This window comes from Chromohalobacter sp. HP20-39, from assembly GCF_033052815.1.
Taxonomy (GTDB): domain Bacteria; phylum Pseudomonadota; class Gammaproteobacteria; order Pseudomonadales; family Halomonadaceae; genus Chromohalobacter.
Window position 1 is genome coordinate 400,131 of record NZ_JAWHTP010000004.1, and the last position, 48,329, is coordinate 448,459.

The following is a 48,329-nucleotide window of genomic DNA, read 5'->3' on the forward strand; positions in this document are numbered from 1 at the left end:
TTCGGCTCCAGTGCCGAAGACCTGGCCCTGACCTGCTATGCGCATCCGAGCACTTCGGAAGCCGTGCACGAAGCGGCGTTGGCAGTGGATGGTCACGCCATTCACATGGCCAACCGCAAGAAGCGCAAATAAGCGCTTCGAGGAGCGTTTCAGCGTAGAGACGCGTCGCTTACCGCCGAGGCGGAAGCGAACAGGGGTGGCGATGGCCTGAGGCCGTAAAAGGTCGAGGCTATCGCCACCATTCGAGTCACATGCAACCAATGGCATGACACGATGAACCTTCACGAGTATCAGAGCAAACAGCTGTTTGCCGATTATGGTCTACCGGTGTCCAAGGGTTTCGCCGTGGATACCCCCGAAGAAGCTGCCGATGCGTGCAAGAAGATCGGCGGTGACAAGTGGGTCGTCAAGGCCCAGGTTCACGCCGGTGGCCGTGGCAAGGCGGGCGGCGTCAAGCTGGTCGAAAGTGCCGCGGATGCCAAGGCGTTCGCCGAAAAATGGCTGGGCGAGAACCTGGTGACCTTCCAGACTGATGAAAAGGGTCAACCGGTCACCAAGATTCTGGTCGAAAACTGCACCGATATCGCCAACGAGCTTTATCTGGGCGCCGTCGTCGATCGCGGCACGCGGCGTATCGTTTTCATGGCCTCCACTGAAGGCGGCGTTGAAATCGAGAAGGTCGCCGAAGAGACGCCCGAGAAGATCCTCAAGGCTGAAGTCGATCCGCTGGTCGGCGCTCAGCCGTATCAGGCGCGTGAACTGGCGTTTGCCTTGGGCCTGGAAGGCGCACAGATCAAGCAGTTCACCAAGATCTTCCTGGGCCTGGCCAAGCTGTTCGAGGAAAAAGACCTCGCGTTGCTCGAGATCAACCCGCTGGTGATCAACGACAGTGGCGACCTGCACTGCCTGGATGCCAAGATCGGCCTCGATGGCAATGCGTTGTATCGTCATCCCGATCTGCAAGCCATGCGTGACCCGTCTCAGGAAGACGAGCGTGAGGCGCACGCCCAGGCGTGGGAACTCAACTACGTCGCTCTGGAAGGCAACATCGGCTGCATGGTCAATGGCGCCGGCCTGGCCATGGGCACCATGGACATCATCAAGCTCAACGGCGGGCAGCCGGCCAACTTCCTGGATGTTGGCGGCGGGGCCACCGAAGAGCGCGTCGGTGAAGCCTTCAAGATCATCCTCTCCGACGATTCCGTGAAGGCCGTTCTGGTCAACATCTTCGGCGGTATCGTGCGTTGCGACATGATCGCCGAGGGCATCATCGGTGCCGTCGAGCAGGTCGGTGTCAACGTACCGGTCGTGGTGCGTCTCGAGGGCAACAACGCCGAGCTGGGTGCCGAGAAATTGGCCTCCAGTGGACTGAATATCATCGCTGCTACCAGCTTGACCGACGCGGCCCAGCAGGTCGTCAAAGCAGCGGAGGGCAAGTAATGAGTATCCTGATCGACAAAAGCACCAAGGTCATCTGCCAAGGCTTCACCGGTGGCCAGGGGACCTTCCACTCCGAGCAGGCGATTGCCTACGGTACCCAGATGGTGGGTGGCGTGACGCCGGGCAAAGGTGGCCAGACGCACCTCGGCCTGCCGGTGTTCAACACCGTCAAGGAAGCCGTCGACACGACCGGTGCCGAAGCCTCCGTGATCTACGTGCCCGCGCCGTTCTGCAAGGACTCCATCCTTGAGGCCGCCAATGCCGGCATCAAGCTGATCGTGTGCATCACCGAGGGGATTCCGACCCTCGATATGCTCGACGTCAAGGTCAAGTGCGACGAGTTGGGCGTGCGCCTGATCGGTCCGAACTGCCCGGGCGTGATCACGCCGGGCGAGACCAAGATCGGCATCATGCCGGGGCATATCCACAAGCCCGGCAAGGTCGGCATCGTGTCGCGCTCCGGCACCTTGACCTATGAAGCCGTCAAGCAGACCACCGATCATGGCTTTGGCCAGTCCACTTGCGTGGGCATCGGCGGCGACCCGATCCCGGGCTCCACCTTCATCGATATTCTCGAGAAGTTCGAGCAGGATCCGCAGACCGAAGCCATCGTGATGATCGGCGAAATCGGCGGTACCGCCGAGGAAGAAGCCGCGGCGTACATCAAGGAGCACGTCTCCAAGCCGGTGGTCTCCTACATCGCGGGCGTGACGGCGCCTCCCGGCAAGCGCATGGGCCATGCCGGTGCCATCATCGCGGGTGGCAAGGGCACGGCGGACGAGAAGTTCGCGGCGCTTGAATCTGCGGGCGTCAAGACCGTGCGTTCGCTCGCCGAGATCGGCGATGCGCTGAAGGAAGCGACTGGCTGGTAAGTCGCTTCCAGTCCCGGCGGCGCATACGCGGCCGGGCGGCGAGCATGACGAAGGGCATCCCCACGGGGATGCCCTTCGTCGTTTCAGGTGCTGTACGAAAACGGCCGTAGTCGTTCGTAAAAAGGCAGTCGTTCGTAAAAGGAGAGTGATTACCGACGCGATAACAGTCTGGCGAAGGTTCGCCCGGCCATTGCCAGGAAGACCGGTGCGCCAGCGATGAGGTAGAAGTAGTAGGTCACGAAGCGCCAGATGAGCACGGCTGCAGCGGCGCTTTGCGTGCCGATCAACGGCGTCAGTAGTGCAGTGGAGGTCAACTCGGCGCCGCCTGCACCGCCTGGGAGAAAGCTTAGCTGTCCGGCCGCCATGGAGACCATTTGCACCAGAAAGGTCCAGGCCCAGTCGATATGCGCGCCGAGTCCTTTCACGGCCAGGTAAAGTACGCTATAGCGCAGCATCCAGTGTGCACAACACAAGGCGAAGACCGCCAGCAGCGTTAGGCGAGGGAGGCGTAGCGTCTCAATCAAAGCATTGCGGAAATGCAGTAGCCGCCGGGCTAAACCAAAACGAGCCTTACGACGAACATTGAGACGCTCGAGCCAACCGCCGGTTACCTGCAGCACACGCGTATAATGGCGTATGATCAGCCACAGCAGTAAGAAAGCGCACACCAGCAATAAGGACGGCAGGCCCACCATCCATCCGAGCTTGAGGTCAATGGCCTCGATGACGACATAGAGTGCGACGCCGATCAGTGCGGACAGGAAGAACAGCAAGTCAGTGAGCTGATCGACGGCAAAGATGGCGGTGGTTTGCGCGGGACGAACGCCGCGCCGGGCCAGCAAGGCAAGTAGCGTGAGCAAGCCGCCAGTGCCGCCGGGGGTGGCGCAGATGGCAAACTCAGTAGACATCACGATGCCCACCGCGCGCGTCTGGCCGAGGCGCCCGGCCCGCCCAGCCAGCAGCAAGCGAAGCCGCAAGGCATTGATGTTCCAGCAGATGACGATCAGCAGCAGCATGAACGCCAGTTGCTGCAAGGGAAACGCGGCGAGCTCGCCGAAAAGCGCGCGCCCTCCGAATAACAGCGGAATGCTGATGGCCGCCGCTAACCCGATAACCAGCAATATCACCAGGCGCTTCATGCGGCGTGCTGCTCCCTCCGGCGTTGCCCCGCCACCCAATCGCACTTGGTGATGGGGCGCCGTCCTTCGTGGATCAGGCGCTCCAGGACAGCGAGCCAGTATGCCTGAACGCTGGCATGGCGCATGTCCACAGGATGCAGTCCCAGGCGCAGTAGCGGCGCCTGGCGGCTCCGCCAGCGCTGCGTTTCGCTGACCAGGCGTGACAGACCACGACGCCAAGCGCTACGGGCACTCCACACCAGGCCCGGTGCCTCGAGGCGCGTGAAGTCGGGCAGCGTATATAGATGTTGCGGGTCGCTGGTGTAGTAGAAGTCGCGCTGGGCCAGTGCTCGACGCGTCCCTTGGCTCATGAGCCAAGCCGGCGCCACGAAGCCGGTGAGTGGCCAGCCCTGGGATCGAAAGAGTTCTATGCCCTTGTCCAGCCGCCGTCCCGCCTCGTGTTCGTCGAGGGCATAGAACTCGCCTTCCCACGTGTATAAGCGCCGCATGAACCAGTCGCGAGGCGTGCGCGGCGAGGGCGAATCGTCGCAGTGGTAATAGCCGTGCAACGCCAGTTCATCGCCCATCGCGAGGCGGTGTTGCAAGTGCTCGAGGAAGGCGCCATCGCGGCGACAATCGCTGCGATGGTGAAAATCAGGCACTACCAGCCAGGTAATCGGGATTGGGCCGTATCGACGTGCCAGGGCGTCGACCTTGGCCACGAAATCGACATAGTCGGGCCAGGTTTCCGGCGCGACATCGTGGAGGACGAGGGCAAGGTGGCGATCATCCATGCTGAAGACTCTCGGTATTGACGCGTTGTCCGGTCAATTCACGATAATGATGCATCAGGCTGGAGACCACGATATCCCAATCGTGATGGCGTTCGACATGTAAGCGGGCACGGCGCCCTTGTTCCTCGGGCGCATTGGCGCAGAGTTCATGCACGGCACGCGCCATGTCCTCTACCGAGTGGGGCTCACAGAGTAGCCCGCAGCCGAGGGGAACGTTCTCGGCCAGGGCACCGGCACGCGCCGCGACGACCGGAATGCCACTCGCCATGGCTTCCAGGGCGACCAGGCCGAAGGTTTCCTGGGTACCGGCATGCAGTAGCATGTCGCTGCTGGCCAGCCATTCGGCGACCTCGGCGGTGGCCGTATAGTGACCGATGACGCTGACGTTGTCGGGAACGCGTTGCGGCATCTGTGGCCCGATCAACAGCAGGTGGTAACCCTTGCCGAGACGCCTAGCGGTCTCCAGCAGGACCGGCAGGTTCTTCTCGCGCGAGCCGCGTCCCACGAAGATCAGCAGGCGGGTATCATCGTCGAGACCCAAGCGCTGGCGGTAGGTATCTTGGCGGCGCTGGGGCGAGAAAGCCTTCAAGTCGACACCTAGCGGCTGCAGGGCGACATTGTCGAGGCCGAGGCCACGCAGTTTATCGGCGATGACGCGGCTCGGCGCGAGGATGCGATCGCAACGCCCATAGAGGTTTTCGACATAGCGCTCGAGAGCCATGCGTGTCCAATTTCCGAGACGATTGCCGATCAGGCGAGGCAGGTCGGAATGATAAAACCCTACCACGGGCACATCCAAGGTCCGACCGGCGTCGAGCGCGGCCCAAGCGGTGACGTAAGGGTCGCCGGCCTCGATGAGATCCGGTGCCAGTTGGGTAAGCTCGCGTCGCCAGCCCTCGCGTTTTAGAGGAAAACGATAACCTTGGCCGAAGGGGAGCGGTGGTGCGGGGATTTCATGAATGGACTCACTGATCGCATGGCGCGCGCCGGGGACCAAGAGGCTGGACCTCACTCCAGGCAGTTGTGCCAAACGGTTGCGCTTGGCTTCGAGATAGGTCCGCACCCCGCCGCTGGCAGGGGCGTAGAACATCGTGATATCGGCGATATGCAAGGCGTGACTCCTTGAAACCTTCCCGGTTGGTTACGGAGTGACCGCTCGGGCCCTGACGGGCTTGTCGTAGGAATGTCACCGCGCTGTCATGAGATTACGCTGGCACATGCCATGCCTTGCGTCCACTGCTTGTGACGCAAGGCATGGCCGGCTTCAGACGGCGGGGCGTGCGACCAGCGAGCGTGTCGTCTCGACGGCCTCGGCCAGTGCGACCTGAACGCTATCGCCGAGCTTGTAACGCGGTTCGCCTTCGACCTGGATGCGGCCTTCCTTGTCGTCGATGGCGACCTTGTCGCGATCGCTGTGCATGAACGGTGCCGGGACGAACGCCGTGGCGCCATTGGCCGTCAAGCGCACCCGCATACCGCCACGGTTGATGGCGATGATCTCGGCATCGAAGACCTCGCCGTTTTCGGCGGAGGGGCCGAGGTAGCGTACGTAGAGCCAGTCCTTGACGTCACGTTCCGCCATGCGGTTGAGACGCCGCCGCTCGGTGAGCTGCTCGGTCAATGCCTGGCTGGCCTCGGCGGGTGCGTCTTCGCCCTTGAGTACGCGCTTGATCAAGCGGTGATTGACCATGTCGCCGTACTTGCGGATGGGCGATGTCCAGGTAGCGTATGCCGGCAACCCCAGCCCGAAGTGCGGACCGGGTTGGGCGGACATATTGGTGTAGCCCTGGAAACGCCGCAGGCGTGCATCGAGCCAGGCGTCCTCACGAGCTTCCAGGGCGCGGCGCAGCTCGCGATAGCGCGAGAGTTCGAGCAACTGTTCGCGTTCCACGCTGATGTCCTGAGTGGCCAGGAACTCGATCGCCTGATCGGCCTTCTCGGGCTCGAACGCCTGATGCACGTTGAAGATGCCATGGCCCACGTGCGAAGCCAGCAGGTCGGCGCAACAAGCGTTGGCCGCGATCATCGACTCTTCGATCATGCGCTGAGCGGTGCGGCGTTCCTCGATACGCACCGCCAGCACGTTGCCCGAGTCATCGACGTCGAAGGCATAGTCGGGGCGGTCCTTGAACACCAGTGTGTGTTCCTCGCGCCATGCGTTGCGGGCCTCGGTCATCGCGGCCAAGGCCTTGAGCTGCGTGGCCATGGTGTCGTCGGCAGGGGCCCAATCGCCTTGGCCTTCCAGCCAGTCGGAGATCTGGTCGTACACCAGGCGCGCATGCGAACGGACATTGGCGGCGAAGAAGCGATAATCGCCGAGGGTGCCATCGCGCTGGATATCCAATGTGCAAACCAGGGTCGGGCGCGCCTCGCCTTCCTTCAGCGAGCACAGCTCGTTGGCCAGCGTTTCCGGCAGCATGGTGACGTTCTGGCCCGGCAGATACACGGTAAAGGCGCGTGTCTGCGCTTCCAGGTCGACCGGATCACCTTCGCGCACGTACGCCGTGGGATCGGCAATCGCCACGCTGAGACGCCAGCCATCTTCGCGTGTCTCGATGTGCAGAGCGTCGTCCATGTCGCGGGTCTTTTCACCGTCGATGGTGAAAAAGGGCGTCGCGGTCCAGTCCTCGCGCTCGAGACCTTCATCGTGCAGCGGCCACTGCTCGCCGAATTGCGGCGAGGCCTGTTCCAGCGCGTGACGCGCCAGGGTCACGCGCCACGGCACAGCGGGGTTGTCGGCCTTGACCACGAGCTCGTCGACCTGGGCGAAGAACCCACGGTCGTCGGGCTTGAGCGGGTGGCGCACCAAGCGTGCCACCACCCAGTCGCCGTCGCCGAGCGTGCTTTCGTCGAGCGTGTTCTTGAGGCGTGCGCGCAACTGGTTGTTGATCAACGGATGGTCGGGTACCACGCTAAGACGTCCATCGCGTTTGACCAGTCGTGCCACGAAGCGGTCGAGCCCGGCTTCGAGGAGCGTATCGGGCTCGGCGGAGGTCTTGTCCCCCTCCTGCTTGATCAGCGCATCGACGCGGTCGCCATGCAGTACCTGCTTCATGGCGGGGGGCGGAACGAAATAGGAGGTGCCGTCTTCGGCTTCGAGAAAGCCGAAGCCGCGGTCGGTGGCCTTGATCACCCCTTGGACGCGCGGGGTGGTTTCACGAATCTGTTGCTTGAGCTGGGCAAGCGCGGAGTTGTTCTGCAGCATCGAGACACATTCGGTTGGGGGGAGTAGGCCGATACTATACGGGTTCGCGTATCCCCCGCCAACCAACGCCTGGCGGGGAGAGGCGAGGGATAAACGCGACGCCTTGCCGAGTGCTGGATCAGCGCAGCGCCTCAGCAATCGCCGTATCGCCATCGAGCAGGGAAAACTCGCGCTGGCGCAGCTCACGGTTGCTCACAATCTCGAGCAATGCGTGCGCGACATTGGCGCGTGAAATGCGGTTGTCGGCGGCATTGGCGACATCGGTGGTGACGCGTTGCGTCGCGGCCTCGTCGGTCAGCCGGCCCGGCTTGAGGATCACGTAAGGCACGCGGGACGCACGCAGATGCGCATCGGCGGCATGCTTGGCGGCCATGTAGGGGCGCAGTTTGGCCGGTGCTTCGAGGACCCGGTCGGCACGCATGGCGCTGAGCATGATGAAGCGGCCGATACCCAGCGACGCGGCCAGGTCGACCGCACTCAGCGCACCATTGAGATCGATCATCAGCGTCTTGTCGGGACCGGTATGCGGGCCCGACCCCGCCGCGAAGACCACCTGATCACAGCCATAGAAGGCATGACGAAAATTGTCTTCCAGATCGGCGAGTACCGTTTCGATGCCTCGCGCCTGGAACCATGCCTGCTGCGAGGTATCGCGGATCATTGCCCGAACCGGTACGCCGGCTTCATGCGCGAGTTCGCAGAACTGGCGGCCGATCTGGCCGTTGGCACCGATTACCAGCGTCTTCATGAGGCTCTCCTGAGAGTTATCTTTGCCGTGTGATTGCTTTGCACAGGCTGTTGCCGATGACCATTGCATGCGGTTCTCGGCGGCAGTAATCAAGCCCGAGCGACGTTTTCGTTTACCGGCCTTGCCCTCCATTCCTTTTTCTCCCTTCTCCCTTCTTTTTCTTTCCCCCTTCACGTTCTCCTTCGGCATAGATACCACGGCAAGACCAATTGGTATTTGACTGGTATTAAAGAGGATCTATATTGGTTATCAAGAACCCGACAGGAGAGAGCGCCGTCATGGACCCACGCTTTGCCCGGATTACTCTCGATCCCGATCTGGCGACGCCGCTGTATCATCAGTTGGCGCGGCAGCTCGGCGATGCCATCGAGGCGGGGGCCTGGCAGGCCGGCGAGGCCTTGCCTTCCGAGCGTGCCCTGGCCGAGACGCTGGAGGTTTCGCGCATCACCGCGCGCAAGGCGCTGGAGCGACTCGCCGAGCAGAGCCTGATTCGGCGCACCCACGGCTCGGGTACGTTCATCGCGCCCCGCTTCAATCAGCCTTTGACACGTCTGACGAGTTTCTCCGAGTTGTTGACGCAGCGTGGCTTCACACCCCGCTCGCGCTGGCTGTCGCGCCAGTTGGCTATGCCGAGTACCGAAGAGGCCTTGCGCCTCGGGTTGCATGGCGGCACCCGGGTGGCGCGTCTCAAGCGCCTGCGACTGGCCGACGACGTGGTGATGGCCGTCGAGGAAAGCTGCCTGCCCGAAGCGGTGCTGCCCGCGCCGGAGGATGTCGGGCAGTCGCTCTACGCGACGCTGGATGCACGCGGCAAGACGGTGGAGCGCGCCTTGCAGCATCTGACCGCCGTCAACGCCGACGCCGAACTCGCCGCGTTGGCCGAAGTGCCCGAGGGCCAGGCGCTGCTCAAGGTCACCCGTCTCGGCTACCTCGCCGACGGCAGCCCGGCGGAGCTGACCATCACTTACTGCCGCACTGACTACTACGACTTCATGGTCGAGCTTCATCGGGCTCGATAAAAAGGAAAAGGCAAGCCAATGCATTACGGCAATATCCTGACACCCGGAGGCTGGCACCTGGGCGAGATCGACTGGCGCGAGGGGCGTATCGCGCGCATTGATGGTGCGCCGGTCGATCCCGCGACAAACGATGCGCCCTATATACTGCCCGGCTTCATCGACCTGCATGTGCATGGCGGCGGGGGCGCCGACACCATGGAAGGGAGCGAGGCGGTAACGACGCTGGCGCGTACCCATGCGCGTTTCGGCACCACCAGCCTGCTGGCGACGACGATGACCGCCACCGACGCCGAGGTGCGCCAAGTACTTGGCGAAATCGGTGCCTTGATGGACCAGTCACCCGGCGAGGGTGCACGCATTCTCGGCGTGCACCTCGAAGGGCCCTATATCAACCCAGGCAAACTCGGCGCCCAGCCACCCCACGCTCGGCCTGGCGAGATCGCCGAGATCGACGCGCTGTGCGAGCTGGCGCCGATCCGCCTGGTGACCCTGGCGCCGGAACTCTCCGGCCACTATGCGCTGATTCGGCATTTGAGCGAGCGCGGTGTGCGCGTGCAACTGGGTCATACTCTGGGCACCTACGAACAGGGCGTGGCAGCGATGGAACACGGCGCCTGCGGTTTTACCCACCTCTACAACGCCATGACCGGCTTGCATCACCGTCATCCCGGCATGGCCGGCGCGGCGCTGGCACATGCCGACTTCGCCGAGCTGATTCCCGACCTGTTGCACGTTCACCCCGGGGCGATTCGCGTCGCACTGCGGAGCATTCCGCGCCTCTACGCGGTCACCGATTCCACCGCCGCCGCCGGCATGCCCGATGGCGAATATCGCCTCGGTGAGCAGGCGGTGACCAAGTGCCTGGGCGGGGTGCGCCTGGCCGACGGTACGCTCGCCGGCAGCACCCTGACCATGGATCAGGCGCTGCGCAACCTGGTCGCTATCGGTCTGTCGCTGGCCGAGGCCAGCGAACGCGTATCGCGCCATCCCGCCGATTTTCTCGGCCTGCCTGACCGCGGCCGATTGGCCGATGGTTGTTACGCCGACGTCGTGGTGCTCGACCGCGATCTGGCCGTCGACTGTGTTTATGTCGAGGGCCGGCGCGTGGCTGGCGAGGATCCCGAAAATGCCCCAACGCTCTGCTCAGGAGACGACGCATGAGTTCGATGATGCTCAGCGAAGCGCGCGATGCCCCCGAGCGCATCGCCGATCAACTGACCCGCAATGCAGAACCGCTGGCCGAGCTCGGCGAGTGGTTGCGCCAATGCGATCCGCACGGCGTGGTCACCGTGGCGCGAGGGAGCTCCGACCATGCCGCCAGCTATTTCGCCTATCTGTGCATGCAGAGCCGTGGCATACCGGTGGCCTCGCTGCCGCCGTCGCTGACCACCCTGACGCGGGCGCCGTGGAAGCTCGATGGTCAACTGGCGCTGGCGATCTCACAGTCCGGCCAGAGCCCCGACCTGATCGAGACCCAGAAGGCGCTGGCCGCCGGCGGGGCGCAGACGCTGGCGTTGGTCAATACACCGCAGTCGCCGTTGGGCGAGGTCAGCGACCGTGAGATTGCGCTGCAGGCCGGTGAGGAGCGCAGCGTCGCCGCGACCAAGAGCTACCTGGCCACGCTATCGGCCTGCGCGCAGCTGCTCGGTCACTGGAACCGGGACAGTGAATTGCTCGCTGCGCTCGAGGCGCTACCCGCACGGCTGCGCGTGGCGGCCGAGCAGGATTGGTCACCGGCTATCGAGGCACTACGCGACGCCGACAAGTTGATGGTGGTGGGGCGTGGCGCCGGGTTGGCCGTCGCCCAGGAAGCGGCGCTCAAGTTCAAGGAAACCTGCGCCCTCCAGGCAGAGCCGTTCAGCGGCGCCGAGGTCAAGCACGGTCCGATGGCGTTGATCGGCCCCGGCTATCCGGTGCTGGTGTTCGCTCCGCCGGGGCCCGAACAGGCCGGCCTGCTCGAACTTGCTGAATGGCTTGAAAGTGTTGGCGCGCGGGTGCTGCTGGCCGCCGATGAAGGTGTCGCCCAGCGTGAGCTGACGCTCATCGATGCCGGCCATGCGGCGTTGCAACCGCTGTCGGTGATCCAGAGCTTCTACGTCATGGCCGCCGAACTGGCGGTGGCACGGGGTAGCGACCCCGACCAGCCGCGCCACCTCAAGAAGGTAACCCGTACGCGCTGAGCGCTTTTCGATTCCTTTTCCAATAGCAGCTTTCCTGACAACAACAACGCCGGAGGCAACATGGCTTCATCCTTAGACATCCTGGCACCGGTGGACGGCGTCCTCGTCGCCCTCGACGCGGTGCCCGACCCGGTCTTCGCCGAGGGTACCCTCGGCGAGGGCCTGGCCATCGACCCGCTCGGTGGCACGCTGCATGCGCCTTGCGACGGTGAAATCGTACACTGCGCACGTACCGCCCACGCGGTGACGCTGCGCAGTGCGGGCGGCGTCGAACTGCTCGTTCATCTGGGGCTGGATACCGTCAATCTCGATGGCGCGGGGCTCGAACTGCTGGTCGAGGTCGGCCAGCGAGTCGCGGCCGGCGAGCCGTTGCTGCGCTTCGACGCCGACCAGGTCGCCCGGCAGGCGATGAGCCTGATCACGCCATTGATTATCGCCGAACCGGCCGGTTGGCGTCTGACGTCTCGCGACGCACAGCGCAGCGGTGACAGCGTGCGCCAGGGCGAGGCGATCATGCGTCTCGAGGCGCCGCTAGAAACGACCGGCGTGGATACACCCGCGGCATCGGGCCCTCAGTCCTCCCGCGAGGTGGCCCTGGGTCTGGCGGCCGGACTGCACGCACGACCCGCGGCCCGGCTACGCGCCATCGCCCATGAGCAGAATGTCGAGCTCGAACTCGTCCACGGCGAGACGCACGTCGAGGCACGCAGCCTGAGCCGGTTGATGAACATGGGGCTGGTGGAAGGCGATCGCGTGACGCTGATCGCACGCGGCGAACGTGCCACGGCGGCGCTGGATGCTGCCGAGCGTTTGCTGAGCGAAGCCGAGGTCGATGATCCGGCTTCCAGCGCCGCCGAGCTGCCTACCGCCGAGGCTGGGGCAGGGCAGTTGGCCGGGCTCGTCGCCAGCCAAGGGCTGGCGGTCGGGCCGCTGCATCATTATGTGGCGGCGTTGCCTACGGTACCGCAAGCCGGTGACGATCCAGCCTGGGAACGTGTGGCGCTTGGCGAAGCGTTGGAGAGCGTCGGGCATTCACTCAAGACGTCGCTGGTGCAAGCCAAGCGCAGCGCACGAAGCAGCGAGGCCGAGATCCTCGAGGCGCACTTGGCCTGGCTCGACGACCCGGCATTGCGCGAGGCCGCCGAGGGTTACATCGACAGCGGACGCAGCGCCGGGCAGGCCTGGAAGGAGGCCCTCGATGACGAAGCGGCGCGTCTGCAGGCGACCGGCAATAAACTGCTGGCGGCGCGGGTTGCCGATCTGCGCGATCTACAGCGCCAAGTAATGGCGTGCTTGGGGTCGGCGTCGAGCGCCCCAAAGGTGCCGGCTGACGCCATCGTCATCGCCGACGATCTGACGCCCTCGGAACTCACGGCCTTGGCCGCCCAGCGCCCAGTGGGCATCTGTCTGGTGGCGGGGGGTACCACGTCGCACGTGGCGATTCTCGCCCGGGCTCGGGGCGTGCCGTGCCTAGTGGCGATGGGGGCGGCGCTGACATCGGTCGAAGGGGAGATGGCGATTCTCGATGCCGAGCGCGGCCTGCTCGAACCGCAGCCGGATAGCGCCAGCCTGGAGGCCATGCGCACGCGCATCGCCGAACGCGAGCGGGCCCACGGCACCGCGCGCGAGGCGGCCAGACAGCCGGCGAAGACCCGCGACGGACGCACTATCGAGGTCTGCGCCAACGTCGCCGGCGGCGCCGAGGCACTTATCGCCGCCCAGGAGGGCGCCGACGGTATTGGCCTGCTGCGCAGCGAATTCCTGTTTCTCGATCGTGCCAGCGCGCCGGGCGTCGACGAGCAGCGCGATGAATATCAGGCCGCACTCGATGCACTGGGCGGCAAGCCAGTGATCGTACGTACGCTGGATATCGGCGCTGACAAGCAACTCGACTACTTGCCGCTGCCCAGCGTGGCCAATCCGGCGCTGGGGGTGCGCGGCATCCGCTTGTGGGCAAGTCATACCGAACTACTGGACAGCCAACTGCGAGCGCTGCTCGCGCTCGAACCGCTCGATGCGTTGCGCATCATGCTGCCGATGGTCAGTGGCGTCGGAGAGCTGCGGGCGTTGCGCCAACGGCTCGAAACGCTGGCCGGGGAACTGGGCGTGAGCCGACTGCCGCAGCTCGGCGTGATGATCGAAGTGCCGTCGGCTGCACTGTGCGCCGCCAGCCTCGCCGCCGAGGCCGATTTCCTGTCGATCGGCACCAACGACCTGACGCAGTACACCCTGGCCATGGACCGTGAAGATCCCGGACTCGCGGCACAACTCGACGTGCTGCATCCAGCGGTATTGCGGCTGATCAAGACCACCGTCGAAGGCGCCGCCGGGCGTTGCCCGGTGGGTGTATGCGGCGCCGCTGCCGGTGATCCGCTGGCCTTGGCCGTGCTGGTGGCACTGGGCGTCGATGAGCTCTCGGTGGAGCCAAGCCGCGTGCCGGCGGTCAAGGCCGCGCTGCGTGAGCTAGATGCCGCGGCACTCGCCGAACAGCTGCCGACCTGGTTGGAACTGGACGACGGCGCCGCCGTGCGCGAGCGGGTCAAAACCTGGCTGGAAGCACCGGTCGCTGCCTGACGTTCGGGATAACAACATCCGGGACAACAACAAGAGTGGGAGAAACGATCATGCAACTCGATATCATGGGTGGCCTGCAAAAGCTGGGGCGCTCGCTCATGCTGCCCATCGCGGTGCTGCCGGTCGCCGGTCTGCTGCTGCGGCTTGGACAGCCGGACCTGCTCGACATCGCCTTCATCGCCAATGCCGGGGACGCGATCTTCGCCAACCTGGCATTGATCTTTGCCATCGGTCTGGCGGTGGGCTTCGCCAACGACAGTAACGGTGCCGCCGGGCTGGCGGGTGTCGTCGGTTATCTGGTGCTCGATGCGGTCCTGCATACGCTCAACGAAGACATCAACATGGGCGTGCTGTCGGGCATCATCATCGGGACCGTGGCGGGCCTGCTCTATAACCGCTTCAAGGACATCAAGCTCCCCGACTACCTGGCATTCTTCGGCGGGCGGCGTTTCATTCCCATCGTCACTGGACTCGCTGCGGTCATCCTGGGGATGGTCTTCGGGGTTATCTGGCCGACGGTGCAGACCGGTATCGATACCCTCGGGCAATGGTTGATCGACGCCGGCAACCTGGGACTCTTCGTCTATGGCGTGCTCAATCGCTTGCTGATCGTCACCGGGCTACATCACGTGCTCAATAGTTTCGTGTGGTTCGTGTTCGGCAGCTTCGACGGCGCGACCGGTGACCTCAACCGCTTCTTCGCCGGCGATCCCAGTGCGGGCAGTTTCATGGCGGGCTTCTTTCCGGTGATGATGTTCGGCTTGCCGGCAGCGGCGCTGGCGATGTATCACGCCGCACCCAAGGGACGGCGTGCCCAGGTCGGCGGGTTGTTGTTGTCGCTGGCGTTGACCGCGTTTCTGACCGGCGTGACCGAGCCGATCGAGTTCACCTTCATGTTTCTGGCACCATTTCTGTACGTGCTGCATGCGTTGCTCACCGGGCTGTCGATGGTGATCATGAACCTGCTCGACGTGAAGCTCGGTTTCACCTTCTCGGCGGGTGCCTTCGACTATGCACTTTCCTACGGGCTCTCGACGAATGGCTGGATGATGATCCCGGTGGGACTTTGCTATTTCGCACTGTATTACACGGTGTTCCGCTGGGCGATTGCGCGCTTTGATCTGCCGACACCGGGGCGTGAGCCGGAAACCGCAGGCGCCACCAGCGCCCCGGTCGATCTCGGGGAGCGCGGCCCGGCCTTCGTGCATGCCTTGGGTGGGGCGGCCAATATGACCAGCGTGGGCGCTTGTACCACCCGACTGCGGCTGGTGCTCGTCGACGACAAGGCGATCGATGAACCGGCACTCAAGCAACTCGGCGCACGTGGCGTGCTGCATCTGCGCGGCGGCGGCTTGCAAGTGATCCTGGGACCGATAGCCGACGGCGTCGCCGACGAGATCCGCGCCGCCATGAGTGCCGAAGGCGCCGCGCCCAGTGAGGCGCCAGCAGTCAGCGAGGGCACTGGCTCGGATGCAACCAGCGTGGTGCGACTGAGTGCCGAACAGCTCGATCACTGGCTGGCCGCGCTGGGCGGACGTGGCAACGTCCAGGAAGCCACCGCCGTGGCGATGACACGCCTGCGACTACGCCTCGCCGATGCCGCGAATCTCGACGAAGCCGCACTCAAGACACTCGGCGCGCAAGGCATTCAACGCATCGACGGTGGACTAGTTCACGTGTTGCTCGGCGAGCGCGCCCCTGGCGTCGCCGCCAGCCTCGGGGATCGCTGAACGTACTGTCGCGTGAAAGCTGAACAGCTTGGCCGGATAGTAATGTCCGGCCTTTTTGCGGCGGGTAAAAGCCTGTGCCAACGCGTATTTCTGCATCAAGTCCGTGTCTCTTGAAAGCAGGCTGCCAGATGGTCGATCAGGGCGCGAACTCGCGCAGGCTGATGGTGGCGGTCGGTGTAAACGATCTGCAGGTCGAGTCGTGTCGTTTGGTGATCGGCTAATACTTGTATCAGACGGCCGTCGTCCAGCGGCTCGTCGAGCGCGAACATGGGCGCGTACACGATACCCAGGCCTTCGGTCGCCGCGCGAACCAGCAGGGTGATGTCATCCGAGCGCATAGCGGTTGGGCCGTCGATAGCGTACGCGCGATTGTCACTATTGCTCACCATCCAGTCGCCGGGCGATCGGGCGGCCGTAAATACCAGTCGCGGTAGCCGGCGGATTAGCGAGACATTTTGACGTTCATGAGCGCCGAGCAAGCCGGGCGCGCAGCCAAGGCCCATGCGAACACTGCCGAGTGGCCGGGTATACAAAGCCGAATCGGAGAGTGTTCCGATGCGCACGGCAAGGTCCAGCCGGCCATCGATCAGATCGGCGTAACGCTCATCCGTGTGCAGGTTCAACGTAATCTGTGGATGGGCCCTGCAGAACGCAGTCAGCATCGGCGCCAGCTTTTGGGTGCCGAAGGCGCGGGGTACGCCGAGTCGGATCTCCCCGGCAAGCTGGCTGCGGCCCTCGCGTGCTTCGGCGTCCGCTTCGGCCAGCGCCTCCATGATCCGTTTTGATGCCGCCAGATATTGCTGGCCGGCATCGGTTAGCGACAACGCCCGGGTGCTGCGGTGCAAGAGTCGCGTTGCCAGTGCCGATTCGAGTGCGCTCAGGTATTTGCCGGCCATGGCCGGCGACAACTCCAGTGCTCTGCCGGCCGCAGCAATACTGCCGTGCTCGACCGCCGCAACAATATCTCGATTTGTCGAAAACGATCCATGCCGTTCATTCCATCGCTTAATGATCGACGCCAACTCATATTCATCTCATTCTATCATCTGGCGATCGCATTCATGATGCTGGCTCCGCTTACCTATTCGGAGTACAAGCCATGACGATCGAAACAGACAACACCGTTCTTCACGTTGCGGAGCATGGCGCTGGGCAGCGCACGCTCGTGTTTCTTCACTACTGGGGCGGTTCTGGCCGCACATGGATGGAAGTAGCGACGGCACTTGGAAAGCGGAACCTTTGCCTCATGCCGGATCTGCCAGGCTGGGGTCAATCCGGCCCGTCGCGCAGTGGATATCGGATTGCGGATCTGGCCGAGGCGGTTGGCGGGATGATCGAAGCACGTGAGCTCCGTGATGTCGTACTGGTCGGTCATTCCATGGGTGGCAAGATTGCCCAGTATCTCGCGGGCCAGCGGCCGGCCTGGCTGAAGGAACTGGTGCTGGTGGCATCGTCCCCGGCCCTGCCAATGGATGTTCCGGAGCCTCAGCGTCTTGCCATGCAATCGGCCTATGACAGCCGCGCGAGTGTCGAAGAGACACTCGATAATATGCTCACGGAGACGCCGCTCGCCGGGATGGTGCGCGAACGCGCCATTGCCGACAGTTTGGCCGGCGATCCGGCGGCCAAGACCGCCTGGCCTGCCATTGGCATGCTCGAAGATATCAGCCAAACGACACGACGGATCGATGTGCCGACGCTGCTGTTGATCGGTGAGTGCGACCGAGTGGATCCTCCAGCCGTGCTCGCCGACCGGCTCGTGCCCTTTCTACCGACCCCGGAAACACATGAACTGGCGGGCATCGGCCACTTGCTGCCGCTGGAAGCGCCAGTGGAAGTCGCAGGGCATATACAGCGGTGGCTAAACGAACATCGAGGATAATACGCATACTGTTCGTGCCTGGCCCCACCATTGGGGCCTTTTCACAGCTGCTTGCCACAGACGAGTACAAGGCATGTTTCCAGGGCATCGATGGCGTCGCCACCCGGCAAGAAATGCCCTTAAGTGTATGGTTAGCATCTTGTCGCGGAACGATCGCTCATGCCCTCGCTGACTTCAACGACCAGGTCGCGAAACCACCGATGAGCTGGATCGTCCCGCATGCGTGGATGCCAAAGCGCATAAAGCTCAAATGAACCCATCTCCATCGGTGGCGTGAACAGGTCCAACATGGATTCAAAGCGCCGGAGAAAGCGACCGGGCAACGTACACAGGTGATCGCTGTCCGCCATGATAATCGGCGCTAGGGCATAGCTCTGGACCGATAGACTAACCTGCCGTTTCCGACCCAGCGCCTCCAATGCACGATCCACCGGCCCCGCGTAGCCCCCGCCCTCGCTCGACACCACTACATGCTCAGCGGCGCAAAACTCGTCCAGCGTGACCGGCTGACTTCCCCGCGGATGACCCCGGCGCTGTGCCGTGACGAACTGATCGGAAAACAGCGTCCGGCCAATCAGGCCCTCGTCTGCCGTACGGGGTAGTCCGATGACCATATCCACGTCCCCGCGATCAAGCGCCGGGGTGATCGTTTCGGGATCCGGCAACACGAACGTAATCCGGGCATGGGGCGCCGCCCGCTTCAAGGCCGTAACAAGGTCGGGGCCAATCATGACGGCAGGGTTATCGTAAGCTGCCAGCACGAACGTCCGGTCGCTCTCTGACGGATCGAAATGGGGAGAATGCCCGATGAACTCGCGCAGATGTCCCAAGAGCGGGGGCAACGTCTCGCCAAGTGCTTCGGCACGAGGCGTCGGCGTGACACCCCGACCCGCCACCGGTACGAAAAGCTGATCGCCGAACAATGCCCGCAGACGGGTCAATCGCCCTGAAAGGGCCGGCTGACTGATTCCTAGACGGTCTGCGGCGCGGCTGACGTTGCGCTCCTGGATCAGGGCTTCGAAGGCCATCAACAGACCAATATCGATATCATTCAAACGGTCGGGCATGAAAGCACGTCTTCTGTGGAGCCTCGCTCACTTCGAGCGTGGGCATGAGTATTCGTGAGGGTTATGCAAGGTATAACCGGCATCGTTTTCTCGCCAGACTTAATCGCCCCTATGATCTGCCTCTGACACCTACCTTAAACAGGAAGACAGACCCATGATGATACGTTCACTCATACTTTCCACCCTACTGCTGGGCCTTTCAGCCGCAGGCCCCGTCTCTGCAGCCACTACCGCCACTCTGAATCACTCCCCGGGGATCGCCCAACAGGATGAAGGCGCCGATACTTATGCCTTCACTATTGGCAGCGTCCGGGTAACGGCTCTCTCCGACGGCACCGTACCGCAGAACCTTCACAAGATTCTGCACGGTATCACCAACAAGGAGATCGACGAACGCTTGGCGCAGGCGTACCTGACCAATCCCGTCGAGGTCTCCATCAATGCATTTTTGCTAGAGCTAGGGGACAAGCTTGTCCTCGTTGATACCGGCGTAGGTCAACTCTTCGGTTCAAAACTCGGTGGTCAGCTGATCGAGAGCTTGCAGACGGCCGGCGTAAAACCCGAACAGATCACGGATGTCTTACTGACCCACGTCCATTCCGACCATATGGGCGGACTAACCCGTGATGACCAGCGCGTTTTTCCCAACGCGACGGTCCATGTTGGTAAACCGGATGTCGACTTTTTCCTGGATCCTCAAAATGCAGAACAGATCAACTATGACCAGCATTACTTTGACCAGGCTGAAACGATCCTCGAACCCTATGTCAAAGCCGGGAAGATCGACACCTTCGATAAAACTACCGAAGTACTGCCAGGCCTGACCGCCTCCCTTCATCCGGGGCATACGCCGGGAAGTGCATTCTTCACATTGGAAAGCGAGGGGCAGACCCTTACCTTCATTGGCGATATCGTGCATGTGGCGGCTGTCCAACTCCCCGATCCGTCCGTGACGATTGCCTATGACGTCGATCAGAAGAAGGCGAGGAAAGTCCGCACAGCAGCCTTCGCCGACTTTGCCAAGCATCGGGACCTAGTGGCCGTGCCGCATATGCCGTTCCCGGGTGTCGGTCATATTCGCAAGGTCGGAGAGGGATATGAGTGGGTACCTATCAATTATGGAAACCGAAAAGTGACGGCAACGAAGTAATCTGAAAATTAGACGCTCAGGCTTCCACCTAGCATCGTGGTTACGGTAGGCAGGGTTGAGGCGGGATTTGCATGAAATTTCCCGTCTCGCCCTGTCTATTTCTATTTTATAGAGAGAATTTCACTACACGCCAACACTCCGGTGCTAGTGGAGATTTTGCTCGACTTATTTCCCTGAGTCCTTAGCCACGCCTCTCATCGCGGCCATACAATGGGGCCACGATGAGAGGTGCGGCCCCATCACAGGGTCTCTTCCAGGAGCAGGGCCAGTCGCTTGTGATGCAGGTCATCGGCGGTTGCATCGTAGGAGGGGGCATCCTTGGCCGTGAAGCCGTGAGCGGCGCCTTTGTAGAGTTCGGTGGTGAAGTGCACGCCGGCGGCGGCTAACGCTTCGTCCATGCGGGCGATCTGCTCGGGGGGTAGTAGCTCATCCTTGTCGGCGTGACCGAAATAGACGCGTCCTTGGATGTTGCCGACCCCATGAATGGGGCTGTCCGGGTCGTCTTTCTCTGCGAGCCGGGCTGAGTGGAATCCGGCTGCAGCCGCGACACGACCTGCGTGTTCGGCCGCCATGCGCAGCGCGAAGGCCCCGCTCATGCAATAGCCGACCACGCCTATCTTGCCGTCCGCGAATTCGGCCTCGTTGTCGATGCAGTCCAGTAGGGCGACGAAGTCGCGGGATTGTGCCTCGGGCGTGAGGTGGTCGGCATATTCGAGTAGCGTTGGCCGCACATTCGGATCGCGAAAGGACTTCCCCTCCGGCACGACGGGCCCGCTCGCATCGCGGTAGTAAACGTTGGGCATCAACACGGCATAGCCGCTATCGGCGATTCGCTGGGCTTTCTCGTGATAGCAGGGGCGCAGGCCGCCGATATCGGTGAATAGCACCACGGCCGGCAGAGGGCCGTTAGCGTGACTGGGCGTGAAAATATGCGCGTCGATGGTGCCGTCGGCGGCGGGGACTTCGATAGCACGAGACATGAGTGAGCTCCGGGTTGTCGATGGCGAATGTCACTAGCGACGAATCTAACCGGAGACAGGCCCGGTTGACGAGGCCGTGACTTTCCTGCGGCGATGATCATCCGTTTTCGCTATCAGCTTTTACTGACACCGCAGAGATCTAGAGAATACTCTAGCAATAACGGGTACGATTTCGGTGAGTTGACCACCTCGGTTTTTCTGTCTCTGGTCCGTTTGTATGGCCCTCTTGCCGACGTCTGGCAGATTTTGTGTCAGTGGGTCGATATCGAACCGCAACCGCGAGGAACCATCTCATGATTCGACGCTTCATGGTGGCGACGCTCGTTGCCTTTACCCTGCTATTGGCGGGGTGCAGTAGCATGACCCTCGAGCAGTTTCGGGGGACCAAGCCGGCATTCGCGCTGACGGACTATTTCGAGGGGAAAACCTGGGGGTATGGGGTATTTCAGAGCCGGGGCGGGGAAATCAAGCGGCAGTTCCGCGTCGAGATCGATGGTTACTGGGAGGGCGAGGAATTCATCCTCGATGAAGATTTTGTCTACGATGACGGCGAGACCGACCAGCGCACCTGGCGAATCACACCCACCGACGAGGGCCGTTATATAGGCCGCGCCGAGGATATCATCGGCACGGCCAAGGGCCGGGAAGTGGGGCAGGCGTTGAACTGGCGTTACGAGCTCCGGCTGCCCTACGACGACTCGACCATCGATGTCACCTTCGATGACTGGATGGTCCGCCAGAGCGAGAACGTGGTAATCAACCGGGCGACCGTGACGAAATTCGGTATCCGGGTCGGAGAGGTGACGCTGTTCTTCACCAAGACTAATCCAGACGGAGAGTCGTCATGACGATACGCGCTGTTTTAAGCGGCCTCGTCCAGGGGCTGGTACTGGCGGCGATGATCGGCTGGGGGGGTGGCTCGGCGCTTGCGGCGTCGTTTTCGACGCAGACCACCCTGGGCGATAGCGAGCTCGTCCTGCAGGGATCGGGCACTGCCCGTTATATGTTCTGGGATGTGTATGACGCCGCTCTTTACGCACCGGCCAGCGCCAGTCGCGAGGCCATCCTCAACGCCGAGGTGCCGATGAGCCTGATGCTCGAGTATCGGCGCGATGTGGGCGTTGAGGATATTCGCAAGGCGACCTGGGCCGCTCTGGACGACCAGTACGAGCAGAAGACCCGGGAGGCGCTCCGTCCCAAGATCGAGGCGATCCAGAATGCCATGGTCGATGTGACCGAGGGTGATCGCTACCGGCTTGACTGGAATCCGCGCGTGCCCCGACTGAGTTTGAGCCTGAATGGTGATACGCGCTTCGTGTCGGACGACGGCGAACTGGCGCGTGCCTACTTCGGTATCTGGCTGGCCGAACCGCCGCTGTCGGACGAGCTGCGCGCCGCGCTGCTCTCACAAACGGGCTGACGCGCCGGATGCCTCGAGCCTACCGGACGCGCAGAGCATCGTGATGTTGGGCTTCAGTTCGTGGCCTGAAATCTGCCAGACTAGTCTTCTATAGACACTGAATGCACAAAGAGTGAGCGCAATGAGCGAGACCAACCAACCCTGGAACCGGCCCATGCCGGAGCAGCAGTTCAAGCTGATGCGCGAGATCCTCGACGCACCCAGCCCGGTCGGGCTGGAGGGCGCAATGACCTATGGCGTGCTCAAGCCGCAGTTCGAGTCGTTCGCGCCCAGCGACTGGCATCTGCACCAGTATCAGGGCCATGCCGGCGTGGTGCTGGATACCCATCCCGGTCGCGACGACATGTTCAAGGTGATGCTGATCGGCCACGCCGACAAGATCCGCATGCAGGTGCGCTCGATCGGCGACGACGGCAAGATCTGGATCAACAGCGATTCCTTCCTGCCCACCGTGCTGATCGGCCACGAGGTCAAGCTGTTCAGCGAAGACCCGGAAAATCCCGGCAGCTACCGGGTGATCCAGGGCGGCACGGTGGAAGCGCTGGGCGCCATTCATTTCGCCGACCCGGCGGTGCGCGCCGGCGACCGGGGCATCAAGAAGGAGCAAATCTACCTGGATCTGCAGATCCATGGCGAGAACAAGAAGCAGCAGGTCTTGAACCTCGGCGTGCGCCCCGGCGACTCGATCATCATGGATCGCCCCATCCGCCCCGGCTTCAGCCCCGATACCTTCTACGGCGCCTACCTGGACAACGGCCTGGGCTGCTTCGTCACCAGCGAAGTCGCGCGGCTGATCGCCGAGACGGGCGGCACTCGGCAGGTGCGCGTGCTGTTCGCCATCGCCAGCTACGAGGAGATCGGCCGCTTTGGTAGCCGGGTACTGGCCGGGGAACTCGAGCCGGACGTGCTGATTGGCGTCGACGTCAACCACGATTACGTAGCGGCGCCCGGCATCGGCGACCGACGCATGCAGCCGTTGGAAATGGGCAAGGGCTTTACCATGGCGGTGGGCGCGATCGCCAGCGAGCAGCTCAATCGGATCATCGAGAGCACCGCCAAGCAGCACGACATTCCCATGCAGCGCGACATGGTCGGCGCCGACACCGGCACCGACGGTATGGCCGGGGTACTCGCCGCGGTGGATTGCGCCGCCACCTCGATCGGCTTTCCGATCCGCAACATGCACACCATCTCCGAGACCGGCAATACCCAGGACGTGCTCGCGGCGATTCATGCGCTGACCTACACCATCCAGGCGCTGGATGCCCTCGACGATCCGCACCAGGAGTTCCGTAATAACCATCCGCGTCTCGACCGAGCCACGCCGCTGGAACACCAGGGCTCGGCGAAGCCCGATGAAGGTGACGAGAATAGCTCGCTCTAGGCATTTAACTGTTCAGCATCTATCCGCCATGCGCCGCACGACGAACATGCTGAACAGTTGGGCGACTCAAGGAAAAAGCACGTAAGGATCGACCACACTGGCGTTGGAGTCGTCGATATCGCGCGTTCTGCTATGGGTCTGTCCTGTTGTGAGATGCACCTTGACCCACAGTGCGTGGCGCTAACGCCAGTCCCCAACTCCAGGCCGATATGCGGTAACCTTGGGAGGTCGCGAACCAACCGGGAAGCCGCATGCAGCCTCATCTGATTGTTACGGATCTGGATAACACCCTGCTCAATGCCGAGCACGATCTCGATGAGTTGACCATCGAGACCTTTCAGGCACTGGCCGCCGAGGGCCACCGTTTTGCGTTGGCGTCGGGGCGTCACTTTCACGATATCACCGCATTTCGCCGCCGGCTGGGCGTGCCCGCCTATATCCTGAGCACCAACGGCGCGCATCTCTACGCGCCCGACGATCGCTTGATCGCTGAGCAGTGGGTGCCGGCTGAATTGGTGCGGGCGTTGATAGAGCTGCCGCGCGATGCCGATATCCGGCTCAATCTTTATACCGGCGACGAGTGGTTGATCGATGCGTCGGCCCCTGAGTTGAAGGCCTTGCACGTGCATACCGGATTTCATTACCGGGTTGCTGATCTGGAGGCCCACGATGGCAACGGGGTGGGCAAGGTGCTGTGCATCGGCGATCCCGCCGCGCTGGCGTCGTTGGAACAGAGCATCAACGAAGCATTCGGCACGCGACTGCACATAACCTATTCGATGGCCCATTCACTGGAGGTCATGGCGGAAGGCGTCAACAAGGGCGCCACGCTGGAGCGTCTGTTGACGCATCTCGCGCTACCCGCGACGCATTGCCTGGCGTTCGGCGACAATCTCAATGACGCCGAGATGCTGGCGCTGGCCGGGCATGGCTTCATCATGGAAAACGCCCATCCCGACTTGCCGGGACGCGTGCCCGATGCCATACGGATCGGGCACCATCATCCGTCCGGTGTTGCACAGCGGTTGCGGGAGTTCTTCGAGCTGAAGGTCACCGCCACGTAAGCCGATTTTCATTCATGTACCCATGACAAGGAGTGTCATCGTGGGAGAACCGACGCACCACTACATGAGCGAATATGCGCGCAAAGTCTGGGTCGCGGCCGGCATCATCGCTGCCACCATGGCGATAATGGCCGCGCTCTGGTTTGGTTTCAGAGTTCTACTGATGGTCTTCGTCGGGCTGTTGCTGGCCTTGGCCTTTTCGCTGCCGGCGGGCTGGCTGTGCCGTCACAGTTTTCTCTCTCGACGTTGGGCATTGCTGGTCGTGTTGCTCGTCCTCACCGGCTTGTTGGCCGCCTTTAGTGTGAACTTCGCCTTTAGCATCAGCCAGCAATTCGAACAGCTCGCCAAGACGTTGCCCAGCTCGCTGGACGACTTGAAACAAACGATAAGTCAGTGGCCGCTGGGATCGCAGTTTATCGAACGGATAAGCGAGAATTCGGCGTCTGAGGGCGTGCTGGGCAACTGGTCCGCACGGGTTTCCACCGTTTTCTCGACCACGTTGGGCGCATTGCTCAACGTTGTGGTGGTGGTGTTCATCGGGTTGTTCATTGCGTTCGATCCGGCGATTTATAAAGCCGGCGTATTGCGGCTCATTACGCCTTCTCGGCGTGAGGGCGCCGCCGATCTACTGGATGTCATCAAGCGTAAGCTTGCCTGGTGGCTGTTGGGGCGACTCACGTCCATGTCCGTCGTGGGATTGCTGGTTGGCATTGGCCTCTGGATGTTGGGCATTCCCATGGCATTGTCACTCGGCCTGCTGGCGGCACTGTTGTCGCTCATTCCCTACTTGGGACCGCTGTTTTCGGCGATTCCCGCCTTGCTGGTGGCGTTTTCGATCGATTCTACAGCGATGTTGCATGTTGGCGTGCTTTTCGCTGGTGTCCAGGCGCTGGAAGGTTACCTGGTCACGCCGCTCATCCAGCGCGAAGCGGTTAGCATTCCACCCGGGCTTTTGTTGGTGATGCAAGTGTGGCTGGGGTTAGTTGCTGGTCTAATAGGCGTGTTGGTCGCCGAACCGCTGGTCGTGCTAGGTATGGTTCTCACCCATCGCCTGTATGTCAAAGGCTGGCTGGAGCAGAGGGGACATGCGCTTGAGCGAACACCCAAGCCAGCCACCGACAAATAGAGGTGGCTGGCATTGATTCGCAGTAGTGGGCGGACAGCAGGCGGGTTAATGCACGCTGATCACGTGGCAGGGAGCGGTGTGCGAAACCTTGTGCGAGACGCTGCCGACGACGAGCCCCGCGATGTCGCTCAAGCCACGGCTGCCCATCACGATGGCGTCGGCGTCTAACTTCTTGGCCTGTTCGATGATCACTCGGGCTGGATCGCCCTGATGCAGCGAGCCTTCGGCATTGGTGATGCCGCGTTCGTTGGCGGCTTGAGTGGCGGCATCGAGCAGTTGCCGGCCGGCGCGCTCGAGTTTCTCGGCGCTGGCCTCCATTGGCACCGCGCCCACGCCCCAGACGAGGAGCGTGTCGTGGGCCAGCGATTCGGGAATATGCAGGATATGTAGGCGCGCACCGTCGGCGCTGGCCAGCTTGCAGGCGATATCGAGCGCCGTGCTGGCGGCTTCCGATCCGTCGACGGGAACCACGATGGTTGAGTACATGGCAACCTCCGTATGTGCTGGCATTATGAGAGTCGGCACTCGCGATGCGTTTGTACGCGATCGCGTATGCACTCAATCTAGCCTAGTTGTTGCGCATGTGCCGAATCGTGACCTGGATCAAGATGACGTGGATTATTGATTATCGTTTTGTGTTTCCAGGCGGCGCAGGCGTTGCCAGAGTTCGCGGCGCAGATCGGCGAGGCGTGGAGCTTCGCCTTCGTCGAAGGGGATCGGGCGCGTCATGCGTAGCGTGCGCAGGCCGAGCCGCGCGGTGAGCAGGCCTGCGCCGAGCCCCTGGCCGGCGCGGCTAGAGAGCTTGCCGGCCACGTTCATCGAGAGCAGGTCCATCCCGGCATCCGTGGCGATCTCGCTGGCGCCGGCGAAGGCCATGTTGTAGAGCACCGCGCGGAACAGGCGCAGGCGGCTGGCGTAGCCAAGCTCCAGGCCGTAGAGCGAGGCGAGACGATCGATCAGTCCGATGTTGCGCCATGCCATCAAGGCCATGTCGAAAAAAGTCACCGGGCTGACGGCGACCATGACGGCGGTTTCACCGGACATGCGCGCGATCAGGCGGCGTGCCTGGCGATCGCGCGGGGCCAGGAGATGATGCGCCAGCAGGGTGCGTGTTTCCGGAGCGTCGTGGTGCGGCTGGTGAGCGGCTTGAAAGGCACGCCAGTGAGGGTCGTCGTCGCCGAGTTGCATCTGGCGTCGTAAGCGTTCGGCGAGCGCCTGCATGTCCTGGGGCGTGGTCTCTTCCGAGGCATCGAGTTGGTCACGCAACTGGGTGTGCCGCTTCAAACGCCTCAGGCGCCATAGTTCGCGTAATAGCGCCACGGCACCCAAGCCCAGCGCCAAGAGGCCTAGCGCGCTCCAGGCACCTGCCAGCCAGTCGCCGCCCAGAGTGGCGGTATATAGATGGTGCGCCACTTCCACGCCGCCTAGTGCTAGACAGCCGCCGAGCAGCGTCACCAGCCCCCAGCGGCGCTTGCGGGGTTTGCCCAAGCTGGCCTCGAGTGGTATGTCCTGGGCGGCAAGCGGCTGAGAAACGCTGTCCGGATGAAAGCGCTCCCCCGGTTCGGGGGCGGCCGTAAAGCGGGGGGCGGGGTCGACGCGAAAACGTTGTCCAGGGCGCGGCTCGCTCATTTCAATTTATCTCCAATTAGCCAGTCGAGCGCTGCATCCATGCGTACATGCGGCAATTCGGGCGTGTTGCGCAGAGGAGGCCGAAACGCGGTGAAGTCGAATCCCTGGCGGGCCCAGAAGTCGCGCTCTGGCAAGCGGGGCGGTACGTCGCCGGGGAATAGAAGCACATCTTCGCCGTCCAGGGTGGTGCCGCGCAGGGCGGCGCGGCGTTGGCCGTCATTGTCCACTTCGCGTGGCTCGGTGGCACGCACCGCCGCCAAGGACAGGGCTTTCACCGGCACATCGGCATAGCGCAGGTCCTTGAGTGGTTCGGCGAGCAGGGATTCGAGCAGGGCGACGACGTTGGGATGCTGTTCGGGCGTGACGTGATCGGCCTTGGTCGCGGCGATGGCAAGACGATCGATGCGTGGCGAGAACAGTCGGCTCATCAGGCTGCGCTTGCCGTAGTCGAAACTCCGCATCAGCGTGCTCAACGCCCGGGATAGATCCTCGAAGCGTTCCGGCCCGGCGTTGAGCGCGCCCAGCACGTCGACCAGCACGATCTGGCGGTCGAAACGCCGGAAATGGTCACGGTAGAACGGTTTGACCACATGGCGGCGGTAATGGTCGAACCGTCGAGCGAGCGTCTTGTAGACGCTCGTCTCGGGCAAAGCGTCGAGCTCGGCGCGGTTGGCTTCGTTCACGCCGGGTAGCGGGAAAAATTGCAGTACCGGCGCGTCTTCCAGGTCGCCCGGGAGTAGAAAGCGCCCCGGCTGCAAGTCAGCGAAGCCGGCCTCGCGGGAGGCGCGCAAGGCATCGGCGTAATGCCCGGCGATCTCGGCGAGTTGGCTTTCGTCGGCTTCGTCGTCCGGGGCCAGGGCCTCGGCGGCACTCAACCAGGTCGCGGCGAGGCGCTTGCGCTCGCTTCCCATGGCGGTCTGCTGCGCCTCGCTCCAACTGAGGAAGTCATGCTCCAGCAGAGGCAGGTCGAGCAACCATTCACCGGGATAGTCGATCAAGTCGAGGGTGAGCGTCGCCGTATCGCCCAGCAGCCCCCGGGCCCGCCGCGTGCGATGTTTGATGGTCAGGCGCAGCTCACTGATGCCCCGCGTGGGCGCCGGCCAGTGCGGTGGTGTGCCGTCGAGGGAGGCCATGGCAGCGTCATAGGGAAAACGCGGCACGCCGAGATCGGGCTGAGCGACCCGTTGGGCACCCAGCAGACGGCCTTCACGGGCGGCGCGCAGCAAATCGAGACGTGCTTCCAGCCCCGCATGGCGTAACTGATGCACCAGCGAGGTGAGGAAGGCGGTCTTGCCGGCCCGGGAAAGGCCGGTGACGGCGAGACGCAGTTGGCGGTCGCGGCCGCGCTCGATGAAATTGTGCAGTTCCTGGGTCAGGTGACGTCGCATTACGGTATCCGACTGAAGTTCTGCTTCGAATGTGCGGGTGAATCGTGCCTAAGGCAAGAGGCGATAGTCTTCTCAAATGGTAACAATTGTCATTATTGATGCGAACGGTCGTTATCTTGACGCTAACATAGCGTTCGCAAACGCGAACTCGTCGGCTCTCTTCACATCGAATCCATAGAGGACTAAAATGGTCCTCAATAGAGCATCCGTGGAGTGAGGGCATGTTGAAGCTTTCCAAGCTAACCGACTATGCCGCCGTGGTAATGGCGCAGATCGCGCGTTACCCGGAGCAGGCACACGCTGCCACAGAACTGGCCGATGCGGTGCAGTTGCCACACCCCACCGTCAGCAAGACGTTGAAGATGCTGGTGAGGGCCGGACTTCTGGAATCGCGGCGTGGCTCGTTGGGTGGTTATCGGCTGGCGCGACCGGCGGCGTCCATTACTGCCTCCGATATCATCGGCGCCATCGAAGGGCCGGTGGCGATGACTGAGTGCAGCCACGCCGATGGCGACTGCGACCTGGTCGCCACCTGTGGCGTCGCCGATAACTGGCAGCGAGTCTCGCTGGCGATTCGCACCTTGCTCGACAGCGTGACCCTGGCGCATCTAGCCCAAGAGTCACCGCTGAAACTGCCCGTTCAATTGCCCATACAGAGCGTGACTTTGGCGAGTCGCGCCGAGGTTTGATTACACGATATCGGGGCCGTGGCGATGGCCACGAGCCGAGAGCATACCGCTCGGAGGGGAAACACCATGGCAAGTCAGGAAATGGAAGAGCTTGTTAGTCGCGAATATACTCAAGGGTTCGTGACCGACATCGAAAGCGATACCGTCCCACCGGGACTGGATGAAAGCACCATCGCCTTCATCTCCAACAAGAAGGGCGAGCCCGAGTGGATGTTGGAATGGCGCCTGGAGGCTTATCGCCAATGGCTGACAATGACCACGCCTTCCTGGGCGCATCTCGATTATCCGCCCATCGATTACCAGGCGATCTCCTATTACAGCGCGCCCAAGCGCGACGAGGACAAGCCCCAGAGCCTCGACGAGGTCGATCCCAAGCTCCTGGAAACCTACGAGAAGCTGGGGATTCCGCTGCACGAGCGCGCGGCGCTGGCCGGGGTCGCAGTGGATGCGGTGTTCGACTCCGTCTCCGTGACGACCACCTTCAAAGAGAAACTGGCGGAAGCGGGCGTCATCTTCTGCTCGATCTCTGAGGCGATTCGCGAGTATCCCGAGCTGGTGCGTCAGTACCTGGGCAGCGTGGTGCCTCAGGGCGATAACTACTTCGCCGCGCTCAACTCGGCGGTGTTCACCGACGGCTCCTTCGTCTACGTGCCTGAAGGTGTCGAGTGCCCCATGGAGCTGTCCACCTATTTCCGTATCAACGCGGCGAATACCGGCCAGTTCGAGCGCACGCTGATCATCTGTGACAAGCGCGCCCAAGTCTCCTATCTGGAAGGCTGCACCGCGCCGCAGCGCGACGAGAACCAACTGCACGCGGCGGTGGTCGAGCTAGTGGCGCTGGAAGATGCCAACATTAAGTACTCGACGGTCCAGAATTGGTACCCCGGTGACGAGGACGGCAAGGGCGGTATCTACAACTTCGTCACCAAGCGCGGCGATTGCCGAGGCGATCGCTCCAAGATCAGTTGGACGCAGGTCGAGACCGGTTCGGCGATCACTTGGAAGTATCCGTCCTGCATGCTGCGCGGCAAGGACAGTGTCGGCGAGTTTTATTCCGTGGCGGTGACCAACGGTCGCCAGCAGGCCGATACCGGCACCAAGATGATTCATATCGGCGAAGGAACGCGCTCCACCATCATCTCCAAGGGGATCGCCGCCGGACGCAGTGATCAGGCGTATCGTGGCCTGGTCAAGGTCGGTCCGCGAGCCAAGAACGCGCGCAACTTCACGCAGTGCGATTCGCTGTTGATCGGTGACCGCTGTGGCGCGCATACCTTCCCGTATCAGGAAATCGGCAATAGCTCGGCGACCGTGGAGCACGAGGCGACCACCTCGAAGATCGGCGAGGATCAGTTGTTCTACTGCCAGTCACGCGGCATTTCCGAAGAAGACGCCGTCAACATGATCGTCAACGGCTTCTGCAAGGACGTCTTCCAGGAGCTGCCGATGGAATTCGCGGTGGAAGCCGAGGCGCTTCTCAATGTGACGCTGGAAGGGGCGGTCGGGTAACGCACCCGATATGCCGCCAGGCGCACAGTCAAGGTCTCAATCCATGTATCGGAGTCGCCGGGCGACTCGAACGCAAGCAAGGTATCAAGATGCTCGAAGTCAAAGATCTGCATGTCACGGTGGAAGGTTCGGAAATCCTCAAGGGGCTGAACTTGACCGTCAATCCCGGCGAGGTTCACGCCTTGATGGGCCCCAACGGGGCGGGCAAGTCGACGCTGTCGGCGGTGATCGCGGGTAAGGACGGTTACGAGGTGACTAGCGGGGAGGTGCTGTTCGAAGGCAAGAACCTGCTGGAAATGGAAATCGAAGAGCGCGCGCTGGCCGGTATTCTGCTGGGTTTCCAATACCCCGTGGAAATTCCGGGCGTCAAGAACATCTACCTGCTCAAGGCGGCGCTCAACGCTCAGCGCGTCGCGCGTGGAGAAGAGGAAATTCCGGCACCGGAATTCATGAAGCTGGTTCGCGAGCAGTTGAGCTTCATGAAGATGGACGGCAGCTTCTTGCAGCGTGCGGTCAATGAGGGGTTCTCGGGCGGCGAGAAGAAACGCAACGAGATTCTGCAGATGCTGGTGTTGCAGCCCAAGCTGGCGATGCTCGACGAGATCGATTCGGGGCTTGATATCGACGCCATGAAAGTGGTCGCCGAGGGCATCAACTCGCTGCGCAATGCCGATCGCGCGATTCTCATGGTGACGCACTATGAGCGTCTGCTCGAACATATCGTGCCGGATCACGTCCATGTCCTGGTGGACGGTCGTATCGTCAAGTCCGGCGATAAGAACCTCGCCAACGAGCTCGAAGCTCGTGGGTATGAATGGGTGCTGGAGGAGTCTGCGGCATGAGTGCAGCACACGCTTTTCTACAGCGGTTCGGCGAGCGAGTCGATGACGAGCCGACCTGGGTGGCGGCACGCCGCCAGGCCGGGGCGGCACGCTTCGAAGCCTTGGGGTTTCCCACCAAGCGTGACGAGGCCTGGAAATATACCGACGTTCGGCGCATCGCCGAAGGCGAATTCACGCTGGCCGATGATGCCGAGCTCAGCGAAGCGCGTTTCGCAGCACTTGGCATGCCGCTGGATGCACATCGCCTGGTATTCGTCGATGGCGTCTTCTCGGCGGCCTTGTCCGACCTGACGGAGCTGCCCGAGGGCGTTTCCATCGAGCCCTTGACCACGGCGATGCGTACCCATCACGAGGCCATCGGCGGTGCCATCGGGCGCTTGGCGGGGGTCGATTTCTCGCCGTTCACCGCGCTCAACGTGGCGCTTTCCGAAGAAGGTGCGGTCGTGCGCATCGGTCAGGGCGTCGTGGTCGACAAACCGATCTATGTGGTCTTCGCCTCGCGTGCCAATGAATCGGCGCGGATGAGTCATCCTCGGGTGTTGGTGATGGCCGGCGCACGTAGCCAGTCCACGGTGGTCGAGCATTACGCCGGCGAGGCGGGCGCGGCTAACTTCACCAACGTGGTCAGCGAAGTCATGCTCGAACGCGGTGCCATCGTCGATCACTACAAGCTGCAGGAGGCCTCGAGTGAGGATCTGCATGTGGCGAGCATCCATGTCGAGCAGGGCCGCGATTCGCGCTTTACGTCGTTCAACTTGAACCTGGGCGGCGCGCTGGTGCGTACCGACTTGGTCACGGATCTCAACGCGCAAGGTGCGGAGACCAATTACAATGGCTTGTTTTTCGTCCAAGGCCGTCAACACGTCGACAATCACACCTTGGTCAACCACAACGCGCCGAACACATTCTCCAATGAGAACTATAAGGGCATTCTCAACGACCGTGCCCGCGGCGTGTTCAACGGCAAGGTCATCGTCAAGCGCGATAGCCAGCAGATCGAGGCGTATCAGAACAACGCCAACCTGCTGTTGTCCGACCGTGCCGAGATCGATACCAAGCCTGAACTGGAAATCTATGCCGATGACGTCAAGTGCTCGCACGGCGCGACGACCGGCCAGCTCGACGAGGAGGCCGTCTTTGCATTGCGCACACGCGGCATCAGCGAGCAGATGGCGCGTGGTCTCTTGACGTTGGCGTTCGCCGGCGAGGTGATGGATCAGGTGCGTCTGCCTATCATTGCTGAGCGTGTCGAGCGTGCGGTGGCGGGGAAATTGCCCGAGCGCTTCAATCTCGCGGATCTGGTCGAGGTTTCCGACGCGCTTGAGGAGGCCTGAGACCATGAATGCCTTTGCCGAGACGATGCTCGATGTGGCGCGTGTGCGTCGTGACTTCCCGATCCTCGAACGGGAAGTCCACGGTAAGCCGTTGATCTATCTGGACAACGCGGCGACCAGTCAGACGCCGACGGCGGTCATCGATACGCTGGACGATTACTATCGGCGCTATAACGCCAACATCCATCGCGGGTTGCATACCCTGGCCGATGAGGCCACGGCAGCTTACGAGGGCACGCGCGAGAAGGTACGTGCCTGGCTGGGGGCGGCGTCGCATCGCGAGATCGTCTTCACGCGTGGCACCACCGAGGCGATCAATCTGGTCGCCAATAGCTGGGGGCGGGCCAACCTGCGCCCGGGTGACGAGATCATCGTCTCGTTGATGGAGCACCATTCGAATATCGTGCCTTGGCAGATGCTGGCCGAGGCACTGGGTGTCACGCTCAAGGTGATTCCGGTCGATGAGCGCGGCGTGCTCGATCAATCGGCTTACCGAGACATGTTGGGCGAGCGCACGCGTCTGGTGTGCGTCAATCACGTCTCGAATGCGCTGGGCACCGTCAATCCGGTAGCGGACATGGCGCGCGCAGCGCATGAGCATGGTGCACTGATCCTTGTCGACGGTGCCCAGGCGGTGCCGCATCAGCGCGTCGATGTGCAGACACTGGATGTCGACTTCTATGCGTTCTCGGGGCACAAGGCGTATGGTCCCACCGGCGTGGGCGCGCTCTATGGCCGTGAGGCCTTGCTCGAGTCGATGCCGCCTTGGCAGGGCGGTGGCGAGATGATCAGTCGCGTGTCCTTCGAGAAGGGCACGGTGTACAGCGAGATTCCGCACAAGTTCGAAGCCGGCACGCCGCCTATCGCGGAAGTGATTGCCTTGGGGGCGGCGCTCGACTGGATTGCGGATACCGGCATCGACCGGATGGCGGCGTGGGAGCATCACCTGCTCGAGCGTGCCACCGATAAGCTGACGGAGGTCGATGGCCTGCGCATGATCGGCACGGCGCCGGACAAGGTGAGTGTGCTGTCGTTCGTGGTCGACGGCGCGCATTCCCAGGATATCGGCCTGCTGATCGATCAGCTTGGCGTGGCGATCCGTACCGGGCATCATTGTGCCCAGCCCGTGCTTGCCAGCATGGGACTCGACGCGACTTGCCGCGCCTCACTGGCGGCGTACAACACGCCGGAAGAGGTCGATGCATTCGTCGAGGCCTTACAGAAAGTCATCGCCATGGTGCGCTAACGGAGACGGCATGGATCAACTGCAAAGCCTCTACAAGGGGCAGGAAATGCCCTTGCAGCGCGATGTCGAGGCGATCTCGATTCCCTTCGGCAAGAGCGTGACCTTGACCGAGGATAGCATCGTCTCGGTGATGCAGGCCAAAGGTGGAACGGTCAGTGTCGGCTTCGAGGGACGCATGTTCCTGATCGAGGGGCACGACCTCGATGCCTTGGGGCTCGAGGCCGTGTCGCGTGCGTCCCTGCCCGAGGGAGCCAGCGACGAGGAGCTCGAGGCCTTCATTTGGTCGCAATTGCGGACCTGCTTCGACCCGGAAATTCCGGTCAATATCGTCGATCTGGGCCTGGTCTACGGATGCCGTATCGAGCATTTGCTGAGCGGCGAGACCATGGTGACCATCCGCATGACATTGACCGCGCCGGGGTGTGGCATGGGCGAGGTGATCGCCGAAGACGCTCGACGTAAACTCCAGGGCGCTGCGCAAGTGTCCAAGGTGCATGTCGAGATCGTTTTCGATCCGCCCTGGAGCCGTGAGATGATGACGGAGGAGGCGAGGCTGGAACTGGGCATGTTCTAGGGCCTAGGCCCTCGTAGCTCTCTTTCTCATGGTGGGGCGTGTACGACGCCCCTTATTCGTTGGAGACCAGCATGCCGCGAGAAAACGGTTGCCGGGGGCTTGCCCGATTGGGGTGGCGGCTGCTCAAGTGGGGCCTTTTTGGTGTGCTTTTCATGTTCGCCGTGGTGGTGGCACTCAATATCTGGGTGTTTGCCAAGACGGCCGGTCGTATTCAGCACGATCCGCTTGTGTGCGCTTCGGAGCCGGTGGGGTTGGTCTTCGGGACCGCCGAGGGGCTGCGTGGTGGAGGACTCAATCCTTATTTCACCGCGCGCATGGAGGCCGCGGCGCAATTGTTGCGGCTGGGGCGTATTCAGCATTTGCTGCTTTCCGGCGACAACAGCACGCGCTACTACAACGAACCCGTTTCGATGTGGCGAGCGCTGCGCGCCCGCAACGTCGGCACCGACGATATGACCCTCGATTATGCCGGTTTCAGCACTTTCGACAGCGTGGTGCGGGCCCGTCGAATCTTTGGGGTTGAACACGTCTTGTTGATATCGCAAGCATGGCATTTGCCGCGTGCGTTGTTCATTGCCGATGCCATCGGCTTGAAGGCACAAGGCTGTGCAGTGCCGGAAGGGCAAATCGCAGGTGAGTGGCAGTTGTGGCTGCGTGAGTGGTTGGCACGCGCGGCAGCTGTCGGTGATCTCTATCTGTGGGGGCGTGACCCGTACTTCCTCGGCCCCCAAGTGACATTGCCGATTTTCAAGGAGATCAAGGAAGAGTGAGCCGCGATTCAGCGTTTGTGTTGCGCATTGAGCTCGCGAATCAGCGCGCGGCAATTCTTCCAGCAACGCTCCAGCGCCGGTTCCAGCGCGTCCGGTAGGGGATGGGTGAAGGCCGTGCCCAGTGCCTGCATCAGCACGCGCTCCTGCTCGAGCAGCTCGCCCAGCAACACCTGGCTGTCGTTGCCCACAAAACTCTTGATACGGCTCCATAGCCAGAGATAGTCGTCGCGCTCGACATCGGCATCGCGTGGCAGGATGTCGAGGTGTTCCTTGGACAAGTTCTGCAACTCGCGCATGGCCTTGCCGCGTTCTTCATAGAGCGGCTTCAGACGATCACGCAGGGCAGGGCGCAGGCGCTCGAAATTGTCCTGGAAATAATCGAGACTGTCGGCCAGCGCTTCAAGGACGCTGTCCATCGCCACTTGGCGATTATCGAGAAACATGGGCGGTCACCTCCTCCGGTGACGCAAATTGTGCGGGTGGAAACAGCGTTTTGCCACCCCGTTGTAAGAAAATTTCCCCGTATGGCAAGTCTTTCGCTACAGCGTCTTTTCTCGACAGCGTCGCTTAGCCCTTGGGCTTGGGGGGGGCCTTGCGTGGTGCGACGGCATTTTTCGCCATGTAGTCGATGATCTGCCCGGCGATATCCTTGCCCGTGGCGGTTTCGATGCCTTGTAGCCCTGGCGAGGAGTTGACCTCCATGATCACGGGCCCGTGGTTGGAGCGTAGTAGATCCACCCCGGCGACGCGCAGGCCCATCGCCTTGGCGGCACGGATGGCAGTGGAACGCTCTTCCGGTGTGATACGAATGACGCTAGCGGTGCCGCCACGGTGGAGATTGGAACGGAACTCGCCTTCGAGCGCCTGGCGTTTCATGGCGGCGACCACTTTGTCGCCGATCACCAGGCAGCGGACATCGGCGCCTTTGGCCTCCTTGATGTATTCCTGAACCATGATGTTGGCTTTCATGCCCATGAAGGCCTGAATGACCGACTCGGCAGCCTGGTTGGTTTCCGCCAGTACCACGCCGATACCCTGGGTACCTTCGAGCAGTTTGATGACCAGCGGCGCACCTTTGACCATGGTGATGAGGTCAGGAATGTCGTCTGGTGAGTGCGCGAAGCCGGTGACCGGCAGCCCTAGCCCTTTGCGCGATAGCAGTTGCAACGAGCGGAGCTTGTCGCGCGAGCGCGTGATCGACACCGAGTCGTTGAGCACGTAGGTACTCATCATCTCGAACTGACGCAGCACGGCGCAGCCATAGAACGTCACTGACGCGCCGATGCGTGGCACGATGGCGTCGAACGGCTCGATTTCCTCGCCTTTGTAGTGGATCGACGGCCGGTGTGAGGCGATATTCATGTAGCAACGAAGCGTGTCGACCACACGGGCGGTATGTCCGCGCGCTTCCGCAGCCTCGATCAGACGCCGCGTCGAGTACAGTTTGCGATTGCGTGAAAGAATGCCGATATGCATGGTCGTCTCCACTCGATGGCGATGCCGGCGGACTTAGGGCTCGCCGTGCAGGAAGGCCGCGCCGGGCGCGACCAGAAGGCGGCGCAACGCACGTCGCCCAAGCAGCATGGGGTGGCGCATGTTACGCCGGTCGGTCAAGGTTAGTTCGATCGGATAGTCGATCCCACCGAGTTGCATGTGTGTGCGGATCACGTAACGCATTTGCTCGATGCCATTGGAACTCCTGACCTTGCGGCGGTCGTATAGCGGCAGTTCCAGCGTGTGCGATGGGGCCTCGGGGCCGCCGCTACGGGTGATGAAGCGTACCCAAAGGTGTCCTTGCTGCTCGAACGTCTCAATGTCCTCGGCATGCAGCGCTGACGTGCGCGCGCCCGTATCGATTTTAGCGCACAGCGTCAGGTCCAGCTCCGGTAGGGTGACCATTTCGCGCCGGCCGATGACGGCCTTGGCTTGATAGGGCAGTGCTTTCATGCGTCAACGATCCAGTTCGGCCAGGCGCTGGCCGATAGAGGAGTCGGCACTCGCCTGACGCAGCGTCATTAATACCGGTAAGCGCAAGCGTGGCACAAGCGCCAAGTCGCGTACCAGTGCGGTGAAGTTCGCCTTCGGGTTTTCCGCGAGCCGTGTGAGAAACCTCGGCAAGCGTTGCTCATCCTCGAGATGCGTCCAGCCACGCGCCGCCATGGCGGCGAGTACGTCGGGCCCGCAGGCCGCCGGGTCGTCGAGTAGCGTATCGTACCAGGCACCTATGCGTGAATCGCAACTGCCCCCTAGCGCGCGAATCACTGCACACAAGGTTTCGAGATCTCCTGAGCGTGCGGCTTGTTCGGCGCGTTCGCAAAGAGGTGCTACACATGCCGAGGCCACGTCTCGATGCTCCATACAATAGCAGAGCGGTCGTAGGACCTCGATTGGTAGCGCAGGAATGCGTTCGGCAAGCTGGGCTTCTTGCGCGCTTTCGAGGCGGGCTATGAGATCGGCGATTCCCTGCAGGCCGAGCATCTGCCAATTGACGCTGGCGTCGGCATCGAGCAGGTAAGCGTGGGCCAGGGCATGGTGCTTGCTGGTCGGTTGCGCGAAGTCGCGGGCCGCCTGGGCATGCAACATGGCCTGCTGCGTAAGCTCGGGGGTAAAGGCCAAAGGGTTATCGCGCATCAAGTTATCGATATGCGGCGCGTCATCGCGTCCTACGCTTTCCACCGTACGCCCGAGGGTCTCGATGAGGCGCTCGAGGAAGGCGTCGCGTGGCCCAGGCACCAGCATGCCTTGTTCATCCAAGGGTAAGGCCAAAAACCAGATCAAGGGCTCGCTGGCGATATCGCTGCCGAGACGGAACGCACATGCCAGACGCGCCTGGCCGTTCCAGGGCAGGGGCCAGGGGGCGTCTCCGGCTTCGAACTCGGTGAGCCGTGAGAATTCGAAGGGCGCGACGCGTCGCCCCATGTCGAAAAGGCGTACGTCCGCACCGGTGCGGTGGAAAAATTCGCTAAGCGTGGTGATCGACTGCATGCTGCCTCCGGGATCGAGGCCGGCACTGTAGCGTTCAAGGATGGCGCTGACCAGCCCCTGGTTGGTTAAAAAATAAACGCTTGCTGCCAGCCGGCGTCAACCAGGGTCAAGCGAAGGTTGTCCCACGTTTATCCACAATCCCGTCCCAATGAATTGTGGGTAAACGCGAGGCTGGGGAGAAAACGCTGGCAAGGTGGTCAAGCGCCTGGGGTGAACGCGATAATGGCAGATTAACTCAACGCTTTTCCGGGAGACGAGATGACGGCTCATGACGCCTTGAAAGAGGCATTGGAAAATCTGGTTGCGACGTTGCGCAGTGTCGACATGTGGCGTGTGGCGGAGCCGCCCGAAGCGGCTTTCGCCAGCCAGCAGCCCTTTTGCGTCGACACCATGGTGATGCCGCAGTGGCTGCGCTATGTCTTCGTGGCGCGGCTTGAAACGCTGGCCGAAGCCGAGTCACCGTTGCCGGCATCCTGCGATGTCGCACCCGCCGTGGAGACCTGGTTGAAGGATGCCTCGCCCAGCGTACGTCGCGTCGTCACCGAAGCCGTGGCCGAAGTGGATCGGATCGTTACTGAGGCGTGAGGGGGATGAATACGAAAACGCCGGGCGAGTGCCCGGCGTTGAATCAACGTGCTGATGTGTTCTGCTTAGAAGCGATAGCTGAGGCCGCCACCCACGGTGACCGGGTCGAGGCTTACCGTGCCGGCTGAAGCACCGTTGATGTCGATGTCTGAGTCCACGTCGGTGTAGCTGGCAAAGCCGTTGAGAGCCAGGTTATCGGTCACGAACAGGTCGACACCCAGTTCACCGACGGCGCCCCAGGAATCATCCATGCTGGCGCTCATGCCATTGCCGAGGTTTTCGCTGGAAAACTTGGTGTAGTTGACGCCGGCACCGGCATAGGGCTGCACGCGCGAGCCTGTGCCACCCAGTGGGTAGTATTGCAGCGTCAGATTGATCGGCCGCTGCTCGAATTTGCCCGCAGCCCCAATGGTCGAGAAGTCGTGCTCGAACTTTTCACTGGAGCTCAGGGCGACACCCAGCTTGTCGTGGAAGAGGTAGCCGACGCTACCCATGAAGCCATTCTCGTCGTCGACATGGCTATCATCGATATCGCTTTTGGCAATATCACCGCGGACGAAGAAGTCGCCAGCATTGTAGGCGAGAGCGGCTTGGGTACCGAACGCACAAGTGCCGGCAATTACCAGTGCAGAAAAGAGTTTGGTCTTGGTCATGATGTGGCTCCTTGAGTTCTAGCGCTTTATCGAACAGCGTTTTCGTATCAACACGTGCAGTATAGGAAACAGTGTTTTTTAAGTCCAGAAGAATTTTAGAACGCTGTTTTTTACGCTGGGCGAGGGCGATCCACCATGAAGGGGCGGTTCGGTATTACGCGCCTGTCATGCCATCGTCATGCTTAAACTCGCTAAACGTCGAAAAACCTCTTAACTTCCTGTAAGCCCATTACGATGGGCGGCGGTGGGCTGAATCCGGTGCATTGTCGAGCACTGCCTCGTGCCTGGGGCGCTTTTGCTGGCGTGTTGGCTGGGAATGGCGACGTTGAGTCCATGGTTGGTCGTGGTGAGCTAATAAGCGGAGGCAAAGATGGAACGATCATCGTCGGCAAGCGAGGCAGCACAGGGAGAAGGCCCTGATACGGGGTGGTTGCTGTCCATTGTGGTGCCGGTCATGAACGAAGAAGCTGCCATTCCGGGCTTTCTTCAAGCGGTGCGTGACGCCCTTGATGCTCATATCGCGCGATGGGAGGTGCTGTTCGTCGACGATGGCTCTCGCGATGCGACGCTGGATACTCTGCGGGACGCCAACGTCGCGGATAATCGCGTACGCTACCTGTCGCTGACGCGCAACTTCGGCAAGGAGGCGGCCTTGACGGCGGGGCTGGCACACGCATGCGGCGATGCCATCGTGCCTATGGACGTCGATCTGCAAGATCCACCGCACGTGATTCTCGAATTCGTGCGCCTATGGCGGGAGGAAGGCTATGACATGGTTTATGGCGTGCGCGGTACCCGTGACGAGGACACGCATACCAAGCGAGCCACTGCCGGCTTGTTCTATCGCTTCTTCAATCGCCTGTCGGATACGCCGATCCCGCACAATGCCGGGGACTTCCGGCTCATGGATCGCCGTGTGGTCGATGCGCTCAATCGCTTGCCGGAGCGCAGCCGGTTCATGAAAGGGCTGTTCTCCTGGCCTGGATATCGCACCACTGGCGTACGCTATGCACGTCCCACTCGCGAGACGGGGACCAGCAAGTTCAACTATTGGAAGCTGTGGAACTTCGCCCTCGATGGGGTGGTGAGTTTTTCCACCTGGCCGCTGCGAATCTGGTCCTACTGCGGCGCAGTGATCGCGCTGATTGCCTTCCTTTACATCGTGCTCCTGGTGGGGCGCGTGGTGCTGTTCGGAAGCGATGTGCCTGGCTATGCGTCGCTGATGACCGCGATCTTGTTCTTCGGTGGCATGCAACTGCTGTCGATCGGCATTCTGGGCGAATATGTGGGGCGGCTGTTCATCGAGACCAAGCAGCGCCCGTTGTACCTGGTCGCTGAAGATAGCGATACGCCACGAACGTCACGCCAGCGAGGTCACAGCGCGCCATGAGCCGGCTGGTGGGCGAGGCCAGTACCGCCGCGCGCTTCGGTCTCGTCGGGGGTATCGCCACGGCAGTACATCTGCTGGTGGCGGGTGTACTGCTCGGCTTCTGGTCGGAAATGTCCGAATTCGCGGCGAATCTCATGGCGTTCTTGGCGGCTTTTCAGGTGTCATTGATCGGGCATCGGCGTATTACTTTTCGTCGGCGTGGCCGGGCAAGGCGTTTCTTCCTGGTGGCGGCGCTGGGGTTCGCCCTTAACAACGGGGTATTGGCTGCCTTGTTGGCCGTGACCCCGCTAAGCGGCTTTCTGGCCGTGGCGATCGCGACACTAATGGTGCCGGTGCTGACGTATTTGGCGTCGCGCTTCTGGGCCTTTCGCGAGCCGCATTGAAAAAGGGCTCCCGTGGGAGCCCTTGAACGATCACTCAGCGCGGTATGCGCACATTGTTCAGCGGGAAATGTGCTTATATTCCCCAGCATCGTTGGTCATACTGCTCACCACCAGGATGGCGATGAAGGCAGCGATAAAGCCAGGAATGATCTCATACACACCGGGACCGCCCATGAACGCTGCGTTCCAGCCCAGTGAAATCCAGATCATGACGGTGACGGCACCCACGACCATACCCGCGATGGCGCCAGCGCCGTTGGTGCGTGACCACATCAGCGACAGGATGATCAATGGGCCGAACGCCGCACCAAAGCCTGCCCAGGCGTTACTGACCAGCCCCAGGACCTGAGAGTTCGGGTCAGATGCAATGAAGGCCGCCACCAAGCCAACCAATACGACACTAATCCGGCCGATGCCGACGCTTTCCTTCTCCGTTGCTTCCTTGCGCAGAAATAGGCGGTAGAAGTCTTCGGTCAGTGATGAAGATGCCACCAGAAGCTGACTGGAGACGGTGCTCATGATTGCTGCAAGCAGTGCGGCATAGAGGAAGCCGGTGATCAGCGGATGGAACAGCAGGCCCGCGAGGATAATGAAGATCGTTTCCGGGTCCTGAACATCCAGCCCATTGCGGATTGCATAGGCCCGACCGAAGATCCCCAGCGAAATCGCGCCGACCAGGGATATGAACATCCAACTCATGCCGATGTTACGGGCAACCGGCACATCCTTCAGCGATCGGATGGCCATGAAACGCACGATGATGTGCGGTTGCCCGAAATACCCCAGGCCCCAGGCCACCGCAGACAGCCAGCCGATGAAGGTCAGCCCCGCCGTCCACGATAGCAGTGTGGGGTCGACGTCATTCAGGGTCTGTGAGGCTTGGGTGAAGCCACCGCCACCTTCGCCAAAGATCACGACTACCGGCATGATCACCAGTGCCAGCATCATGATGCAGCCTTGCACGAAGTCCGTCATGCTCACTGCCAAAAAGCCGCCGACAACCGTATAGACAAGTACCACGCCCAGGGTGATGACGACGCCGGCAGCGTAATCGCTCAGGCCACCGATGTTGATAACGTCGGAAAACGCGCTTTCGAACAACTTGCCGCCTGCCACCAGGCCTGATGCCGTATAAACCGCGAAGAAGACGACGATGACGATGGCGGATACCGTCCTCAGCGACATCGCCCGAGTCGGGAATCGGTTTGCCAGGAATGCTGGAATGGTTATCGCATTGCCATAGTGAACTGTCTGCTCACGAAGGCGTGGTGCGACCAGAACCCAGTTGAAGAATGCACCCACGAACAGGCCGATACCGATCCAGGCCGAGCCCAAGCCGGATACGAACAGCGCCCCGGGCAAACCCAGCAGCAACCAGCCGCTCATGTCCGAAGCGCCGGCCGACAGGGCCGCCACCTTGGGGCTGAGGGTTCGACCACCCAGCATGTAATCTTCAGACGTGGACGTGGATTTGCGCATGGCATAAAGGCCGATGCCGATCATGAGCGCAAAGTAAGCAAATAGGCTGATCCAAACACCAATAGCCATAAAAACGTCTCCTGTTCTTGATTATCTTAGTTATTAGGCCGGAGTGGTTCCGGCAGGTTGTCGTTACGCATACGGGCCAGAACGCTGATGACGAGCATCATGAACAGGCAACGCGCGGAGGTGAAGCCGATAGCGGCGTTGTTTTAACCATGAGGGAGTTCCCTTCGTTTGTTGTTTGATGACGAGTGACGATCACTCGTCTCCCAGCGCGAGTAGAGATGCGTTGCCGCCCAAAGCGGCGGTATTGATGGTGCGGGTTTTCTCCGTGGCGAAGCGTTGCAGGTAATGCGGTCCGCCCGCTTTGGGACCAGTGCCTGACAGGCCCTGACCACCGAAAGGCTGTACGCCCACGACGGCACCGATGATATTACGATTGACATACACATTGCCCACTCGAATTTTCCGCGCTATTTCAGCGGCGAAGGATTCGTTGCGACTGTGAATGCCGAACGTCAGTCCATACCCTTTGGCATTGATGGTATCGATGACCTGGTCGATCTCCGCGCTACGGTACCGCGCTATGTGTAATATCGGCCCGAATTGCTCGCTCTCCAGTGTGTCGATGCCTTCGATCTCGAACGCGGTCGGCGCAATGAAGTGGCCGTGCGCGGTGGTGTCGGCGTCGGGTGTCGCCTCGGCCACCAGGCGGCCTTCCTCCTTGAGGCGCATGATGTAATCGCTGAGCTGACGATGAGCGTCCTCGTCGATGACCGGGCCGACGTCGGTACCCAGATCGCGCGGGTCGCCGATATGCAGCTCTGCCATGGCGCCCTTGAGCAGCTCGATGACGTGGTCGGCGACGTCTTCCTGGATGTAGAGCACGCGCAAGGCGCTACAACGCTGGCCGGCGCTCTGGAATGCCGAGGCTACCACGTCGGCGACGACCTGCTCGGGAAGCGCGGTGGAGTCGACGATCATGGCATTCAAGCCACCGGTTTCGGCGATCAGGGTCGGCAGCGCGGCGCCTTCGCGGTCCGCGAGAGCACGGTTGATGATTTGTGCGGTGTCCGTGCCGCCGGTGAAGACGACGCCGGTGATGCGAGCGTCACCCGTCAGCACGCTGCCCACGGTGGGACCATCGCCGGGCAGCAGTTGCACTACGTCGCGCGGCATGCCGGCTTCATGAAGCAGCTCCACGACGCGGTGCGCGATCAGGGAGGTCTGCTCGGCCGGCTTGGCGAGCACCGGGTTGCCGGCGACGGCGGCGGCGACCATCTGGCCACAGAAAATCGCCACCGGGAAATTCCACGGGCTGATGGCGGCGAAGACGCCTTTGCCGGACAGGATCAGCTCGTTGGATTCCCCGGTCGGGCCGGGTAGCGGGATCGGCGCGCCGAACATTTCGCGGGCCCGCATCGCATAGTAGCGGCAGAAGTCCACCGCTTCGCGGATTTCGTCGACGCCATCGGTGAGCAACTTGCCGCCCTCGCGGGAGCACAGCGTCATCAGTTCGGCGAGGTGCTCTTCCATCAAGTCGGCGAAACGCTCGAGAATCGCCGCACGCTCCTCGACCGGCGTGTCGCTCCAGCGCGGGAAGGCCGCCCAGGCGGCATCCACGGCGCGTTGGGCCTGCTCGCTCGTGGTCCACTGCACGCTGCCCACGCGCTGGCGGGTATCGTAAGGGCTGAGCACGTCGTGACGCTGCGCGGCATCGTCGTCCACGTCGAAAGCCAGCAGCGGTTTGACGTGATGCTCGCTATCCATGAATGTCGCCATGGTGTCGATCAGCGGTTGGTATTGGCTGTTGATGTTCAAGTTGACGCCCTTGGAGTTCTTGCGTTTTTCCCCATAGATATCGCGTGGCAGCGGAATTCGTGGGTTGGCATAGGTGTCGTATTGCGCCAAGGTTTCTACCGGGTGCTCGCAGAGGCTTTCCACGGGCACGCGAGGATCGACCAACTGGTGAACGAAGGACGAGTTGGCACCGTTCTCCAGCAAGCGCCGCACGAGGTAGGGCAGCAGGTCCTTGTGTGCGCCCACCGGTGCGTAGATACGGCAGTAAGTACCCTGCGGCGCGCGCTTGAGTGCGGCGTCGTAGAGCGCTTCACCCATGCCATGCAGACGCTGGAACTCGAAATGACGATCTCCCGCGTTGGCGAGCTCTAGGATGGTGCTGATGGTGTGGGCGTTGTGCGTAGCGAACTGCGGGAAGATGCGCCCCCGGGTATTCTCGGAGAGCAGGAAATGCACGCAGGCAAGGTAGGTGACATCGGTGCACGCCTTGCGGGTGAAGACCGGATAGCCGTCGAGCCCTTGTTGTTGAGCTTCCTTGATTTCGGTATCCCAGTAGGCGCCCTTGACCAGGCGAAGGGGAATCTCGTCGCCACACTGATCGGCGAGGCGATTTATGTAGTGTAGAACCGGCAAGACACGCTTGGAATAGGCCTGCACCACCAACCCGAAGTGCCCCCAGCCTCGACAGACCTCGCTTTCGAAAACGTCGCGGAAGACTTCCAGCGACAATTCAAGGCGGTCGGCTTCCTCGGCATCGATGGTGATGGCGACGTTGTTCTCGCGTGCCAGCGAGGCGAGTCGGCGGACGCTGTCGGTGAGTTCCGCTAGGATCTGGCGGCGGCGTCCGAATTCGTAACGCGGATGCAAGGCCGACAGCTTGATCGACACCGAGGGCGCCGGGGTCTTGGCGTCCAGCTTGCGGCTGGTGGCACCGACTCGTTTGATAGCCTGGGCGTAATCGTCGAAATAACGATCGGCGTCGGGCCGCGTGCGCGCCGCTTCACCGAGCATGTCGTACGAGTAGGTGTAGCCCTTGTCGAAAAGCGGCTGCGAGCGTTTCAGGGCCTCGTCGATGGTCCGTCCCAGCACGAACTGCTTGCCCATGATCTTCATCGCCTGATACATGGCGCGGCGAATCACCGGCTCGCCCATGCGGTTGACCATCTTGTTGATGAAGGTGGCGGGCTTGCCTTCGTGGGGCTGGTCGAGTTGCAGAACGCGACCGGTCATCAGCAGCCCCCAGGTGGAAGCATTGACGAACCATGACTCGCTCTGGCCGACGTGTGCCTTCCAGTCGGCGGGCCCCAGTTTGTCTTCGATCAGGGCGTCGGCGGTGGCCTTGTCGGGAATACGCAGCATGGCCTCGGCCAGGCACATCAACATCAAGCCTTCATGAGTATCGAGGCTGTACTCTTGCAGCAATTCGTCGATGGAGTCGACCGCCGTATCCATCTCGCGGACTTCGCGCACCAGCTCGGCGGTTTGCGTAGCGATGCGCTTGAAGTCTTCCTCGTTGGTACGCAAGAACGCGACCAACTCGGCGACATAGGCGTCTTCCTCGACGCTGTAATAATCGCTGACACGCGCGAACAGCGTGTCGAGCTCGTCGTTCCAGGTAGCGGTTTCCAGCATGGTGTTGGCATTTTGCATGTCATGACCCCGTGATGATCGGCGACGCAATAATGAAAGTGGGCGTGCGGAGTCGGCGCCGGTATTGGCGTCCTGGTTATATTGTATAGCGTCGACTTTAGAGTGGGTCAGCGTGCCCGGTCTTGCCAATTTCCCGGGTGTTTGTGTCAAAAAACACGATAGAAGACGAGAAGGGGTTGAACTTTAGACCTTAGTCTATGATGGGCGGCGTAGTCATGACGGAGGCGGCGGCACCCCGGCGCCACTGCGAGGGAGACTGGCCATGGTGGCGTCGGAAGGCATGTGACAAGGCGCTTTGATTGGCGAATCCCGTGCGTGCCGCGATTTCGCTGAGCGGTGCGCCAGCGGTTCGCAGCAAAGTGCTCGCGCGTTCGAGGCGGCGACGCAACAAGTATTGGTAAGGCGTGAGCCCTGTATGGCGCCGAAAGCGCTCGCCGAAATGCGCCTCGCTCAGGCAGGCCAGGCGCGCCAGATCCTTGACCGTCACGCGTTCGGCGAGGTGGTTATCGATGTAGCGATCGATGGTATCGAGATTCAACGCGCGTCCGTTATCAAGCGTCGTCGGTGCGGCCAGACGGGCATGCAGACAGCTCAAGAACGTGGTGGCGAGCAATTCGCCATCGGCATGGCGTGGCTGCGACATTTCTTGCACCACGAAGTTGAGATAATTGCGCAGAGGGTCGTCGAGCGTGAAATAGCGTGGGGTATCGAACAGGCTGGCCAGTTCGCGATGGCCTCCGGTCAGCGAGGGCGAGTCATCCGGCAGGTCGAGGATCAACTGGCGGTTGTCACCGATCCCTTCGTAATAGTGCACATGATTGATCGGGACGATGCAGCCTGACAAGGGGGCGATGGAACCGCCGAGCCCCTCGATCTCGAATTCAGCATGGCCGGCCAGGCCGATAACGATCTGATGGAAGGCATGACCGTGATGCTTGACGGTGTTGTCGAGCGGCGTCAGACGAATGCTACTGCTCATGGCGACTCTCCTGAACTCCGCAGTGAGCTTACCATACACGCCCATGGTGCGTGAGGCGCAATGTTCAGGCCTCTAGTTCAGGCTTCTGTAGTGCCAGGCGCGCGCGCAAATGGTCGCGTATTGCCTCGAGTTCGTCGCGCCCGACACGCGATAGCAGGCAGCCGCCCTGTGCGACTTGCCAGGGCCTGCCGTGCTCCTCCATGACATGCTGAGCGCGGCGGCGAATGCTTTCGAGATAGGCATCGTGGCGAATCGGATAATCGACCAGCGTATGCCATTCGGCAACGCTGACGCGCTTTTCCAGCGTTTTGTCGAACAACGCGAGTAGGTGCTCGGGGTCGGTCCGATAGCGAGGCGTGCGGCTGAGCATCAGCATCGCCACGGTGCCGACCAGGACTGTCAAGCAGACGGCGAAAACCAGCAAATAAAGGAGCATGGTGTGGTGACGCGATAGTCGAATGTGCGTGGCGAGTCTAGCATGCGATCACGTCGCAATGCAGTGACTCTTCTGGCGTGATGAAATCGCAAGGAAGGAGTGGAGCGGGCAACGAGGCGCGACCGGGCTGGCGCACCAGCTCGCGACCCTGAGGTCTGCCTGAACTTACGAAGAGGGAGTGGAGCGGGCAACGAGGCGCGACCGGGCTGGCGCACCAGCTCGCGACCCTGAGGTCTGCCTGAACTTACGAAG

The 48,329-nt window shown here is 61.9% G+C and carries 45 protein-coding genes (1 of these 45 only partly in view); 25 read left to right on the forward strand and 20 right to left on the reverse strand.

The window, feature by feature from the left end; all coding sequences use genetic code 11:
* The 3 genes from lpdA to sucD form a co-directional block, all read left to right on the forward strand.
* Window positions 1-132 carry the end of a dihydrolipoyl dehydrogenase gene (gene lpdA / locus RVY79_RS11300; protein WP_317464238.1) on the forward strand. 1,308 nt of this gene lie to the left of the window's left edge, so the window shows 132 of its 1,440 coding nt (coding positions 1,309-1,440); its start codon lies beyond the left edge, outside the window; its stop codon occupies window positions 130-132.
* A 141-nt stretch (window positions 133-273) separates the two neighbouring features.
* Window positions 274-1,440 carry an ADP-forming succinate--CoA ligase subunit beta gene (gene sucC, locus RVY79_RS11305; protein ID WP_317464239.1) on the forward strand — a complete coding sequence of 389 codons (1,167 nt, stop codon included), beginning with the start codon at window positions 274-276 and terminating at the stop codon, window positions 1,438-1,440.
* Window positions 1,440-2,312 (forward strand): succinate--CoA ligase subunit alpha, encoded by an 873-nt coding sequence (sucD, locus tag RVY79_RS11310; RefSeq protein ID WP_040244074.1) that lies wholly within the window; start codon window positions 1,440-1,442, stop codon window positions 2,310-2,312. Before sucC ends, sucD begins: the two co-directional genes overlap by 1 nt.
* Before the next feature lie 149 nt (window positions 2,313-2,461).
* Here sucD and RVY79_RS11315 read toward each other — a convergent pair whose 3' ends face one another.
* The 5 genes from RVY79_RS11315 to RVY79_RS11335 form a co-directional block, all read right to left on the reverse strand.
* A complete protein-coding gene (locus RVY79_RS11315) occupies window positions 2,462-3,451 on the reverse strand; it encodes a lysylphosphatidylglycerol synthase transmembrane domain-containing protein (RefSeq protein ID WP_317464241.1) in 990 nt (329 codons plus the stop codon).
* Entirely contained in the window at window positions 3,448-4,224 is a 777-nt protein-coding gene (locus tag RVY79_RS11320; protein WP_317464243.1) for a polysaccharide deacetylase family protein, read from the reverse strand. The genes RVY79_RS11315 and RVY79_RS11320 overlap by 4 nt, the downstream gene beginning before the upstream one ends.
* Entirely contained in the window at window positions 4,217-5,335 is a 1,119-nt protein-coding gene (locus RVY79_RS11325; protein ID WP_317464245.1) for a glycosyltransferase family 1 protein, read from the reverse strand. The genes RVY79_RS11320 and RVY79_RS11325 overlap by 8 nt, the downstream gene beginning before the upstream one ends.
* A gap of 153 nt (window positions 5,336-5,488) precedes the next feature.
* Window positions 5,489-7,429, reverse strand: a complete 1,941-nt coding sequence (locus tag RVY79_RS11330) for an exoribonuclease II (RefSeq protein WP_317464247.1) — start codon at window positions 7,427-7,429, stop codon at window positions 5,489-5,491.
* 118 nt (window positions 7,430-7,547) lie between these two features.
* The gene (locus tag RVY79_RS11335) at window positions 7,548-8,177 is read right to left on the reverse strand and encodes an SDR family oxidoreductase (protein WP_317464249.1); all 630 of its coding nucleotides are present in this window, start codon (window positions 8,175-8,177) and stop codon (window positions 7,548-7,550) included.
* A gap of 278 nt (window positions 8,178-8,455) precedes the next feature.
* On the opposite strand from RVY79_RS11335, the gene RVY79_RS11340 reads away from it, so the two are divergent.
* From RVY79_RS11340 to nagE, 5 genes are read left to right on the forward strand one after another with little or no spacing between them, the layout of a single operon-like run.
* A complete protein-coding gene (locus tag RVY79_RS11340; RefSeq protein WP_317464251.1) occupies window positions 8,456-9,196 on the forward strand; it encodes a GntR family transcriptional regulator in 741 nt (246 codons plus the stop codon).
* 18 nt (window positions 9,197-9,214) lie between these two features.
* Window positions 9,215-10,357, forward strand: a complete 1,143-nt coding sequence (nagA, locus tag RVY79_RS11345; protein ID WP_317464252.1) for an N-acetylglucosamine-6-phosphate deacetylase — start codon at window positions 9,215-9,217, stop codon at window positions 10,355-10,357.
* Window positions 10,354-11,376 carry an SIS domain-containing protein gene (locus RVY79_RS11350; RefSeq protein WP_317464254.1) on the forward strand — a complete coding sequence of 341 codons (1,023 nt, stop codon included), beginning with the start codon at window positions 10,354-10,356 and terminating at the stop codon, window positions 11,374-11,376. The genes nagA and RVY79_RS11350 overlap by 4 nt, the downstream gene beginning before the upstream one ends.
* A gap of 60 nt (window positions 11,377-11,436) precedes the next feature.
* The gene (gene ptsP / locus RVY79_RS11355) at window positions 11,437-13,950 is read left to right on the forward strand and encodes a phosphoenolpyruvate--protein phosphotransferase (protein ID WP_317464255.1); all 2,514 of its coding nucleotides are present in this window, start codon (window positions 11,437-11,439) and stop codon (window positions 13,948-13,950) included.
* Between the two features lie 50 nt (window positions 13,951-14,000).
* Window positions 14,001-15,680, forward strand: a complete 1,680-nt coding sequence (gene nagE / locus RVY79_RS11360) for an N-acetylglucosamine-specific PTS transporter subunit IIBC (protein WP_317464256.1) — start codon at window positions 14,001-14,003, stop codon at window positions 15,678-15,680.
* A gap of 95 nt (window positions 15,681-15,775) precedes the next feature.
* Here nagE and RVY79_RS11365 read toward each other — a convergent pair whose 3' ends face one another.
* Window positions 15,776-16,702, reverse strand: a complete 927-nt coding sequence (locus RVY79_RS11365; RefSeq protein ID WP_317464257.1) for a LysR family transcriptional regulator — start codon at window positions 16,700-16,702, stop codon at window positions 15,776-15,778.
* A gap of 77 nt (window positions 16,703-16,779) precedes the next feature.
* On the opposite strand from RVY79_RS11365, the gene RVY79_RS11370 reads away from it, so the two are divergent.
* Window positions 16,780-17,562, forward strand: coding sequence for an alpha/beta hydrolase (locus RVY79_RS11370; RefSeq protein ID WP_317464258.1), 783 nt, complete (start codon window positions 16,780-16,782; stop codon window positions 17,560-17,562).
* Window positions 17,563-17,693: 131 nt separating this feature from the next.
* Here the strand turns inward: RVY79_RS11370 and RVY79_RS11375 are convergent, their stop codons facing one another.
* Window positions 17,694-18,629 (reverse strand): LysR family transcriptional regulator, encoded by a 936-nt coding sequence (locus RVY79_RS11375; protein WP_317464259.1) that lies wholly within the window; start codon window positions 18,627-18,629, stop codon window positions 17,694-17,696.
* Between the two features lie 154 nt (window positions 18,630-18,783).
* Between RVY79_RS11375 and RVY79_RS11380 the strand changes: the two genes are divergently transcribed.
* Complete coding sequence (locus tag RVY79_RS11380; protein WP_317464260.1) at window positions 18,784-19,779, forward strand: MBL fold metallo-hydrolase; 996 nt, start codon at window positions 18,784-18,786, stop codon at window positions 19,777-19,779.
* 239 nt (window positions 19,780-20,018) lie between these two features.
* Here the strand turns inward: RVY79_RS11380 and RVY79_RS11385 are convergent, their stop codons facing one another.
* On the reverse strand, window positions 20,019-20,759 hold the full coding sequence (locus RVY79_RS11385) for a dienelactone hydrolase family protein (protein WP_317464261.1): 741 nt from the start codon (window positions 20,757-20,759) through the stop codon (window positions 20,019-20,021).
* Window positions 20,760-21,052: 293 nt separating this feature from the next.
* Between RVY79_RS11385 and RVY79_RS11390 the strand changes: the two genes are divergently transcribed.
* The 5 genes from RVY79_RS11390 to RVY79_RS11410 all read left to right on the forward strand — a co-directional run bounded on the left by RVY79_RS11390 (window position 21,053) and on the right by RVY79_RS11410 (window position 25,753).
* Window positions 21,053-21,607, forward strand: coding sequence for a DUF3833 domain-containing protein (locus tag RVY79_RS11390; protein WP_317464262.1), 555 nt, complete (start codon window positions 21,053-21,055; stop codon window positions 21,605-21,607).
* Complete coding sequence (locus RVY79_RS11395; RefSeq protein ID WP_317464264.1) at window positions 21,604-22,179, forward strand: chalcone isomerase family protein; 576 nt, start codon at window positions 21,604-21,606, stop codon at window positions 22,177-22,179. The genes RVY79_RS11390 and RVY79_RS11395 overlap by 4 nt, the downstream gene beginning before the upstream one ends.
* 121 nt (window positions 22,180-22,300) lie before the next feature.
* On the forward strand, window positions 22,301-23,563 hold the full coding sequence (locus tag RVY79_RS11400; RefSeq protein WP_317464265.1) for a M28 family peptidase: 1,263 nt from the start codon (window positions 22,301-22,303) through the stop codon (window positions 23,561-23,563).
* 251 nt (window positions 23,564-23,814) lie between these two features.
* On the forward strand, window positions 23,815-24,627 hold the full coding sequence (locus tag RVY79_RS11405; protein ID WP_317464266.1) for a Cof-type HAD-IIB family hydrolase: 813 nt from the start codon (window positions 23,815-23,817) through the stop codon (window positions 24,625-24,627).
* Between the two features lie 40 nt (window positions 24,628-24,667).
* Window positions 24,668-25,753, forward strand: coding sequence for an AI-2E family transporter (locus RVY79_RS11410; RefSeq protein ID WP_317464268.1), 1,086 nt, complete (start codon window positions 24,668-24,670; stop codon window positions 25,751-25,753).
* Window positions 25,754-25,798: 45 nt separating this feature from the next.
* Here RVY79_RS11410 and RVY79_RS11415 read toward each other — a convergent pair whose 3' ends face one another.
* From RVY79_RS11415 to RVY79_RS11425, 3 genes are all read right to left on the reverse strand, one after another.
* The gene (locus RVY79_RS11415) at window positions 25,799-26,239 is read right to left on the reverse strand and encodes a universal stress protein (protein ID WP_317464270.1); all 441 of its coding nucleotides are present in this window, start codon (window positions 26,237-26,239) and stop codon (window positions 25,799-25,801) included.
* Between the two features lie 132 nt (window positions 26,240-26,371).
* Window positions 26,372-27,382, reverse strand: a complete 1,011-nt coding sequence (locus tag RVY79_RS11420) for a YcjF family protein (RefSeq protein ID WP_317464271.1) — start codon at window positions 27,380-27,382, stop codon at window positions 26,372-26,374.
* On the reverse strand, window positions 27,379-28,770 hold the full coding sequence (locus RVY79_RS11425; RefSeq protein ID WP_317464273.1) for a YcjX family protein: 1,392 nt from the start codon (window positions 28,768-28,770) through the stop codon (window positions 27,379-27,381). The genes RVY79_RS11420 and RVY79_RS11425 overlap by 4 nt, the downstream gene beginning before the upstream one ends.
* A 221-nt stretch (window positions 28,771-28,991) precedes the next feature.
* Between RVY79_RS11425 and RVY79_RS11430 the strand changes: the two genes are divergently transcribed.
* From RVY79_RS11430 to RVY79_RS11460, 7 genes are all read left to right on the forward strand, one after another.
* Window positions 28,992-29,459 carry an SUF system Fe-S cluster assembly regulator gene (locus tag RVY79_RS11430; RefSeq protein ID WP_317464275.1) on the forward strand — a complete coding sequence of 156 codons (468 nt, stop codon included), beginning with the start codon at window positions 28,992-28,994 and terminating at the stop codon, window positions 29,457-29,459.
* A gap of 66 nt (window positions 29,460-29,525) precedes the next feature.
* Complete coding sequence (gene sufB, locus RVY79_RS11435; protein WP_317464276.1) at window positions 29,526-30,968, forward strand: Fe-S cluster assembly protein SufB; 1,443 nt, start codon at window positions 29,526-29,528, stop codon at window positions 30,966-30,968.
* Window positions 30,969-31,057: 89 nt separating this feature from the next.
* Window positions 31,058-31,810 carry a Fe-S cluster assembly ATPase SufC gene (gene sufC, locus RVY79_RS11440; protein ID WP_317464277.1) on the forward strand — a complete coding sequence of 251 codons (753 nt, stop codon included), beginning with the start codon at window positions 31,058-31,060 and terminating at the stop codon, window positions 31,808-31,810.
* Window positions 31,807-33,144, forward strand: a complete 1,338-nt coding sequence (gene sufD / locus RVY79_RS11445; RefSeq protein WP_317464278.1) for a Fe-S cluster assembly protein SufD — start codon at window positions 31,807-31,809, stop codon at window positions 33,142-33,144. Before sufC ends, sufD begins: the two co-directional genes overlap by 4 nt.
* Window positions 33,145-33,148: 4 nt before the next feature.
* Complete coding sequence (locus RVY79_RS11450) at window positions 33,149-34,390, forward strand: cysteine desulfurase (protein WP_317464279.1); 1,242 nt, start codon at window positions 33,149-33,151, stop codon at window positions 34,388-34,390.
* Window positions 34,391-34,400: 10 nt separating this feature from the next.
* The gene (gene sufT / locus RVY79_RS11455) at window positions 34,401-34,964 is read left to right on the forward strand and encodes a putative Fe-S cluster assembly protein SufT (RefSeq protein ID WP_317464281.1); all 564 of its coding nucleotides are present in this window, start codon (window positions 34,401-34,403) and stop codon (window positions 34,962-34,964) included.
* Between the two features lie 71 nt (window positions 34,965-35,035).
* The gene (locus RVY79_RS11460) at window positions 35,036-35,734 is read left to right on the forward strand and encodes a vancomycin high temperature exclusion protein (protein ID WP_317464282.1); all 699 of its coding nucleotides are present in this window, start codon (window positions 35,036-35,038) and stop codon (window positions 35,732-35,734) included.
* Window positions 35,735-35,742: 8 nt separating this feature from the next.
* Here the strand turns inward: RVY79_RS11460 and RVY79_RS11465 are convergent, their stop codons facing one another.
* The 4 genes from RVY79_RS11465 to RVY79_RS11480 form a co-directional block, all read right to left on the reverse strand.
* A complete protein-coding gene (locus RVY79_RS11465; protein ID WP_317464283.1) occupies window positions 35,743-36,177 on the reverse strand; it encodes a hypothetical protein in 435 nt (144 codons plus the stop codon).
* 124 nt (window positions 36,178-36,301) lie between these two features.
* Complete coding sequence (rimK, locus tag RVY79_RS11470; RefSeq protein ID WP_317464284.1) at window positions 36,302-37,210, reverse strand: 30S ribosomal protein S6--L-glutamate ligase; 909 nt, start codon at window positions 37,208-37,210, stop codon at window positions 36,302-36,304.
* Window positions 37,211-37,243: 33 nt separating this feature from the next.
* Window positions 37,244-37,681: an ATP-dependent zinc protease gene (locus RVY79_RS11475; protein ID WP_317464285.1), complete on the reverse strand. Its 438-nt coding sequence runs from the start codon at window positions 37,679-37,681 to the stop codon at window positions 37,244-37,246.
* 3 nt (window positions 37,682-37,684) lie between these two features.
* Entirely contained in the window at window positions 37,685-38,719 is a 1,035-nt protein-coding gene (locus RVY79_RS11480; protein ID WP_317464286.1) for a DUF3549 family protein, read from the reverse strand.
* A gap of 258 nt (window positions 38,720-38,977) precedes the next feature.
* On the opposite strand from RVY79_RS11480, the gene RVY79_RS11485 reads away from it, so the two are divergent.
* The gene (locus RVY79_RS11485; RefSeq protein WP_317464287.1) at window positions 38,978-39,304 is read left to right on the forward strand and encodes a YqcC family protein; all 327 of its coding nucleotides are present in this window, start codon (window positions 38,978-38,980) and stop codon (window positions 39,302-39,304) included.
* A 65-nt stretch (window positions 39,305-39,369) separates the two neighbouring features.
* On the opposite strand, the gene RVY79_RS11490 is transcribed toward RVY79_RS11485, so the two are convergent.
* A complete protein-coding gene (locus tag RVY79_RS11490; RefSeq protein ID WP_317464288.1) occupies window positions 39,370-39,957 on the reverse strand; it encodes an OmpW/AlkL family protein in 588 nt (195 codons plus the stop codon).
* 370 nt (window positions 39,958-40,327) lie between these two features.
* Between RVY79_RS11490 and RVY79_RS11495 the strand changes: the two genes are divergently transcribed.
* Complete coding sequence (locus tag RVY79_RS11495) at window positions 40,328-41,347, forward strand: glycosyltransferase family 2 protein (protein ID WP_317464290.1); 1,020 nt, start codon at window positions 40,328-40,330, stop codon at window positions 41,345-41,347.
* Entirely contained in the window at window positions 41,344-41,730 is a 387-nt protein-coding gene (locus tag RVY79_RS11500) for a GtrA family protein (RefSeq protein ID WP_317464291.1), read from the forward strand. The genes RVY79_RS11495 and RVY79_RS11500 overlap by 4 nt, the downstream gene beginning before the upstream one ends.
* Window positions 41,731-41,787: 57 nt before the next feature.
* Here RVY79_RS11500 and putP read toward each other — a convergent pair whose 3' ends face one another.
* The 4 genes from putP to RVY79_RS11520 form a co-directional block, all read right to left on the reverse strand.
* Window positions 41,788-43,278 (reverse strand): sodium/proline symporter PutP, encoded by a 1,491-nt coding sequence (putP, locus tag RVY79_RS11505; RefSeq protein ID WP_317464292.1) that lies wholly within the window; start codon window positions 43,276-43,278, stop codon window positions 41,788-41,790.
* A 192-nt stretch (window positions 43,279-43,470) separates the two neighbouring features.
* A complete protein-coding gene (gene putA / locus RVY79_RS11510; RefSeq protein ID WP_317464293.1) occupies window positions 43,471-46,662 on the reverse strand; it encodes a bifunctional proline dehydrogenase/L-glutamate gamma-semialdehyde dehydrogenase PutA in 3,192 nt (1,063 codons plus the stop codon).
* A 190-nt stretch (window positions 46,663-46,852) separates the two neighbouring features.
* A complete protein-coding gene (locus tag RVY79_RS11515; protein WP_317464294.1) occupies window positions 46,853-47,641 on the reverse strand; it encodes an AraC family transcriptional regulator in 789 nt (262 codons plus the stop codon).
* A 64-nt stretch (window positions 47,642-47,705) separates the two neighbouring features.
* The gene (locus tag RVY79_RS11520) at window positions 47,706-48,077 is read right to left on the reverse strand and encodes a hypothetical protein (protein WP_317464295.1); all 372 of its coding nucleotides are present in this window, start codon (window positions 48,075-48,077) and stop codon (window positions 47,706-47,708) included.
* Between the last annotated feature and the right edge of the window lie 252 nt (window positions 48,078-48,329).

Coding starts and splice junctions, on each gene's coding strand:
- RVY79_RS11350 (WP_317464254.1), top strand. CDS start 10,354: ATGAGTTCGATGATGCTCAGCGAAGCGCGCGATGCCCCCGAGCGCATC.
- RVY79_RS11340 (WP_317464251.1), top strand. CDS start 8,456: ATGGACCCACGCTTTGCCCGGATTACTCTCGATCCCGATCTGGCGACG.
- RVY79_RS11395 (WP_317464264.1), top strand. CDS start 21,604: ATGACGATACGCGCTGTTTTAAGCGGCCTCGTCCAGGGGCTGGTACTG.
- RVY79_RS11490 (WP_317464288.1), bottom strand. CDS start 39,957: ATGACCAAGACCAAACTCTTTTCTGCACTGGTAATTGCCGGCACTTGT.
- RVY79_RS11515 (WP_317464294.1), bottom strand. CDS start 47,641: ATGAGCAGTAGCATTCGTCTGACGCCGCTCGACAACACCGTCAAGCAT.
- sufC (WP_317464277.1), top strand. CDS start 31,058: ATGCTCGAAGTCAAAGATCTGCATGTCACGGTGGAAGGTTCGGAAATC.
- nagA (WP_317464252.1), top strand. CDS start 9,215: ATGCATTACGGCAATATCCTGACACCCGGAGGCTGGCACCTGGGCGAG.
- RVY79_RS11315 (WP_317464241.1), bottom strand. CDS start 3,451: ATGAAGCGCCTGGTGATATTGCTGGTTATCGGGTTAGCGGCGGCCATC.
- RVY79_RS11475 (WP_317464285.1), bottom strand. CDS start 37,681: ATGAAAGCACTGCCCTATCAAGCCAAGGCCGTCATCGGCCGGCGCGAA.
- RVY79_RS11450 (WP_317464279.1), top strand. CDS start 33,149: ATGAATGCCTTTGCCGAGACGATGCTCGATGTGGCGCGTGTGCGTCGT.
- RVY79_RS11485 (WP_317464287.1), top strand. CDS start 38,978: ATGACGGCTCATGACGCCTTGAAAGAGGCATTGGAAAATCTGGTTGCG.
- sucC (WP_317464239.1), top strand. CDS start 274: ATGAACCTTCACGAGTATCAGAGCAAACAGCTGTTTGCCGATTATGGT.
- RVY79_RS11375 (WP_317464259.1), bottom strand. CDS start 18,629: ATGCCCGACCGTTTGAATGATATCGATATTGGTCTGTTGATGGCCTTC.
- RVY79_RS11430 (WP_317464275.1), top strand. CDS start 28,992: ATGTTGAAGCTTTCCAAGCTAACCGACTATGCCGCCGTGGTAATGGCG.
- RVY79_RS11370 (WP_317464258.1), top strand. CDS start 16,780: ATGACGATCGAAACAGACAACACCGTTCTTCACGTTGCGGAGCATGGC.
- sufD (WP_317464278.1), top strand. CDS start 31,807: ATGAGTGCAGCACACGCTTTTCTACAGCGGTTCGGCGAGCGAGTCGAT.
- putA (WP_317464293.1), bottom strand. CDS start 46,662: ATGCAAAATGCCAACACCATGCTGGAAACCGCTACCTGGAACGACGAG.
- RVY79_RS11495 (WP_317464290.1), top strand. CDS start 40,328: ATGGAACGATCATCGTCGGCAAGCGAGGCAGCACAGGGAGAAGGCCCT.
- RVY79_RS11405 (WP_317464266.1), top strand. CDS start 23,815: ATGCAGCCTCATCTGATTGTTACGGATCTGGATAACACCCTGCTCAAT.
- sucD (WP_040244074.1), top strand. CDS start 1,440: ATGAGTATCCTGATCGACAAAAGCACCAAGGTCATCTGCCAAGGCTTC.
- RVY79_RS11500 (WP_317464291.1), top strand. CDS start 41,344: ATGAGCCGGCTGGTGGGCGAGGCCAGTACCGCCGCGCGCTTCGGTCTC.
- RVY79_RS11385 (WP_317464261.1), bottom strand. CDS start 20,759: ATGTCTCGTGCTATCGAAGTCCCCGCCGCCGACGGCACCATCGACGCG.
- sufT (WP_317464281.1), top strand. CDS start 34,401: ATGGATCAACTGCAAAGCCTCTACAAGGGGCAGGAAATGCCCTTGCAG.
- nagE (WP_317464256.1), top strand. CDS start 14,001: ATGCAACTCGATATCATGGGTGGCCTGCAAAAGCTGGGGCGCTCGCTC.
- sufB (WP_317464276.1), top strand. CDS start 29,526: ATGGCAAGTCAGGAAATGGAAGAGCTTGTTAGTCGCGAATATACTCAA.
- RVY79_RS11390 (WP_317464262.1), top strand. CDS start 21,053: ATGATTCGACGCTTCATGGTGGCGACGCTCGTTGCCTTTACCCTGCTA.
- ptsP (WP_317464255.1), top strand. CDS start 11,437: ATGGCTTCATCCTTAGACATCCTGGCACCGGTGGACGGCGTCCTCGTC.
- RVY79_RS11330 (WP_317464247.1), bottom strand. CDS start 7,429: ATGCTGCAGAACAACTCCGCGCTTGCCCAGCTCAAGCAACAGATTCGT.
- RVY79_RS11415 (WP_317464270.1), bottom strand. CDS start 26,239: ATGTACTCAACCATCGTGGTTCCCGTCGACGGATCGGAAGCCGCCAGC.
- RVY79_RS11335 (WP_317464249.1), bottom strand. CDS start 8,177: ATGAAGACGCTGGTAATCGGTGCCAACGGCCAGATCGGCCGCCAGTTC.
- RVY79_RS11480 (WP_317464286.1), bottom strand. CDS start 38,719: ATGCAGTCGATCACCACGCTTAGCGAATTTTTCCACCGCACCGGTGCG.
- RVY79_RS11380 (WP_317464260.1), top strand. CDS start 18,784: ATGATGATACGTTCACTCATACTTTCCACCCTACTGCTGGGCCTTTCA.
- RVY79_RS11520 (WP_317464295.1), bottom strand. CDS start 48,077: ATGCTCCTTTATTTGCTGGTTTTCGCCGTCTGCTTGACAGTCCTGGTC.
- RVY79_RS11425 (WP_317464273.1), bottom strand. CDS start 28,770: ATGCGACGTCACCTGACCCAGGAACTGCACAATTTCATCGAGCGCGGC.
- RVY79_RS11400 (WP_317464265.1), top strand. CDS start 22,301: ATGAGCGAGACCAACCAACCCTGGAACCGGCCCATGCCGGAGCAGCAG.
- RVY79_RS11320 (WP_317464243.1), bottom strand. CDS start 4,224: ATGGATGATCGCCACCTTGCCCTCGTCCTCCACGATGTCGCGCCGGAA.
- RVY79_RS11420 (WP_317464271.1), bottom strand. CDS start 27,382: ATGAGCGAGCCGCGCCCTGGACAACGTTTTCGCGTCGACCCCGCCCCC.
- putP (WP_317464292.1), bottom strand. CDS start 43,278: ATGGCTATTGGTGTTTGGATCAGCCTATTTGCTTACTTTGCGCTCATG.
- RVY79_RS11460 (WP_317464282.1), top strand. CDS start 35,036: ATGCCGCGAGAAAACGGTTGCCGGGGGCTTGCCCGATTGGGGTGGCGG.
- rimK (WP_317464284.1), bottom strand. CDS start 37,210: ATGCATATCGGCATTCTTTCACGCAATCGCAAACTGTACTCGACGCGG.
- RVY79_RS11465 (WP_317464283.1), bottom strand. CDS start 36,177: ATGTTTCTCGATAATCGCCAAGTGGCGATGGACAGCGTCCTTGAAGCG.